The following is a 55,050-nucleotide window of genomic DNA, read 5'->3' on the forward strand; positions in this document are numbered from 1 at the left end:
GGTGTGCGCCGTGCAATCGCGGGGGAGTCGATTTGGTGCTCACGTGATGGACCACATTTCGAGCAGTGTCCGAATGGTGGCTACCAGAGCCAGCGGTTGATCCAGCATGGGGTGGTGGCCGGCCGCCGGGAGCTCAACGAACGGCCCTCTGAGCTGCAACATACTGCGGATGCGGTCGGCCATTTCGGGTGATACCAGACCAGCCTCGGATCTTATGTACCCGATACGGCAAGGCATTTCGGCCATTGCCTGTTCCAGCTTCTCCTCGTCCGCGGGGACGCGGCCCAGGCGTACATCGAAGATCGCCGGATCGAACTTCCAGAACCAGCCTTCCGGCGCATGGCGTATCGATTGGTCGGCGAGATGGCTCCAGATGTAGGGGAGCACGGTGCTCTGCGCGGGGACCGGTGTGAATCGTTCGAGGATTTCCTCCTTCGACCGGTATCCGCTGGGATGTCGATTGCGATCGCGCAGCCGTGCTTCCTCCGGCGCCTCATCCCGCAGGGGTGAATCGATGACGACGATGCTGTCGATCTGCTCGCCGTAGCGGCCGGCCGCGGCCGATGCGACGGAGCCGCCCATGCTGTGCCCGACGATGGTTGGCCGACCAGATGGTCCTTCGGCCTCCGCTGCCGCGAGCACTTCGCGTGCCCAGATGCGCGGGCGGTACTCGGTGCGAGTTCCGCTGTCGCCGTGGCCGCTGAGATCCGGCGCGATGACTCGATGGGTTGTCGAGAAGAACGGTGCGATGTGGTCCCACCATCCCGAGTGGGCGGCTCCGCCGTGCACGAGCAACAGCGGGGGCAGGTCGCGGCTTCCCCACGTACGCAGGTGTATCTGGCAACCATCAACGCTGATGTCGGAATGCTCGGGTTTCTGCGCCAACGCTGTTACGAACCACTCCGGCGGGCCCGGGGGTGGGGGTTGGAGCGGCGATCGCTTCCGTCCGATGAGCGCCACCGCAGTCAGAGGCCGCAGGAAAAGAGGTCGTGCAGAACCGGTTTCATCGATCCTGATCGCAATGACATCGTCACCGTTCCCATTTGTGCCCGCGGCAAATCGGCCAGTTCGGTGATTCTACTCGGTTGAATATCGTGTCTTGACTGACGGTCGGCCATCAGGGATTCGAGGCTGCGACCTCCGAGGCATTCGACACGTTCAGTCGATCCTGAAGATCACGACGATCACAGTGCAGGTAAACGGCAACGAGAGGGCCTGAGTGTGTGAGAACCAATTCGGTACCGAGCCGAGCATCCAAATGACTTACAGAATAGAGACATTCGCGTGGAACGACGACCGCAACCTGCTGATCAAGACGTACTACCCGATGCCTGAGTCGGCAGTAGGAGAGACGACCCCGCGGAGCGTCAAGTTAGGTATGTGTCATGACACTCCCGTTCGAACCGGCACGCGGCAAGGAACTGTCGCTGTTCACGCGTTAGCGCTACTTGGGCTGCGGGCACTTGCCGTCGACGACCAGCGGAAGGTTGATCGTCAACGCCTGCAACACCCCGCCGGTGTCGTTGGTCCCGCCCGCGATGATGCACTTGCCCTCGACAATGGCGTCGCCAGTGACCTTGTGACGATCGGCGATCAGCGTCGTATCGTTCACCTGGACCGTGGTTTTCGTGGCACTGCCGTCGGCGGCGACGGTCGCCAGGACGACTGTTTTCTCGCTGACGGAATCGACGGTGCCACGGAAGCCGCCCAACGGACTGCTCGGAAGCCCTGCGTTGTCAGCGCCGCCAGTCTTCTGGCATTGACCGCTACTCGAGGCGCCGACCACAACCGCGTCCGCGGTGACGGTTCCGCCTTCTGCTCCGCTTGCGGGCCGGATGGTGACGCACTGGCCAGCCTTGATGTCGGTCAGCTTGGCGGGTGTCAGCTCCATGACCTTCGTCGACGGGGTGAAGGACACCGACGCCGTTCCCTTTGGGCCGCTCACCGTGATCGTCGTGCCGGATACCGAATCGATCGACCCGATCACCTCGTCCTCGCCATTGACCTTCGACGGGGGCGCCGACGAGGCCGCCGCGGACGATGTGGTCTTCGACGCAGTCGAAGTCCCGCTTGGCGAACTGTTGTTGGACGAGCCGCACGCGACGGCTGACAGTGCGGTCACCCCGACGATTGCCAGTGCCGCATAGTGGGTCATCGATGCTTTGTGCATGGTGGGCTCCTGGCCGACGTTGGTGAGTCGACAGTAGCGGGGGCAGTCGCTGCCACACATGCGATCAGCTGAATACAGTGCAACATCGGGATTGTTCAGGCGTAGCCCACCCACCCACGAAACGTGAACGCCGAGAAGAACTCCGTGACATCGGCGAAGCCGGCGTCGAGCAGGACCGCGCGGTCTTGCGCTGGGGATAGGACGGGAACGTCCGTGGCGATCGCGGCGCGCGCTTTGTCGACATCAGCGGGGTCGACGCCCGATGCGACGAGGTTCGCGACGTGCCGACCCATCCACAACTCCCGCTCGGCATGGTCGTGCTGCGGAAAGCTCAGGTGCGCAACGACAAACGGTGCACCGGGTGCCAGCCGTTGCCGCACCTGTACCGCGGTGTCACGGCGTTGGTCGTAGGGAAGGAAGTGCAAGGTGAGCAGACTGGTGGCGGCGGCAAATGGCCCGGGTGGCGCGTCGCCGATGTACCCGTGGTGCATGCGCACCCGCCCTGCATGCGCTGCAAGATTCTGCGCGGCCAGATCCAGCATGGCCGCCGAGGGATCTACGGCGTCGAACGTCCAGCCTGGCTGCGCCTCGGCGAACGACTTGGTCTCCAGTCCTCCGCCCGCCCCGAGCACCAGAATCCTGGCATCCGACGGCGCCCGTTCGGCGATGAGGACCGTGACCAGACGGTGAATGTCCCGGTAGGCGGGAACCATCTGTGCGGCACGCTCGGCATACATCGCGACATGGTCTGAGTCATCGAATGGGTTTGAGGTCACACCGCGATGGTGCCGATGCCGATGCGCGGCTGGCAAGGTAATTTGCTGATCGGGCAAAGGCTAAAGGATGTGCCGGCGTCTCGCCTCGGTGATCGATTCGCCGCGCTTGCCGACCCCGAGCTTGATGTAGATGCTCTTGAGGTACCACTTCACGGTGTTGATGGTGACCCCGAGGTTGCGGGCGATCTGCTTGTTGGACAGCCCACGTTCCAGCAGGCGGAGGATGTCGATTTCCCTTGCGTTGAGCGGCTCTTCGGGTAGCGCCGATCGATCTGCGACGCGGGCGATGACAGGAATCGCCGCGCTGCGCGCATCGGCGTGCGCGGTGGCGAGTAGGCGTGACAGATAGTTGGCCGGCACCTCGGAAAAGCCGGTGGGTTGCCGGCTGATCCGGCTGGCCTCGCGTAGCTGAGCCACCATTGTCAGTATCTCCGGGCCGGCATCGATAACCGTGCGGACCAGTCCGGCTCGAGCGGCCGTCACCAGGGTGGGCACCAGCACGTCGGACGCGGCCGCGGTATCTCCACTCAGGTAAAGCACTTTCGCCAGTTTGATGTTGGTGGCCGTTTCCCCGTAACGCCAGCCGACCGCTCTGCTTTCGTCCCGCATCGCCGTGAGGATGCGGCACGCGCTCTCGAAATCGTTGTTGGCTCGCAGGATTCGCGCTCGCATCCCGCGCTGGTAATAGCGCACGGCGAAGGCGATACCGTCCTGCCCCGTGGCGACGTCACTGGTGCTGCGAGCGAGCGCATCCTTGGCGCGGGCGATGTCGCCGACGGCGAGGTGCAGGCGCAAACTGTCGCTGTACAGGGCGGCCGACAGTCGGGGCATCGAAAGGTGTTGCGCGGTATAGATTCCCTCTTCGAGCAATGCCATGGCGTCGTCGATATCGCCCCGAAGCACCTTGATGCGGGCCAGCGTGCTGTAGGTGGCGATCATGAAATCGGCGACGCCGCTTTCCGCCCCCAGCTCGTGACACTCCTCCAAAAGGGTTTCCGCCGTGTCGATGTCGCCGTGCTCGTAGTGCACCCGGCCAAGGAGGGCACCGGCAAGGCGGGCGGCATGTGACTGCTGACCGGCCATGCGCTCGGCCACCGCCCTGGCCTCGGCGTAGCGACTCTCGGCGCTGATGAGATCGAGCCGGGCGAACGCGGCCAGCCCGGCAAAACACCGTCCATACACACCGGCGAACGGGCCGACGGCGGTTTCGTGAAACGGGGTGGCCCAGCGCTGGCGCGCTTCGGCTGCGTCGTAGGCGAAGTTGTGAATATCGACGAAGGTGCTGATGTTGGCCGACACTGCGACCAGGAACGGCCGGTGGCCGGAATTCTCCCCGAGGTAGGGCGCGACCAGATCCGCGGCCCGATCGATGCGGTCGCCGTAGACGTCGATGCATGCCTGCACCACGTTGGCCTCGCCGAGGACATCCGACGTCGCGCCCTCGGGTGCCGAGCCCAAGGCGGCGCGGGCCAGGTCGAGCGAGACCTGAGCCTGCGCACTGCGTTGCAACAGGCAGTTGGCCCAGGCGATCGCGATGTGCAGGTTCGGCCGGTCGGCCAGCAGGGGCTTGGGCAGCTTGTTCACCAACGCGAGCAAGGTGGCCATCCGGCTGTGCTCGACCAGCGACATGGCCTGGCGTTCTACCAGATCCACCGCCTCGCGCCCGTCGCCGGCGTTGAGCGCATGGGTGACGGCCTCGCTGTACAGCTCGTGATCGGCGAACCAGGCCGACGCGGCGCGATGCAGACCGACGATCCTCTCGCCATGATCGCGTTCCAGCCGCTGGCGCAGGTATCCGGCGAACAGGTGGTGGTAGCGAAACCATTCGCGGTTGTCGTCGAGTGGCCGCAGGAACAGGTCGCGCCGTTCGAGGTCTTCGAGGATCGCCTGGCCGCGGGGGCGGCCGCTGACGGCGGCGGCGAGCCCCCCGCACAGGCGCTCGCAGATCGAGGTGGTCAGCAGGAAATCGAGAAGATCCGGAGGCAGCGTGTCGAGGACGTTCTCGGCCAGGTAGTCACCGATGGAGTGATGACGCCCGGAGAAGTCGCGAATCAACGCCGACGGATCAGGGTTGTTGCGCAACGACAGGGTGGCCAACTGCAACGCGGCCACCCATCCCTCGGTGCTCGACCACAACGTGTGCACGTCGTCACCGTCGAGGTCCAGCGCGTTCAGCTCGAGCAGGAAGGCGGCCGACTCGTCCTGGTCGAAACGAAGCGCAGAGGCATCGATTTCGTAGACCTGCTTGCCGACTCTGAGTCGTCCGATCGCCGGTGCGCGCGTCCGGCTCGTCACGATCAGGTGCAGATTGTCGGGCCCGACGTCGAGAAGAAATTCCAATACTGCGGTGGCGCCTTGCCCATCGATGAGATGCCAGTCGTCCAGCACGATTGCCAGCGGCTGTCCGTATTCGGCACATTGATTGACCAACTCCGCCAGGACGTAGCGTTGCGCGTCCTCGGATTCCTGCTCCAGCAGCCCGCCCAGCCCGGCGCCGACGGTGGGTTCCACCCGGCGAACGGCCTCCACGAGATGGCCGAGGAACGAGCCGGTGGCGTTGTCGTCGCGGCCCAGCGTGATCCAGGCGACCGGCACACCTTCGGCGCTGAGCACCCGCTGCCATTGCGCAGCCAACGTCGTTTTGCCGAAACCTGCTGGGCCGTGGATCAATATCAGCCGCTTGGTGCTACCGGCTCGCAGCAGAGCGATGAGGCGTTCACGGGCGATCAGCCCGCCGTCCAAGGCCGGGGCCCGCAGCCTGGTCGACACGACCGGAGCGGGCTGCCTCCTTGGCTGCATCCGCCTAGCCTCCCCTTATCGGCTCTCGATCCGGCCGCCGTCCGCGTGCTGGTCTGGTTGATGATGTCAGATATCTAGTCTTAGCGAAGGCTCAACTAACCATCGAGGTGCTTTGCTGCGGTTCGGGTGGTCCGTGCGGGCAAAACGGGTGGCGACCCAGTCAAATGGCATTGCCGCAGTTAACTTGACCTCGTTGGGTTCCGCCGTCTGCGCGTAGATGGGCCGCCACCTCATCCCTAGGACGTCATGACCGACTTCACCGACGAGGCCATTGCAGGTAGGGGCCTTGTCGCAGCGTTCCAACAGGTCGTGTCGCTGCCGAATGAAGTCGTCGTGGGCTACGAGGCGCTGGCTCGGTGGCCCACGCTGGACAACCCCTCGCCGATCGACGTCTTCGACCGGGCCGCGAAGACCGGCCGCCTCGCTCACCTCGATGAGCTGTGCATTCGCGCCGCGACCCAGGGCGCCCTCCAGCGTAATTTCACGCCGGGTGCGCTGTTGCTGGTCAACTGCGAACCGGCGACTCCGGCCGTCGATCCGACCGTCGACCCTGATGTCATGCGCGCGGCCGACGCGTTTCAACTCACCTTCGAGATCACCGAACGTGGACTGCTGAACAACCCTCGGGCGTTGCTGCGCAAGGTGGCCGCGCTGCGATCGCTCGGGTTCGCGATCGCGTTGGACGACATTGGCTCCCATCCTGATTCGCTGGTCCTGCTCGACGTCGTCGCGCCCGACATCCTCAAGCTGGATATGGGCTTGGTTCAGCGCCAACCGGATCGGCTGCACGCCCGCACCGTCGCGGGGATCATCGCCCACCACGAGCGCACCGGCGCCGTCATCTGCGCCGAAGGCATCGAGACCGCCGAACATCTGGAACAGGCGCTGGCCTACGGTGCCACTCTCGGCCAGGGCAACTGGTTCGGCGCGCCAGGGCAGGTGACGAGCAGGGCGCAACCCTTCGAGTGGCCGGCACGGAGGACGCCTTGCCCGCCGGCCGCCCATCATTCGACATTCGAGCTGGCCATCGCGGGCCTCCCCACCCGGACCGTGCGCAAGCAGACCCTGACCGCTCTTTCCCGCCACATCGGCGGTATCGCCGCCACCGCTCAGAACGCTCCGATCGTGCTGGCCACCCTGCACCCCGACGAACACCTTGATCCGCAGACCGAACAGATGTACTCGGCCATCGCCGAGCGGTCGCCACTGGTGGCCGTGTTCGGTCAGAACCGGCCGAGCAGTCTTGGTTCCCGGGTTCGGGGTGTGTCTCTCGATCGAGACGATCCGCTGTTGCGCGAGTCGACGATTCTGGTGCTCGGACCCGAAACCGCCTGCGGGATGATCGCACGCGAGCGGCCCAGTGCCGCAGTGCATTCCGGCGACGCCGAGAAGCGGCGCTTCGACATGGTGATCACCTACGATCATCAGCGGGTCACCGCGGCGGCCCGCCCGCTACTCGACCGGCTGGTTTAGGCCGGTTTTGCCAACCTGTCGGTGGCCACGCCTAACGTCGACGGCATGAACTTCATTTCGACGCGCATCATCACCGCCGACGTCAAACGCCTCACCGAGTTCTACGAGTTGATCACCGGAGTCACCGCCGTCTGGGGCAACGAGTTGTTCGCCGAGATCCCCACGTCGATCGGCACACTGGCCATCGGCAGTGACAAGACGGTCCCGTTGTTCGGGGTCGGATCCGCCGAGCCGGCAGCCAACCGGAGTGCGATTCTGGAATTCATCGTCGAAGACGTGGACGCCGATTATCAGCGCCTGCGCGAGCATCTCGACGAGGTCGTGACCGAGCCGACGACCATGCCGTGGGGCAACCGCGCGCTGTTGTTTCGCGATCCGGACGGCAATCTGGTCAACCTGTTCACCCCGGTCACCGACGAGGCCCGGGCGAAATTCGGTGCCGCAGGGGCGCGCTAGTATCCGCGAATGCGTGGAACTCAGGTGTCCAGGGTGGTTGTCGGCATGGTCGCGGTCGCACTGATCACTGCGGGGTGTGAGGGTTCGGGCTCCACCGCTCAACACACCCCCACCAACGCACCGGCCGCCTCGACAGCGCCGCCCACCCAGCAGGCGGTCGCCTTCGGAACCCCGGTCGACATCGCCTCGGACGGCGGCACGGCGACCTATACCGTCGACAACCTGCGTCCGGTGCCACCCGACGCCCAGATCGTCAAGGCCAAGGGTGCCATGTATGCCGTCGACGTGACGATCGTCGCCAAGACCGGCGCGATCGCCTACAACGGCTTCTGGTTCGTGGCGCGGGCCGCCGACGGGTCGAACATCGCACCCGCGATCGGTGCGGTCCAGCCGGGCATCACCTCCGGACAGCTTCCGCAAGGCCAGCAGCTCGCCGCCCACGTCGCCTACGACGTGCCGCAGGGCAGGACGATCACCGCAGTCATGTTCCGCGATCCGAAAGGCAAACTGCTGGCGGTGTGGGCGACGGGGTAGCGGGCCCCGCCCGGCGTGCGGCATCCTGACAAGATGAAGCGGTCGATGGCGGCACTGATCGGGGTAGTCGCCGCGCCGCTCGCGTTCGCGTCGGTTGCCTCCGCAGACCCGGCCCAGTACACCATCGACCAACTGCAGGCGCAGGGCTATATCGTCGCGATCAATTGGGTCGACGGCAACACCGGCGCTCCGTTGTCGTCGTGTCGGGTAGTGGCCGTTCACAATCCGGACAGCTCTCCTGGTGAGTCGAGCTCCGCGACCACCGTCTATGTCGACTTGGCGTGCCCGCGCCAGCAGGCGCCCGTCGGCATCGGTGGCGGCTTCGGATTCTGAGGGCGCCGCCAATCAGTCTGCGATGACGTTGATTTCGTTGCCGAGCCGGTAGGTGTCGATCAGCGGCAGAACGTCCCCGCTCCAGAATCGCCCCGGGTCGAACCAGTTCTCGTTCTTCTCGGTGGTCAACAAACCCATCTCCTCGTAGGTGATGGCGACCGTCTCGGCGCAGTAGGCCGTCTGCAGCCCCAGTTCGCGCTCGGCGGCTTTGCGTCGCTCGGCGGATGCGCGAACCTTGTTGTGCACGAGGGGGATCCCGCGGGTGAAATCGCTGACCGTGGGGAGCCGGCCGCGCAGCCAACGCCCGGTCAGCCGCGCGGTCGACGGAAATGGGGTGCCGTCCATCCGGGCGATCACCTCCAGCAGCCGGTCCTCCTGTTCGCGGGTCACCTGCGGGGTGAGCTGGCGCAGCCAGCAGCGCTGGCCGTATTGGTGCAGCCATTGTTCGATGGCCTCGCGGGCGTCGTTGAGTTGCACCCCGCGGTGATTGGTGCCCGTCCACAGGTCCAGGAGTTTGTGGCCGAGCTCGGCGTGCCAGATCAATGGCGGTAGGTCGTCGATGGCCACCGTCATGCCGACGTGGTTGACGGGTGCGTTGGTCAGGGTCTGGATCGCCCGGTCGGGGCCGGAGCCGCCGCGGAAGAGCCAGACGTCACCGGTGCGGGTCTCGTTCAGCGCCTGTGTCAGCGACACGGTGTGCTCGGTCACCAGGGCAGCTTAGCCTTTGCACATCGCTCGACTGCCGGCGTGAAGTTGAATTAGGTTGTGTGCCTTGCAGCCGTGACGAATGGTGTCATCGGTTCCAGGGGCAGTACGTCATATAGGCGACGACCACGTAGTCGGCTGCACCATCCCAATCGAAGCCCGGATTGTCACTTCGAACGAGGTCGACAACGCGTGCGTGCGGAACGTGGAGGTTCAATTCTCGACATACGCCCTGCGCATAAAGGATTGTGTCGGAGGCGCTGGTGTAGGTGATTCCTATTTCGTCCAAACGATGCAGGAAGTCCTCGTCTTGCGGGGTGGCTGCGGCGGATGGGGCAAACCCGGTAGCAGCCAAAGCGCAGATCAGGGTGACCCCAGTGCCGATGAGGAACCGTGCGCGAGCTGCGTAGCGTGACATAACAATTCCTGTGCAGGCGACGAAGTCGCCGGTTCCTGGAGATGACTCCGTATCGAAAGAGAATAGACTCCGGAGCGAGTTCATCCGTCGAATTGGGCACTGATCTTGTTCGGCGAACAGCGTGCTGTCGGGTTGCCCCGATGAAGCAGGTCCTAAAGGGGCTGCTGAGACAGATCGCCCAAGTGGGTGGGCTGCCCAAATTCCGAAGCAGTCACGACGGTCGGGTAATAGGCTTACGCTTTCGTCAGTTTGCACCGGGGGACGTGCGATGGGCAGTGAATTCGAGACTGCGGGCGGCGTTGGAGATGGCGCCGCCCCCACGGTGCTATGTCCACAAGGCCACACCAATGCCTGGAACTACAAATTTTGCGCCCAGTGTGGGTCTCCAATCGGGGTAGTCGCCTGGCCGGATGATCATTCGGACGTCGAGATAGGCGTCCGGCCGAGTCGGCGCCGCATACTGGTGGTCACCGCCAGCTTGGTTGTCGTCGTAATGGCCGCGATCGCTGCAGTCGGTTATCTGGTGATCAGGTCGCCGTTCGACGGTCCGGCACCTGCGACTCGCGGTGGGTTCGGCGACGGCCCGCAGACCTTGGCGAGCATGATCCCGGCTTGCGGGCAGGCCCCTGTGGTCGAAGCCGAATCGGTCGATATGACTGCTGACGGGTTGACCGTCAGCGCGACGTTCATGACCCGCTGTGCAGGCGGCAACACCGAATCCGGGTCGCAAGTGCGGATAACGGTCGCCGCCGGCGAGCGAGATATCGCCGCAGGCTCGTTCGACTTCGCGTCGGCGCCGATGAAGATGGACCCGGGAGTGGCGGTTCGCCGTACGCTGGTGTTCCCTGCCGGATCATATTGGCGAACGACCGACATGTTCTCCGGGGCTCCGCAACTCGTGTTTCACGGTGGCGGACAGTCAAAGTCGAGCACATCGCCCTCAACCTCGGAGACGCTGACCGCGCTGTCGCCCGCCGAACCGGAGCACGGCAGCATTGACGGCGTTGCAAAAGCGGTCCTCAAGGAGTTGCGCGACGCCGACTACTCGTTCGTTTCGGGGAGTATCGCGAATCGTTGGATTCCTCAGATCAGTTCGAAGAAGGCGGGGATAGTCGTCGATGGAAAGACGTTGACAAGCGCTGATGTGCTTCGCAATCACTTGGATCTGCGTCGCAAGTACAGCGGGGCGCGGTTGTTGTCGTCGGGGCAATGGACGACGTTCAGCTCGCCTGATTGGTGGGTGACGGTGGCGGGCCCGCCGCAGCTCACGGCAACCGCCGCCAACGGCTGGTGCGACTCCGAGCGGTTTGGCGCCGACGACTGCTTCGCCAAGTTTGTGAGTTCAGTGTTCGCTGTGGATGGCACGACCCAGTATCGGAAGTAGCTGATACCGATGACGTTCTGCGTATTGTGCGGTGCCGCTCTTGAAAATCCTGTGCGCTGCGACTCCTGCGGTGCGGTCAAGGTGGATGGGACCTGGCAACACTCCGCTGGTGGGGTCGAATACTCGGCGGGAGCAACGATGAGTGGATGGCGTCCTGACCCGACCGGCCGCCATGAAGGTCGCTACTTTGTCGGCGGTCAGCCGACAGATTTGATCCGCGATGGCGGTGTTGAAGCACTCGATAAGGTCGGTAAGCAGCAGCTGGATCATCTTGGCAGCGAACTGGATTCGGAAACTGTTACGGAGTCGAAACGGAAGCTGAGCCGCGGCTGGATTGCGGTAGCGGCCGTTGCGATCGTTCTGGCGCTCGCGGGTGGCGGTGCTGCGGCATATTTGTATGTGAATCGCGATCGCACCACGGTTGACGACAGGTACCTCGCGACGTTGAGGCAAGATGGCTTTTCCGGCGAATTCAACTCCGATGCGAACGCCGTCGCCCACGGTAAGCAGGTCTGCCGAACGTTGGACGAGGGCAGCCCTCAGCAGGGTATGGCTGCCGACAAAGTTGCTGTGCAGTACTTCTGCCCGCAGTTCGCCCAGGGCTTCCATGTTCTGGAAACAGCAACGATTACGGGAAGTTTCGCGCTCAAGGACGATGCTAGGAACGCGTATTCGTCGGCGATCGAGGTCGACGGGTCGTCGTGCACTGGCAGGGGCGGGTATTCCGATGTCAGCGCGGGGACACCAGTGACGGTGAAAAACGGCAAGGGTGAGATTCTCGCGACGACCTATCTCGAGCCGGGTAAAGGCGGCCGGTACTTGTGCACGTTCGGCTTCACCTTCAAGGTGACCGAAGGTGAGGATCGATATGTGGTGTCCGTGGGCCGCAGAGGGGAACTGAGCTTCTCCTTCGACGACCTGAAGGCGCATGGCGTCGCGCTGGTGTTGGGGTAGACACTGTCGGACTTGGTCGGCAGTGTGGTCGAAGGCGTCGGTCCTAATCCACCTACGCCTTACTCTGATCGCATGCGCGGTATCTGGAAGTGGATCGGTCTGGCCGGTGCGGCGGGCGTCGTCGCCGGTGGTGTTCTCGTCGCGCGGGACCAGCGCCAGCGCAAGGCCTATACCCCCGACGATATTCGCGCCCGGCTGCACCAGCGGCGCGCCGAAGCCGCGCGGAGCTAGCTGGCCCAAGGGCTAGGCGGCCGCCGCATTGAGACAGTAACCAGAGCGACGATGTGCCCGAAATATCGCTCTCATTACTGTCTCAACGCAAAAATTCGGCCACCGCGTAGAGCCGGTGGGTGCCGCTGAATCCTTTGAGCTCAGCGTCGCGACCCTTGTCGAAGGGCTGCTGATCGCCCACCGCGGTGCGCACAGATTCGCTGACCAGGATCTCGCCGCCGTCGGCCTGGCTGGCGACCCGGGCGGCCATCGCCACATTGCGGCCGAACACGTCGTCGCCGCGCAGCACCGACTTACCCATGTGGATCCCGATTCGCACCCGAATACTGTTGTGCCGCGCCCGTTTTGCGTCGCGCTCCAATGCTCGTTGCAGCGCAACGGCACAGCTCACCGCGGCCGTGGGATCGGCGAAGGCCACCATGAACCCGTCGCCCTGGCTCTTGACGACATGGCCGTCGTGCGCTCTGACCAGCCGCCGGACCAGCCGGTCGTGGCTGCCGATGAGCTTGACCCACGCCCGGTCGCCGATGCGTTCGTTGAGCGCGGTGGACTCCTCGATATCGGAGAACATCACCACCAACTTGCCGTCGGGGGCCAGCCGGGCCAGGTCCGGTCGCTCGACGTCGGCCCAGTCGGCGAGTTCCTCGATCGAGGACCGCACAGCACCGCCGAAGCCCTGGCTGCGAACGAGGTTGGCGGTCTGCCACACGGTCTTGACCGCCTCGCGACCGCCCGACCACAGCATGGTGCGGGTGTCCAGGCGGGCTCGCATCTCGTCGGCCTCGCTCTGGCTGGCCAGCAGGCGCGCGCGCAGCACGACCAGCGCGATGGCCTCGGCCACGGCCAGTATCGCCAATATCGCCGCCGCAATCGTCCAACCCACTCTGCGCCGCCCTCCGGTCAGGAATCCTGAACTGATGATGCCCCCCTACTACGAGAGCAGATTCATCCGCGCCAATCACCCGGATCGCGCCCAGGCGATTTGGCTGCGCTGGACGCTGCTGATGCCGGTGCCGGGCGAGGCGGTGGCCGACGTGTGGGTGATGCTGTTCGACCCCGACGGCGCCGGCAATCGCGCCATCAAGGTGCCGCATCCGATGACTGAGGCCGACTACTTGTCCGACCCATGGTCGGCCAGGATCGCCGACACCGTGATCGACGACGCAGGCGCCCGGGGAACGCTCGACGGCGCCGGCTGGGACCTGGCCATCGCACCCGGCGACGAACCGGTGGTCAAGCTGCTGACCGACCGCTCGTATACGGCGAAGTTCCCCACCGCCAAGACCCAGGTGCGCCATCCGTTGGCTCGCTTCGACGGCACCCTCGTGCTCGACGACACCACCGTCGCTGTCGAGTCGTGGCGGGGGAGCGTCAACCACAACTGGGGCAGCAAGCACACCCCGGCCTACGCCTTCGGCCAGGTGTGCGGATTCGACGACCAGCCGAACTCCAGCCTTGAAGTGGTGACCGCTCGCGCCGCCGTCGGACCGCTGCGGCTACCGGCGGCGACCTTGTTCGTGCTGCGCCATGCCGGGTGGGAGATCGCCGTGCGCTCGGTGCTGGCCACCCGGCACACCCGAGGGACCTACGAACCGTTCCGCTGGACGTTCGGCGGGCGCGCCGACGACTTCGAGCTGCGCGGCGAAATCAGTGCCGAACCGCGCGACGTCATCGGGCTGACCTACACCGACACCAACGGGAAAACCAAGTACTGTTACAACTCCGCGCTGGCGAACTGCCGAATCACCTTGTCCGGCAACGGTCTTGATGCCGAACTTACCGCGTCACGGCGGGCAATGTTCGAAATACTGACCGACGAGCGGCTAGACAGCGTGCCGGTGCTGTTGTAGCGGGTGCGCGGACAGGTAGCCGGTAGTACTTCACATCGAGTAGTCGATCACTCTAGGGCCGCCACTGCGGCGCCCTGATCCTGACTCTTATGGTCGCTATCCACGAAACGGTTGACGTCAGCGCGCTGCCCTTGGCGCCCAAGAATCCGATGTCGTATCGCGAGACGATGCGCGCCCTGCGCAATTTCCATACGGGGTTCGAACAGCTACGCGATGCGGGTGGGCCGGTGAGCCGCCTGGAGTTCGGTCCGCGATGGCTGGTTCCGCCGATGGTGGTGGTGACCTCTCCTCGCGGCGGTCGCGACATGATCGGGCGAAGCGACGCCTTTGTGGACAAGGCCAGCGTTCATCTGGAAGTGCGTAAGCTGTTGGGCGGCAACCTGTTCACCCTTCCCCATAGCGAGTGGCTACCCCGGCGGCGCAGCCTTCAGCACGTCTTCACCAAGAAGCACGTCCTTGAGTTCGGTGGCCACATGGCCGAAGCCGCCCAAACGATTTGCGACAGCTGGGGCGACGGCGCGCAGATCGACCTGGACAATGAGTGCCGGCTCCTCACACTTCGAGCACTGGGCCGTTCGATCTTGGGACTCGACCTCGACGCCTGCAGCGACCAGATCGCGCAACCGCTGCAGATCGCGCTGTCCTATGTGGCCGATCGGGCCATGCGCCCGATCCGGGCGCCGGGCTGGCTGCCGACGCCCGCGCGCCGGCGTGCCCGAAATGCCAGCAAGGCCCTGCACCGGCTGGCCCGCGACATCTTGGTGGCCTGCCGGCGTGACCCGAACCGGGACGCACCGCTGGTCCGGGCGTTGATGAACGCGGTCGACCCGGACACCGGGCGGTCGTTGTCGGACGACGAGATCTGCGACGAACTGATCGTGTTCATGCTGGCCGGTCACGACACCACCGCGACGACGCTGACCTACGCACTGTGGCAGCTGGGCCAGCATCGCCATCTCCAAGACCGGGTGCGCGCCGAGGTTCACGCACTGGGCCCGGCCGGCCCGAGCCCCGAGGACGTGCCCGCGCTCACCTACACCACGCAGGTGCTCCATGAAGCCCTCCGGCTGTGCCCGCCGGGTGCGGTGATCTCGCGGGCCGCGGTGCGCGATATCGAAGTCGACGGCTACCGCGTGGAGGCGGGATCGCTCCTGGGGTTCGGAGTCTGGGCGGTGCAACGCGATCCGGCGTTGTGGCCCGACCCGTTGACGTTCGACCCGGAGCGGTTCCGCCCGGACCGGGCTAAGCAGATCGAGCGCTATCAATACCTGCCGTTCGGCGCGGGGCCGAGATCCTGCATCGGTGACCACTTCGCCATGCTGGAGGTCACCTTGGCATTGGCCACCATCATCGGACGCTGCGAAATCGGCTCGCTCACCGACGATTTTCCGGTCGCCGTGCCGTTCACCGTCGTGGCGGCCGAGCCGGTGCGGGCCATCGTGGTGAAACGTTGAGCGAATCCAGTGGTTCGGCGCTGACGGCTGCGTAAACTTCGGCCGTGGGGGAGAGTCGGGCCTGGCCCGTCCTGAGGCGGGGTAAGGAACTTGCCGCGATCCAGGCGACGCTGCAACGTCGACCCGGTACGTGCGGCACGTTGCTCCTCGGCGACGCCGGCGTCGGCAAGACCACCCTGGCCCGGATGGCCACCCAGTCGTTGCGCACCGGCGCCATGTGGGTGGCCGGCACCGAGTCTGCCCGTGAGGTGCCGCTGGGGGTGTTCGCCCACCTGCTCGGCAGCCCGATGCCGGCCGACCCGGTGGCGATGCTGGCCGGCGCATTTCACACCGTGCGCCGCGAGAAGCTCGCGGTGATCGGGATCGATGACGTCCACCTCGTCGACCACCTGTCGGCGACCCTGCTGCATCAGCTCGCCGTCGAGGGGTCAGTGCACATCGTCGCGACCGCCCGCAGCGGTGAGCCGATCCCCGACACGATCACCGCACTGTGGAAAGACGGCTACCTGGCCCGACTGGACGTCGCCCCGTTCACCAAGCAGGAGGCGGTCGAACTCGTCGAGACCGCGCTCGGCGGCCACCTCGAACAACTGTCGGCCGACCTGATGTGGGAGGCCTCCAGCGGCAACGCGCTGTTCGTCCGCCACCTCGTCGAAGGCGCGCTGGAAGCCGGCACCCTGCGGCGGGTCAACGACGTCTGGCAGCTGCGGGGTGAGGCCGCCGTCGCCGCGAAACTGGCCCCGCTACTCAGCAGCAGGCTCGACCGGTTGCCCGACGACGAAAAGCGCGCTCTGCACCTGCTCGCGGTCTCGGAGCCGTCGACGTTGGCGGTCATGTCCGAACTCGTCAGGTCCGAGACGCTGGAGCGTGCCGAGCGGCGCGGCATGATTCGCATCGTCGACGACACCGGGACCGCCGACGTGCATTTCACGCATTCCGTTATCGGCGAGGTCATTCGGCGCAACCTCGGCCAAGTCGCGAGTCGGCGGCTGCGCACGGAACTGTTGGCCGCGATGGAACTGCACCCGCCGCAGGCTCCAGCTCAACGGCTGCGCAGGGCCGAGCTCTCCCTGCACGCCGATACCAAGGTCGACGCCGAATTCCTCTCGCGGGCAGCCGAAGACGCGATCGCGCTGATGAACATCACGCTGGCCGAGCGGCTGGCCCGCGTCGCCGTCACTCAGGGTGGCGGCCTGGTGGCCAGCGAACTGCTCGCACGGACCCTGCTGTGGCAGGGCAGGGCACCGGAGTCCGAGGAGATTCTGGCGTCGTTCAACCCCGACTCCCTCTCCGAGTTCGAGCTTGCCCGCTGGGGCATTTCGCGAATTGCCAACCTGCAGTGGTCGATCGGGGACAGCGAGGCGGCGGCTGAGATCCTCGAGATGCTCCAACGGCGGGTCACCCAGCCGAGGTTGCGGCTGGTTGTCGACGGCCTCGCGGCCGCGCTGCTGGTGCTCGACAACCACCTCGAAGAGGCCAGTGCGCTCGCCGAGCAGGTGCTGGCGGATCCGACCGCACCGCCGATCGCCGTGGGATGGGCCGTCTTCGGTGGCGGCATGGCCGCCGCGTTGAAGGGATGCACCGCCGACGCGGCGCGGATGGCGGCCCGGGGGCACGAGGTCAACGACAAGATCGACGGCCTGCTGCGATTCCTGTTGGCCTTGGGGGAAGTCCGGGCGCTGACGCTGGCAGGCGATTTCGATGCGGCACAGGCCCGGTCGGGTGACATCGTCCGCATCACCTCGCCCAGTCAGTACCGCGCCCGCGCGATGGCCAACGTCCTGGCCGGCACCGTCGAAATGGGCCGCGGACAACTGCGCGTGGCGATGGGACGGCTGGAAGAGACCCTGGCCGCGCTCGACGGAGAAGCGGCCGCGTCCTGGAATCTGCCTGCCAGATTGCTTCTGGTGCAGTGCTATTGCGGACTCGGCGACGACGCGGCGGCCGCCCCGCTGGTGGCCGAACTGCGCGAACTTGTCAGCCGCGGCGCGACGATGTTCGAACCGCCCGTGCGGATCGCCGAGGCGTGGCTGGCGGCGGCCATGGGTCACCTCAGCGGTGCGATCATCGCCGCCATCGACGCCGCCGATCTCGCCGCCGCGTCGGGACAATGTGCGATCGAGCTGATGGCGTTGCATGCCGCCGCGCGCTTCGGCGACAAGAGTTGCCTGCCGCGCTTGGTCGAGGTGGCATCGGTGATCGGCGGACCGCTGGCGGCGGTGGATGCGGCACACGCCATCGGTCTGATGAACAGTGATGGGGCAGCGGTGTTTTCGGCATCGCAGGAGTTCGAGCGGATCGGTGCCCTACTCTCGGCGGCTGACGCCGCGGCACAGGCGGCCGCGCTGTTCGAGGCTGCCGGGCAGCGGCGGAACTCCCTGGAGGCCGCGGCCGCAGCCGACCGCCTGGGCACCGCCTGTGGCGGACTGAAAACCCCTGCGCTGAGCGCCACTTCGCAGCCGCTGCCGTTGAGCCCGCGCGAGCGCGAGATCGCCCACCTGGTGGCCCGCGGGTTGTCCAACCGCGAGATCGCCGCGCGGCTTGTCGTATCGACGCGCACGGTCGAGGGCCACCTCTACCGGATGTACCTCAAGCTCAACCTGACCGATCGCGACGACCTGGGCCGGATCATCCGTCGCGAGGATCACGACCCGCCTGATTGACTCTTGGCATGACCATCCTCGTCGTCGGCAGACTCGAACCGTCACTGGAACAACAACTGACCGCCGCGCACACCCCACTGCGGCTACCTGTCGAGGCGGCGGAAGCCCAGGCTGTCACGGTGATCGTGTGCGGCGGGCGCCCCGGCGTCGATGCCGCCCTGATGGACGCGCTGCCACAACTGGGCGCCATCGTGAACTTCGGCGCCGGTGTCGACGCCATCGACGTCGACGCGGCACGTGATCGGGGGATCGGGGTGAGTAACACCCCCGACGTGCTCAGCGACACCGTCGCCGACACGGCACTGGGTCTGATCCTCGACACCATGCGGGGATTCGCCGCCGCCGACCGGTACGTGCGCGCCGGGCGCTGGGCAACCAACGGCCCGTTCCCCTACACCCGTGATCTCACCGGGAGCCGGGTCGGCATCCTGGGGCTGGGCCGAATCGGCTCGGCGATCGCCACCCGCTTGCTCGGATTCGACTGTGCCATCGCCTATCACAACCGCAATGAGATCCCCGGCAGCCCGTACCGCTACGCCGCTTCGCCCGTGGTGCTGGCCGCGTCCGTCGATGTCCTGGTGGTCGCCACCGCGGGTGGACCGGACTCTGCCCACCTGGTGGACCGCGAGGTTCTGGAGGCGCTCGGTCCGCAGGGTTATCTGGTCAACATCGCCCGCGGCAGCGTCGTCGACCAGGACGCCCTGATCGAGTTGCTCGCCGCGGGCGGGCTGGCCGGCGCCGGATTGGACGTCTACACCGGAGAACCTCAGGTTCCCGCCGAATTGTTGGCTCTCGACACCGTCGTGCTGCTGCCGCACGTCGGCAGCGCGACCGCCCGAACCCGAACGGCCATGGCAACTTTGGCGATGCGCAACCTGGAGGAGTTCCTGACCAGCGGTCAGCTCGTCACGCCGGTTTAGCGGGTGACGAACGAGACGACGGCCTCGGTGAAGGCGTCATTGTCGTCGCCGGCAGCGGTATGGCCGGCGTCGGCGAGTTCGACGAATTCCGCGCGCGGCACCTTGGTCAGGAAGTCCTGGACCCCTTCGGCGCTGACGACGTCGGATAGCTTGCCGCGGATGAGCAGGATCGGGATGGTCAGGTCGATGGCGGCCTGCTCGAGGCGCTCGACCCGAACGAACGGATCGTCATCGGGGGCGGTGAGGAACGCCGGATCCCAATGCCAGAACCAGCGGCCGTCGCGCTCTCGCAGGTTCTTCTTGAGCCCGTCGAGGTTCTTCGGCCGCTTGCGCTGCGGCAGGTACTCGGAGATGGCGTCGGCGGCTTCCTGGAGGTTCTCGAAACCGTGCACGTGGCTGAACATGAAGTCCCGGATCCGGGCACTGCCGCCCTTCTCGAAACGGGGCACCACATCGACCAGGACCAGCTTGGTCACTTTCTCCGGTCCGGCCTGCTCGGCCACCAGGATGCTGGTCAGCCCGCCCATACTGGCTCCGATCAGAACGACCGGCCGGCCGATCTGCTCGAGCACCTGCAGCACGTCGGTGGACAGCGCGTCGACGGTGTACTCGGCGTTCGGGGCCCGGTCGCTGTCGCCGTGCCCGCGGGCGTCCAGCGCGATCACGTGGAAACCACGGTCGGCCAGCACCTGCCCGGTGTTCTTCCAGGAGAACCGATTCTGGCCGCCGCCGTGCAGCATGAGGATCGTCGGCCGGTCGGCGATCTCGGGTGCGCCGCGGTTCCATTCGTCGGCCACCAGCGTGAGGTTTTTGTCTCCCCGGAACTCGACGGTCTGCGAACCGCTCTTCGTGCTGCTCACGGGCATCCTCTCGGCCGAACCTGAACAGCACGTTACCCAGAGGTGTTCGCGATGAGTTTCGGCACCCCGACCGGTCAACCCCATCGGTGACTTTTGCAGCCCGAATAGAGGAGACCCCCGTGCCCACCATCACTCCGTCGCTGTGGTTCGACGACGATCTCGAGGAGGCGATGCGGTTCTACACCGGCATCTTCCCCAATTCGTCGATCGAATACGTCAACCGCTACACCGAGGCCGGCCCCGGCACCCCCGGCGAGGTGCTGTCGGCCGGGTTCAACCTCAACGGCACCCGATTCGTCGGCATCAACGGCGGCCCGGTCTTCTCGTTCACCGAGGCCGTCTCGTTTCTCATCGAGTGCGCTGACCAGGCCGAGGTGGACTATTACTGGGACGCTCTGCTGGCCGGCGGCCAGGAATCCCAGTGCGGCTGGCTCAAGGACCGCTTCGGCCTGAGCTGGCAGGTGGTGCCCACCCGGCTCTACGAGCTGCTGTCCGACCCCGATGCGGCCCGGGCGGCCGCCGCGACCACCGCAATGCTCGGGATGCGCAAAATCGTCATCGCCGATCTGGAGGCCGCCGCAGCGCACCCGTGACGGCGCTCACAGCGCCTACCGGTAGCCTTTCGCCCCAGTACGGGTGATTCGGCCCGTAGTGCCGTAGAGGGAGAACAATGGCTGACGAGCCTGCCGCGCCTGAGGACGAGGCCGCCACGCCAGAAGAGGTCGAGGCGACCACGCAGGCCGAAGAGCTCGGCGAGCCGGCGGCGACGCCGGCGCCCAAGCCCGGGTGGACCCACGTTCAGCTGGCGCTGGTCGTCGGGACGGTTATCGTCGTCGCCCTCGCCGCGCTGGCCGGGTGGCTGGGGTACCGCGCCTATGACGCCAAGAAGACCGATCAACTGCGCGAGCTCTTCGTCAGCGTCGGCAGGCAGGGCGCGATCAACCTGACCACCATCCACTTCGACGAGGCCGACAAGGATGTGCAACGCATCCTCGACTCGGCCACCGATTCGTTCTACGACGATTTCGCCAAGCGGTCCCAGCCGTTCATCGAGGTGGTCAAGCAGGCACAGTCGAAGTCCGACGGCCAGGTGACCGAGGCCGGGCTCGAGTCGATGACGCCGAACGACGGTCAAGTGCTGGTGGCCGTCACTGTCACGACCTCAAACGCCGGTGCACCCAACCAGCCACCCCGCGCCTGGCGGATGCGGTTGACGGTCAAGAAGACCGGTAACGACGAAGCGAAGGTCTCGAAAGTGGAGTTCGTGCCGTGACGACTGACAACCCCGATCTTCCCGATCCCGAAGTGGTCGAGGCGGAGACCACCGCCGTCGAACTCACCGACGACCCCGCGGAGACCCCGGCTGAAACCGCGGCTCCAGCCGCGCCTAAGCGCTTCAGCGTTGCCGGTGCGGTGGCGTTCGGACTCCTGCCGATCCTCGCGTTGCTGCTCGGCGCGGGCGCCGGATACCTGAAGTGGGAAAACTCGTCGCGGCGGGACGCCGACCGGGCCCGTACCGAATCGGTGCAGGTCGCCAAGGACTCGACCGTCGCGCTGTTGAGCTACAAGGCCGAGACCGTCGACAAGGATCTCGGCGCCGCGCGTGACCGGCTCACCGGCACCTTCCTGGACGCCTACACCGAGCTGATCAACAACGTCGTCATCCCCGGTGCCAAGGAAAAGAAGATCTCGGCGGTGGCCCAGATCCCCGCCGCCGCATCGGTGTCGGCCAAGACCGACCACGCCGTGGTGCTGCTGTTCGTGAACCAGACCGTCGTAATGGGCAACGACGCGCCCACCAACACCGCGTCCAGCGTGCGGGTCACTCTGGACAAGGTCGGCGACCGTTGGCTCATCTCGGGGTTCGACCCGGTCTAGCGAACGGGGGTTCGACGATGGAGCCACGCTGGATTGACGTCTCTGCGCCGACGGTACAGCTGCGCGCACTGAGCTGGGGACCCGACGACGGCCCGATTGCCTTGTGCCTGCACGGTTTTCCCGACACCGCCTATGGATTCCGGAAACTGGCGCCGCACCTGGTGGCCGCCGGCTACCGGGTCATCGCCCCGTTCATGCGCGGCTATGTGCCCTCATCGATCCCCACCGATGGCAGCTACCACATCGGGGCGGTGATGGCCGACGCGCTGCAGGTGCGCGCCGCGTGTGACCCCACCGACGCCGATATCGTCATCGGCCACGACTGGGGTGCCATCGCCGCCACCGGCCTGGCGGCGATGCCGGGCAGCCCGTTCGTGAAGGCCGTCGTCATGTCGGTGCCGCCCTCGGCGGCGTTGCGGCCGCGGGTCGGCAAGCCGCTGGCCAACCGGGGCCGCCTGCTGCGATTGCTGCCGAGGCAGTTCCTACGCAGTTGGTACATCAGCTACTTCCAGCTGCCTGTGCTGCCGGAGCGCTCAGGGTCCTGGATCGTTCCGCTGTTGTGGCGGCGCTGGTCGCCCGGCTACAACGCCACCGACGACCTGCGCCACGTCGACGCCGCCATCGGGTCCCCGGACCGGTGGCGCGCCGCGCTGGGCACCTACCGGGCGACCATCCGCAACACCCGCCCGCCTGCGCGGTATGCCGAACTGCACCCGCTGTGGCTCGAGCCGCCGCGGCTACCGACCTTGTATCTGCACGGCAGCGACGACGGTTGTATGACACCGGAATTCACGGCGTGGGTGGGTGATGTCCTGCCGCCGGGAAGCGATGTGGCGATCGTCGAGCGCGCCGGGCATTTCCTGCAGCTCGAACAGCCCGACGTGGTGGGCAAGCGGATCGTCGACTTCTTGTCGACTACTTCTTCTTGAGGCTCGGGTGGCTGCGGGCCAGCAGCGGTAGCAGCAGCCGCTTCGGGGTCAGCTGGTAGACCACGGTGGCGGCGTGGTTGAGCCGCCCCGGTACGACGACGGCCCGGTCCGCGGCCAATCCGTCCACGGCCGCTTTGGCGACATCTTCGGCCGACACCCACAGCGGCTTGGGCAACGCGGCCTCGGCGTCGGCGTCGGAGATCCCGGCGGCCTCGCCGAACCCGGTCTTGACCGGACCCGGGCACAGTGCGGTGGCCGTGACGCCGCTGGGCTTGAGTTCTTCGCGCATCGCGTAGGTGTAGGACAGCACGAAGGCCTTGGCTGCGCCGTAGACGGCCTGGCCTGGTAGCGGTCCGAAGGCCCCCAACGAGGCGACGTTGAGCACGGCGCCGCGCCTGCGGCTCACCATGCCGGGCGTGAACCGGGTACACAGGTCGACCACCGCGGCGACGTCGACCTCCACCACGTTCAACTCCGCGCCGGGATCGGCTGCGGCCACCGGGCCGGTCGTGGACAGTCCGGCGTTGTTGACCAGGATGTCGACCTCGAGGCCGAGTGCGGCCACCCGGTCGGGGAGTGTGGCCCGGTCTTCCGGCTTCGAAAGATCAGCTCCGACAACCGAACTGGGGCCTTTGAGTTCTTCGGCCAGTGCGGTGAGTTGTTCGGTGCGCCGGGCCACCAGGACGACATGATGGCCGCGGGCGGAGAGTTGCCTGGCGATCTCAGCCCCGATGCCTGATGAGGCTCCGGTGATGAGGGCAGCGCGGTTGGGACCAGGAGGCGGCAGCACGGTGCCAGCCTAGAGTGTCGACATGGTTGCCAGCAGAGCGATGACCGCGATTGACGCGCAGATGTTCTGGTTGTCGGCCGTGATTCCCAACGACCAGCTGGTGGTGTACGCCTTCGACGGCTCGCCCGGCGACCTGGATGCTGCCGTCGCACAGCTGCGGCGGCGGGCGCAGGCGTGCGACGAACTGCGCCTGCGGGTGGTCGACTCCGGCGGGTGGCGCTACCCGCGCTGGAGTCCCCGTGAGGTCGGCGCCGAGCAGTTCGTCGTCCACGATGCCGGGGGAGTGGACTGGCAGGGCTGCTTGGTTACCGCGGCGGCGCTCCGCGACGACCCGCTCGATCTTCGCGAAATGACCTGGCGCGTACACATTTTCCCGAAGGTTCTGGGAGTGCCCGGATGCAGCGGAGTCGGCTCGGTGGTGGTGCTGCAGACCGGCCACGCGTTCGCCGACGGTAGCCGCGGCACTGCTCTGGCCGGCGCGTTGCTGGGCCGCGAACAGCCCGTGCCGGTACCTGTTGCGGCCCGGCGCGGGATCCTGCCGGTCCGTGGTGTGGCTGCCGCCCGGGCGCACCGCAAGCTGGTGCGCGACACCGAGTCGGGGCTGGTGCCGCCGCCCGCCCCGGGTTGCCCGTTGCTCAGCATCAACCAGCGGCCCCGTGCCACGCCGGTGGTGCGGACGCTGGTGCTGCGGCGCGATCAGCTTGCCCGACCTACGGTGACGATCGGGGTGCTGGTCGCGGTCTCCGACGCACTCGCGGGGTATCTGGCCGCACGCGGCGAGGACACGTCGACGCTGGGTGTCGAGGTCACCATGGCCGGGCAACAGGATCCCGGCGCGCACAACAACTTTCGCAATGTGGGGATCGGGTTATATCCCGATGTGGACCGGACGCGGCGGGCCGAACTGATCAGTGCTGACCTGGCCGCCCAGCGCCGCCGGGGCGAGCACCCGGCGATGCGGGCGTCGGCCGAGGCCTCCGCGGCCATTCCCGCTCCGATGTTGCGCTGGGGTGTGCGGCAGTTCGATCCCGATGCGCGGGGTGCGACCGTCACCGGCAATACCGTGGTGTCCAGTGTGAACCGCGGACCGGCGGATCTGTCGTTCGGCGGATTCCCGGTTCTGCTCGCCGTCGGGTTCTCGGGGCTCTCGCCGATGATGAGCCTGACCCACGGTGTGCACGGGCTCGGCGACATCATCACGATCAGCGTGAACGCCGATCCGGAGAACGTCGACGTCGATGACTATTGGCAGCGCCTCGTCGCGGCGCTGTCGGGCTGAACATTTACTGTCGGTCGTGTGAAGGCCAGTTGACGCCGGGTATCCCGGATTGCCCGTACTGGTAAGTCATGTGCCATGGCAGATTTGACCGTGGTGCGGTGGCTTCAAGCGGGTGCGGTGGCGGCCGGCGTCGGTGCGGCGATGCTGGCGGTGCCGGCGATCGCGTCGGCCGACGGCGGCGGGTCACCGTCGTCGACCGCGACGTCGGCGCGCGGCGCGACGCATCGACCGGCGGTGCACCCACGCAGCACTCGGGCCACGGTGCGACCGGTGGCGGCCCGCCAACAGGCGGCCGCAGCACGGCCAGCGGCATCTCGACGCCCTGCCCGCGTGGTCAGCGCCGCGGCAGACGACCCGAGCACCGCCACCGAAATCGTCACCGGCCTGTTCCGCGAAATCCTGCGGGCCGACCCCACCGCCGAGCAGTTGGAGCGCTTCACCGCCCTGTTCGACGCCAAGGGGCAGGGGGCCGTGGTGAACCGTCTCTACGCGTCGACGGCTTTCCGCGAGCAGCAAGTCGGCAGCTACTACCTCGAGCTGCTCGGGCGCGCCCCCACGGCAAGGGAATTGGCGATCGGGACCATGGAACTGCGGATGGGCGTTCCCGAGCCACTGGTGGTGGCGCAGCTCGCAAGCACCAAGGAGTTCTACCGGGAAAGCGGCGGCACCGCCGACAGCTACGTTCAGCTGCTCTACCGCAGCATCCTGGGTACGCCCACCGACGCCGCACAGGCGGCGATCTACGTCCAGCGGCTGCAGTCGGGCCAGCCTACTCAGATGGTGGCCGTGCAGTTCATCAAGGCAGCCGCCTTCCGGTCGGTCAAGGTGCAGGAGATCGTTCAGGTGGTGCTCGGCCGGGACGCCACCGCCGACGAGGTCGCGTACTACGTCAACAACTGGATCAAAGATGGCGGGCTGGCCGGCACCGCGAAGAAAATTCTGAACAGCACCGAGAACACCGAACGCATGACGACCGACGGTGTGCCGCTGCCCGACATGGTTGCCGTCCACCAGCTCCAGCAGATCCTGATTGCCGCCTACAACGAGGATCCGGATGGCTTCGTCAATCTGTTCAACACCTATCTCAAGACCGACCCGGTCACCGGGCAGCAGTGCGAACAAACTTGCAACACACCGCTTTTGAACTTGATCACCACGGGCGGATCCACCAGGGGAATTCCGAACCAGGCCGTCACCGTGACCCCGATCACCGCGGCGGTGACCAGCCTGATCCCGTCGCAGAACGAGATCGACGCGCAGAAGGCGCTGGAAGATCCGCTGCAGGACCCCGACCTGCTCGAGGACTACCTGGCCGGGGGCACCGTTCTGGCCAAGAGCGTCATCCTGACTGCCGACAACGGGCTGTACATCGTCGACGGCCACCACCGCTGGGGCGGCCTCTACGTCATCAATCCCTACGCGCAGCTCAGCTCGATCGACCTCGGTTATGTCCCGAACGCGCAGGAGGCGCTCAAGGAGACCCAGGTCGCGATCGTCGCCGAGCAGGGCTACCTCAGCGCGGAAACCGTCACCGGCGACAACCTCTACACGATGAGTAAGGACGACTTCGACGACATCGTGGAAGACCTGATCGACAGCGGCGACGACAAAGACAAGATCATGAAGGTCTTCAAGAAGGAAAAGGACCTGACGAGCATGTCGGAGATCCAGGATTACCTGTGGGCCAACGTGCTTCGGATGCGCCAGTTCAACCAGCCGATCGAGGGCGCCACCAGCCGGGGCTACATGCCGCAGCCGCCCAACAGCGACTACCAGCCGCTGATGCACTGGATGGAAGGTGGCGCGCTGAGCTACACCAATCCGGTGATCGGCTACGTCGGCTAGGCATCTGCACAGCTCGGGGGTCGATGCTCTAGCTTTATCTGCGTGACTGCCTTCAGTTTCGGACTGCTCATCCTTCGTGTGGTGCTCGGCCTGACCATGGCCGCCCACGGCTACAACAAGTTCTTCGGCGGCGGCCGCATCAAGGGCACCGCCGGCTGGTTCGACAGCATCGGGATGAAGCCCGGCGTCTTCCACGCGCGGGTGGCGGCCAGCACCGAGATGGCGGCCGGAATCGGCCTGGCTCTGGGGCTGCTGACGCCGGTGCCTGCCGCGGGGTTCGTCGCCCTGATGCTGGTCGCGGCCTGGACGGTGCACCGGCACAACGGCTTCTTCATCGTCAAGGAAGGCTGGGAGTACAACCTGATCCTGGCCACCGCGGCCGTGACACTCGCCGCGACCGGCGCCGGCAAGTACAGCCTGGACTACGCGCTGTTCCACGGCACGAGCGTCTACCACTGGCTGCACGGCTGGTGTGGATTGCTCATCGCGGTGGTGCTCGGTCTGGCCGGCGGGATCGGGCAGCTCGCGATCTTCTACCGCCCGCCCGCCAAAGCCTGATCGGTACAGTCCCGCCGCGCGGGAATTCCGTCCCACCCGACTAGAACGCGTTCTAGTGTTTGCGGCATGGGATTTCTGAAGCAGGAAGTACCCGTCATCGACCTCGAGACGTGGAGCCAGGGCACACGCGCGGAGAAGATCAAGCCGATGGCCCGGCACTGGGCCGAGGTCGGCTTCGGCACCCCGGTGGTCCTGCACCTGTTCTACGTCGTCAAGATCCTGCTCTACGTCTTCGTCGGCGCACTGTTCGGTCTGGCCACCAAGGGCATCGACGGGTTCACCAACATCGGGACGTGGTGGTCCGAGCCGATCGTCTACGAAAAGGCCGTGCTGTACACGATGCTCTTCGAGGTCGTCGGCCTCGGCTGTGGCTTCGGCCCGCTGAACAACCGCTTCTGGCCGCCGATGGGCTCGATCATTTATTGGTTGCGCCCCAAGACGATCCGGCTGCCACCGTGGCCCAAACTGGTTCCGCTGACCAAGGGCGACAGCCGCGGCCCCGTCGACATCGCGCTGTATGCGGCGTTGATCGTGATGATTCTGGTCGCGTTGTTCTCCGATGGCACCGGGCCGATCCCGGAGCTGGGCACCACGGTGGGTCTCTTGCCGACGTGGCAGATCGCGGCGGTCGTCGCGCTATTGGCGTTGGCAGGCCTGCGCGACAAGGTGATCTTCCTGGCCGCCCGTGGTGAGGTCTACGGCGCCTTCGCGGTCGCGTTCCTGTTCGCCGGCGTCGACATCATCATCGCCGCCAAGCTGGTGTGTCTGGCGATCTGGATGGGGGCGGCGACCTCCAAGCTCACCCGGCACTTCCCGTTCGTCATCTCCACGATGATGTCCAACAGCCCGGTCGTGCGGCCCCGGTTCCTCAAGCGGATGTTCTTCAAGAAGTTCCCCGATGACCTTCGGCCCGGCCCGATATCGCACGTGGTGGCCCACATCAGCACCGCCATCGAGATGCTGATTCCGTTGGCCCTGTTCTTCTCGCACGGCGGCTGGCCCACCACCATCGCGGCCATCGTGATGCTGTGCTTCCACTTCGGCATCCTGTCCGCGATCCCGATGGGTGTGCCCCTGGAGTGGAACGTCTTCATGATGTTCTCGGTGCTGTCGCTATTCGTCGCGCACGCTCAGATCGGGATCACCGACATCACCACCCCGTGGCCGATCCTGCTGTTCCTGGTGCTCGTCGTCACGGTGTTCCTCGGAAACACCGCCCCGCGCTTGGTGTCCTTCCTGCCCGGCATGCGCTACTACGCCGGCAACTGGGACACCACGCTGTGGTGTGTGAAGCCGTCCGCTGAGGCCAAGATCGAGGCGAACCTGGTGACCATCGCCAACATGCCGGCCGCCCAGCTCGAAAAGTTCTACGGCAGTAAGGAAGCCGCGCAGATCCCGCTCTTTATGGGATATGCGTTCCGCGCCTTCAACACTCACGGCAAGGCCCTGTTCACTCTTGCTCACCGCGCGATGGCCGGCGAGAACGAGGACGACTACTCCATCACCGACGGCGAGCGCATCTGCAGCATGGCGATCGGCTGGAACTTCGGCGACGGGCACATGCACAACGAACAGCTCATCACCGCGATGCAGACTCGCTGCCACTTCGAACCCGGCGAGGTTCGCGTGGTCCTGCTCGACGGCCAGCCGATCCACCGGCAACGGCAGGCCTACCGGCTCGTCGACGCCGCGACCGGTGAGTTCGAGACCGGCTACGTCAATGTCTCCGACATGGTCGACCGGCAGCCCTGGGACGACACCCTGCCGGTGCACGTGACGTCTGGCGCGACTGACCGAACGGTTGGTTGACCCGGCTGAGACTGTGTTGCGGGGGCGTGTTAGAAATCGAAGATCAACCCCCTCTGCAATAAGGAGCAAGCCGATGGCTGAAGCGGTAATTGTCGAAGCTGTGCGTTCGCCCGTCGGCAAGCGCAACGGCGGACTGTCTGGTGTGCACCCCGCCGAGCTGTCGGCCCAGGTGCTCAACGGTCTGGCCGAGCGTGCCGGGATCGACCCAGGGATCGTCGACGACGTCATCTGGGGCTGTGTCATGCAGGCCGGTGAGCAGGCCCTCGACATCGCCCGCACCGCGGTGCTGGCCGCGGGATGGCCCGAGTCGGTGCCCGGTGTGACGGTCGACCGCCAGTGCGGCTCCAGTCAGCAGTCCGTGCACTTCGCCGCCGCCGGTGTGGTGGCCGGCCACTACGACGTCGTGGTCGCCGGTGGCGTCGAGTCGATGTCCCGCACCCCGATGGGCGCGTCGCTGGCCAACGGCGGACACCCGTACCCCGACGCGTTCCGTAGCCGCTACTCCCAGACTCCGAATCAGGGCGTCGGCGCGGAGATGATCGCCTCCCAGTGGGGCTTCGATCGCACGGCGCTGGACCAGTTCTCGCTCGGGTCGCACGAAAAGGCAGCTGCCGCACAGGATTCTGGTGCCTTCGATGACCAGATCGTGGCCATCAAGGACCAGGACGGTAACCCCGTGCTCAAGGATGAGGGCATCCGTCGCGGTGGCACCATCGAATCGATCGGCAAGATCAAGCCCGCCTTCAAAGAAGACGGGGTGATCCACGCAGGCAACAGCTCGCAGATCTCCGACGGCTCGGCTGCGCTGCTGTTCATGTCCGCGGAGAAGGCGAAGTCGTTGGGGCTCAAGCCACTTGCTCGGGTGCACACCGCCACACTGGCCGGCGCCGACCCGGTGATCATGCTGACCGCGCCGATCCCCGCGACGCAGAAGGTGCTCAAGCGCTCCGGGCTGTCCCTGGACGAGATCGGCGTCTTCGAGGTGAACGAGGCGTTCGCCCCGGTGCCATTGGCTTGGCTGAAGGATATCGGCGCCGATGAGAAGAAGCTGAACCCCAACGGTGGGGCCATCGCCCTCGGTCACCCGCTCGGCGGGTCCGGTGCGCGCATCATGACCACGATGCTCTACCACATGCGGGACAAGGGAATTCGCTACGGTCTGCAGACCATGTGCGAAGGTGGCGGCCAGGCCAACGCCACCATCCTCGAGCTGCTGTAGTGACTGACGTCGAGACCCCCGCCGCTCTCTCCGAGCGGCGGGGCAACGTCCTGCTGATCACCATCAACCGCCCCGATGCGCGCAACGCCGTCAACGGCGCGGTGAGCACCGCTGTCGGCGACTTGCTGCAGCAGGCCCAGGACGATGCGGACGTCTGGGCGGTGGTGATCACCGGCGCCGGTGACAAGTCGTTCTGCGCGGGGGCCGATCTCAAGGCAATCTCGCGGCGGGAGAACCTCTTTCACCCGCAACACCCCGAGTGGGGGTTCGCGGGATACGTCCGGCACTTCATCGACAAGCCGACCATCGCGGCGGTCAATGGCGCCGCGTTCGGTGGCGGCACCGAACTGGCGCTGGCCAGCGACCTCGTCGTCGCCCAGGAGAGCGCCAAATTCGGCCTGCCGGAAGTCAAGCGGGGTCTGGTCGCCGCGGCCGGCGGGGTGTTCCGCATCGTCGATCAGCTGCCGCGCAAGGTCGCCATGCACCTGCTGTTCACCGGCGAACCGATCACCGCCGCCGAAGCTCTCGGGTGGGGCCTGATCAACGAGGTGGTGCCCGACGGCACCGTCGTCGACGCCGCATTGGCTCTGGCGCAACGCATTACCGTCAACGCACCGCTGGCCGTGCAGGCCAGCAAGCGCGTCGCGGTCGGTGTCGACGACGGGATCATCACCGCCGACGAGGCCGGCTGGACGCGCACCATGCGGGAGATCGGTGCGCTGATGAAGTCCGAGGACGCCAAGGAAGGCCCGCTGGCCTTCGCCGAGAAGCGCCAGCCGGTCTGGAAGGCGCGCTAGCGCAACCGGATTAGGCGGGCTTGGTTGTCGTCGACGGCGTGGTCGTCGGCGACGACGGCGTTGACGACGGTGACTCGGTGGGCGCCGAGGTCGACGTCGTTGCCGTTGCCGACGTGCTCGTCGCCGTGTCCGGGGTCGGCGCGTCGCCGGGGCTGAGCACGGTGTCGATCATGTAGACGTAGGCGGCGCGGGTGGTGTAGCCGCACAACACCTTCACGCTGTCGTTGATCTTGATGTCGCCACCCTTGCCGGTCACGTCCACCACGCTGCCCTGCTGCGTCGGCATCTTGCCGTGCAGGTCGTCGGGGCCGAGGTAGCCGAGCACGAGGTGGTAGAAGAGCGTCGACGTCAGCAGTGCCGGGTCGCTCTTGAGCTCGGCCAGCGTGGACTCGTCCAGTTTGGCGAACGCGTCGTTGGTGGGCGCGAAGATCACGTACGGGCCACCGTCGATCACGCTGCCGATGTTGACGGCCGGGTTGAACCCGCCGGTGATCGCCGCGTTGAAGGTGCTCAGATCCGGGTTGGCGGCGATGGCCGCGGTCGCTGTCTGGGTGCCCATGCTCGCGAACGAACCGGGTCCGGCGGGGATCCTGCTCTTGTAGGCGTCGCAGCCCGAGCCCTGCGGATCAGGCAGCTGGCTCATGCTCGGCACGGGGATTTCCGACGTCGTCGGCGCGGCCGAGGTGGTGGTCGTCGGCGTCGGATCGGCATAGGCCTGAACCGCGGTCGGGATGGCGACGGCGATGGCTGCCAGCGCCGCAGCGACGCCGAGGGACTTGGTACGAGTGCTCACGTGGCTCCTTGAGTTCTCTTATGGAGTCGGCGAATCGCGGGTCCCCGTTACCGCTGCGCCGTGTGAATCGTACTTGCAGCAAAGTGCCAGTCTCAAAACGGGCGATAAATGCGCAGGTCAGAGCGCTGGCCGGCGGACCAGCCAGCACAGCAGCGCCGCCACCGTGCAGAGTCCGGCGGCCAGATAGAACGCTAGGTCGTAGCTGCCGTTGAGATCGCGCAGCCGCCCCGCCCCGAAGGCTGCCACCGCCGCCCCGACCTGATGGGCGGCGAACACCCAGCCGAACACCACCGGCGAGCGAGTGCCGAAGTATTCGCGGCACAGCACGATCGTCGGCGGCACGGTGGCCACCCAGTCCAGGCCGTAGAAGATGATGAACACCCAGGTGCCCGGCTGGGCGTGCGGGGACAGCAGCGCGGGCAGCGCCAGCAGCGACAGCCCGCGGCCGAGGTAGTAGACGACCAGCAGCAGCCGAGGGTCGACGCGGTCGGTGAGCCAGCCGGAGAAGATCGTGCCTGCGACGTCGAGCACACCGACGGTGGCCAGCAGCCCGGCGGCGACCGTGGTGGGCATGCCGTGGTCGTTGGCCGCCGGGATGAAATGCGTGCCGATCAGCCCGTTGGTGGTCATGCCGCAGATCGCGAAGCTACCGGCCAGCAGCCAGAACGCCGGGACGCGCGCACCGATGAGCAGGCCGTCGAACGCGGCGCGGAAACTCGACGCCGGAACTGCTTGCGGCGCTTCGGTTGTCGTGGCGCCGTAGGGCAGCAGGCCTTTGTCCGCGGGGTAGTTGCGCATGAACAGCAGCACCGGCGGCACCACCGCCAGCGCGGCCGCCGCGACGATCAGCGAGGCCCAGCGCCAGCCGTAGCGGGTCGTCACCTCGGCGACGACCGGCAGGAAGATCAGCTGCCCGGTGGCGCTGGCGGCGGTGAGCACGCCGGTGACCAGTCCCCGGCGCTGCTCGAACCATCGCACCGCGACGGTGGCGACGAACCCCATCGAGATCGCACCGGTACCGACACCCACCAGCACGCCCCACAGCAGGACGAGCTGCCAGCTGGCGGTCATCAGCACGCTGGCTGCCGAACCCGTCGCGATCAGCAGCAGCGCGGACGCCAGCACCGGGCGCACCCCGAATCGGTCCATCAGGGCGGCCGCGAACGGCGCCGTCAGCCCGAACAGTGTCATGTTGACCGACATCGCGAGCCCGACCACACCGTGCGACCAGCCGAACTCGTGGTGCAGCGGGTTCATCATCACGCCGGGCACCGACCGGAAGCCGGCCGCGCCGAGGATCGCCACGAAGCTGACCGCGGCCATCACCCAGGCCCAGTGCAGACCGGTGCGGGTGGCCGGTGAAGTCGAAGTCGAGGTCACCGGATCACTCTGGCCGATCGGCCCGTGTCCAGCTAGTGGCAAGAATGACACTATTCGTTAAAAACATGCCAGACTGGCGGCATGCATCGCGTGGCGGTTCTGCTGCTGGAGCCGGTGGTCGGTTTCGACGCCGGGATCGCGCCGACGTTGTTCGGCGCGGCCACCGGTGCCGACGGGGCGCCGCTCTACGAGGTGGTGGTGTGCGGGCTGAACCGTGCCCCGGTCCCCACGACCAACGGGTACGCGATCGTGCCGGGCGCAGGCCCGGAGGCGCTGGCGACCGCCGACACCGTCGTCGTCCCCGGCACGCGGTATCGGCCCGCCCGGTTGGACGGCGTGCTGGAGCCCGACGTCGCCGCCGCGCTGGCCTCGATCCGGCCCGGAACGCGGATGGTGTCGATCTGCACCGGCGCGTTCGTGTTGGCTGCCGCCGGGTTGCTCGACGGCAGACCGGCCACCACGCACTGGCGTTGGGCCGACGACCTGCGCGCCCTGCATCCCGAGGTGCTGATCGACGAGAACGTGTTGTTCGTCGACGACGGCGACGTGCTGAGCTCGGCCGGTCTAGCCGCCGGAATTGACTTGTGCCTGCACATCATTCGCGCGGATCACGGCGCGTCGGTGGCCAACGACGTGGCCCGCTACTGTGTGGTTCCGCCGTGGCGCGAAGGTGGGCAGGCCCAGTTCATCGAACGGCAGGTGCCCAGCGACCAGCACGGGCATGCGTCGACCGCGGCCACCCGGCAGTGGGCGCTGGATCACCTCGACGAACCGCTGTCGATCGAACAACTGGCCCGGCACGCCCGGATGAGCGAGCGCACATTCTGCCGCCGGTTCCGCGAGGAGACCGGGCAGTCGCCGGGCGGCTGGGTGCGCAGCAGGCGAGTGGAGCTCGCGCGCGAACTGCTGGAGACCCACGACCTGCCCGTCGACGAGGTGGCGCGCCGCGCCGGCCTGGGGTCGGGCGGGAACCTTCGGCACCATCTGCGGCGTGGACTTGGCATGTCGCCGTCGCGCTATCGCAAGGTGTTCCAAGGCAGCTGACGGCATCTGCCTACGATGTCGGCCATGGCCGAACCACTGATCATGTCCGTGCGCGGACAGTCTCCTGAACTGCACGCCGAGTCCTGGGTCGCGCCCAACGCGGCGGTGATCGGCCAGGTGCGGCTCGCGGCGCGGGCCAGCGTCTGGTACTCCGCGACGCTGCGTGCCGAGGCGGAGTGGATCGACATCGGCGAGGGCAGCAACATCCAGGACGGCGCCACCGTGCACGTCGACCCGGGATTCCCCGCGCGGATCGGTGCCGGCGTGACGGTCGGGCACAACGCCGTGCTGCACGGCTGCACGGTCGAGGACGGAGCCCTGGTCGGGATGGGCGCTATCGTGCTCAACGGGGCGGTGATCGGGGCGGGGTCGATCGTGGGCGCCGGCGCGGTGGTGCCGCAGGGCACGATTGTGCCGCCGCGTTCGCTGGTGGCGGGGGTGCCGGCCAAGGTCCGGCGCGAGCTGTCCGACGCCGAGTTGGAAGGCAATAACCTCAACGCCGCGGTCTACGAACACCTCATCGACCTGCACCGCAACCCTGAGTAGGTTTGCGGCGTCGCCAGATTGCCGATAGTCCTAGCGTGAAGTCGCTACGGATACTGGTCACCGGTGCTACCGGATACGTCGGCTCCCGGCTGGTGGCCGGGCTGCTCGACGCCGGGCACGACGTTGTCGCCGCCACTCGCGACCCGGAGAAGCTCGGCCGATTCGGCTGGTGTGACCGGGTGACGGCGGTCGCCCTCGACGCCGACGAGCCGTCGTCGGTCGAATCGGCTTTCGGCGTCGCCGGCCAGATCGATGCCGTCTACTACCTGGTGCACGGGATCGGCCAACCCGGCTTCCGCGAGCGGGACAATGCCGCCGCCTCGAATTTCGCGGCTGGGGCCAAGGCCGCTGGGGTGAAGCGGATCGTGTACCTCGGTGGGTTCGTGCCCGCCGGTGAGGAGCTTTCTGAACACCTGGCCGGCAGGGCCGAGGTCGCCGGTGCACTCAACGTTGACGGCGGACCCGAACTGGTCTGGCTCGGCGCGGCGGTGATCATCGGCGCGGGGTCGACGTCGTTCGAAATGGTCCGGTATGTCGGCGACCGATTCTGGCTGATCCCGTTGCCGCCGTGGGCCGATCACAACATCGACCCGATTTCGATCCGCGACGTGCTGTACTACCTGCTGGCCGCGGCCGACCCGGCCGTCGTGCCTGCTGGGTCATACGACATCGCGGGGCCTGCCACGACCACCTACCGCGAGCTGTTGTCGACCTACGTCGACGCGGTGGGTTCGCGTCGCGCCGGGCTGCCGGTGTACGACTTCGTGCCGCACGGTGTGGTCGGCCGGGTGGCCGGTGCCGCGGTGCCGGTGCCGACCGGCCTTGCGGCCGATCTCATCGAATCGCTGGACCATCCGATGACGGCCTCCGACACTGTCTTACGTGACCTTGTTGCCGATCCGCCGGGTGGGCTCACCACCATCGAGGACGCCGTCGCCGCGGCGGTCTCCCGTCGCCGGCCGCGCCCGGTTGATGAGCTGGCCGACCCCCATCACCTCGCCGACAGCGACCCGATCTGGGCCGGGGGAGATGCGCTGCGGCTGCGACGGGTGGCGGCGTCCGTGACGCCCGCGCTGGCACGGCCCGCGCTTGGGCTGTTCGACGCGGTGCCCGGTCCGCTGGCCGGGGTGCTGCGCACCGGGCTGGATCTGCTGCTGGCGAAGGGCCACCCGTCGTGACGGCGCTGGCTGACATACGCGCTGCGGTGACCAATACTGCTGTGCCACATCAGGAATGGCCGTCGATGATCCGGCGCCGGCGCATCGTGGTGTGCGTGGTGATGGTCATCGGTGCGGTGCTGCTGGGCTTGTCGTTGAGCCGCACGCCCGGCGACGTGGCGTTCTACTGGCTGACGCTGGCGCTGGCTGCGGCGTGGGCATTCGGGGCGCGTTTGTCGGGCCCGTTGCACCTGGGCTACATCAGCTGGCGCGGGCGCAACCAGCGGCCGGTGCTCACCGGGATCACGATCGGGCTGCTGCTCGGGGGCGCATTCGTGGTCGGCGGACTGGTGGCGCGCGAAATTGGGCCGGTGGCCGAACGCATCACCCGGGTGCTGGAATACGCCAACCACGGCAGCCTGGCGCTGGTCGTGGCGATCACCCTGGTGACCGGTTTCGCCGAGGAGTTGTTCTTCCGGGGCGCGCTCTACGCGGCGCTGGGCACGTTTCATCCAGTGGTGATCTCCACGGTGCTGTACACCGTGGCGACGTGCGCCAGCGGCAACCCGATGCTCGGCTTCGCCGCCATCATCCTCGGCACGGTGTGCGCGGTCGAACGCCGAGCCACCGGCGGAGTGCTGGCACCGGTCCTCACCCACGTGGTGTGGGGGCTGATCATGGTGCTGGCACTGCCGCCGATGTTCGGCGTGTACTAGACGCGAATTAACTGAGCGGATGGGCGATTTCGTCGCGGGCCATGCGCGCCGCGATGTACGCGACCGCGGCCAGTAGTACCGGCGCGATACCGGTCACGGCGAAGATGAGCTCCATCGGGACCACCTTCGACACTGGGCCGGCGACCGCCATCGACACCGGCATGAAGGCCAGCGAGACAAAGAAATCCAGGCTCGATACCCGGCCCAGCATCTCCGGAGGTACGCGGCGCTGCAGCAGCGTGCCCCAGATGACTCCCGCCCCTTCGGCAAGGCCGATGACGAACAGCGCGATCAGCATGACCGGCAGCGAGGACGTCGTGCCGACAATGACGAACGGCAGGGAGCCAACGCCCCACATCGTCATCATCACGGTGAGGTAGCGCCGGGGCAGTGGTCGTGACGACACGGCGACTGCGCCGATCGCACTGCCCAGTCCGAACGCGGCGAGCATGAAGCCGTACACCTGGTCACCGTTGGCGAACCGGTCGTGGGCGATGAACGGCAGCAGCACCTCGATCGGGCCCAGCGCGAGGAACACCCAGGTGCAGGCGAACAGCAGCGTCCAGCGCAGCCACGAGGTGCGCAGGACGAATCGCAGGCCGTCCCGCAGATCGGTGAGCGCGTGCGGCTTGTCCCGCGTGACGGCCATGACGATGTGCGAACCCTCACCGGGTCGCATCGCCACCAGCAAGATCAGTCCGATCACCATCAGCACGGTCACCGCCACCGAGCCCAGCGCGGGGAAGGTGAGTCCGATCAGGATGCCGGCCGCGGCAGGTCCGATGGCCTGTTGCAGGGTCGGGCGGATCGTGCCCTCGACGCCGTTGGCGGCAAGCAGGTAGTCGGCCGGCAGGATGCGGGGCAGGTAGGCGCTATAAGCCGGGAAGAAGAAGGCCGCGCCGATGCCGAGAACCGTTGCGGCAACAGCCATATGCCATAGCCGCAGATCGCCGAGCAGGCCGAGGATGGCGACGGCACCGGTTGCGATGACGTTGGCGGCCTCGACGGCGATGATGATGGCGCGCTGCGGAACCCGGTCGGCCACGATGCCGCCGACCAGGATGAAGGCCAGCATGCCGGTGGCCAGGCACGCAGCGACCAGCGAGAGTGCGGCGGGGTCGTCGGCCAGGGCGATGACCTGAAGGGCCATCACGACGGTCCACATACCTTCGGCGAAGAGGAACAGCGACATCGCCGCGATGAGCAGGCGGAATTCGCGGAATTCGAAGGGTGCGAGCACGCGCCAGCGGCCGGTGGACTTCACCGGCTCGTCAGTGCAGGGCGTACTCATCCATCGATGGTCGCTGACGGAACGGGGTCACGTCCAACGATTTTCGGATCAGAGAAAGAGCTCGTCGAGAGGGTTGGGCACCGGGCGGCCAGCCAATTTATAGCTGACCCACTGGTTCAACGAGACGCCTTGTTCAGTCGCTTCGATGATGAGCCGCTCGTGCAGGACGCGCGATGTGCGGACCGCGAAATTCCCGCTATAGCGGTGGTCGGTGAGCGAGGGTGGGGGATCCATGCCGAGGTCGGCCAGTTCGTCGAGTTCCTGGGCGATCATGCGCTCGACGCGCTCGATCGCTTCGTGTGGCGTCAGCGCGACAGCGAACCGGCCTTTGAATTCCAGGCACAGGCCGACATATTGGCAGTAGCCATCGGACCACTCCGCGCGGTAGGTGTAGTTGGTCATCGCCTCATGATGGCGAGGTCCCCCGACAATTCCGACGATTCGGCGAGTTCGGCGCGGCTCTGTCTGGGTGGGTGGGTGGGTTTTCAAAAACGTGATATCGCCGGTGATATCGCGTTTTGGAAAAGTGCCTAGTGGGGTAGAGGTCGCCCCGCTCAGGGTGACGTTTAAGACTCTGTGAACGTCGGGGAGCGGTGCTCCTGAAACGCCTTCGTGCCCTCACGAAAATCGCTGGACCCCAACAGAATCAACTGGCCTTCGCTCTCCCGGCCGATCGCGGCGTCGAGTTCGGTCAGCGTCGCCGCATTGATCGCCTGCTTGGTCTTGCGCAGTGCGATCGCCGGCCCGGACGCCAACTTGTCGATCACCGCGGCCACCCCGGCCTCCAACTCGTCGGCCGGGTACACCGCACTGACCAGTCCGCTGTCGAACGCATCGGCGGCCGAAAGGCGTTCGGCCAGAAGCGCCATCTTCATCGCACGGGCCCGGCCGATGGACGCGGCCACCAACGCCGACGCCCCGCCGTCGGGCATCAGCCCGATCTTGGTGAACGCAAGCAGGAAAAACGCCTTCTCCGAAGCCAATACGATGTCGCAGGCCAGCGCCAGCGACACCCCGACCCCGGCCGTCGGGCCCTGCACCACCGCCACCACCGGCTTGGGCAGGTTCACGATCGCCCGCACCGCGCGGTTGGCCTCCTGCAGCACCTCGTCCGGCGTATCCGGCCTGCGGTTGGACTGGTCGTCGGCGCTGATGCCGGCACCGGAGCTGAATCCGCGCCCGGCCCCGCCCAGACGCACCACCCGCACCTGGGGGTCGTCGGCCGCGTGCTCCAAGGCATCGCCCAACGTGCGCAACATCGCCGCGTTCAGCGAGTTCAGGCTGTCCGGCCGATTCAGCGTCACCGTCAGTAGTCCGCCGTCGAGCGACACGGTCAGTTCCGGGTTACCGGTGTAAGCGTCGATGGTCGTCATGGCTGCACCCTAGCGCCGACGGGGGCGCAGCCCGCGCCGGGTCAGGCCAGGTGTAAATAGTTAAGGCGGCGATCAATCAACTGGAGGTTAGACAGCTATGGCCGGACCACTACATGGATTGCGCGTCGTTGAATTGGCCGGCATCGGCCCGGGTCCGCACGCCGCGATGATCCTCGGTGACCTGGGCGCCGACGTCGTCCGGATCGATCGGCTGGGCAAGGGCATGGGCATCCCCAGCAATGACTATCTGCTGCGCAACCGTCGCTCCGTGGGCGCCAACCTCAAAGACCCAAACGACCGCGACATGGTGCTCGGGCTCATCGCCAAGGCCGACATCCTCATCGAGGGTTTCCGTCCGGGCGTCACCGAACGGCTCGGGCTGGGCCCGGAGGACTGCGCGAAGGTCAACGAACGGCTGATCTATGGCCGCATGACCGGTTGGGGCCAGACCGGCCCGCGCAGTCAGCAGGCCGGCCACGACATCAACTACATCTCGCTCAACGGCATCCTGCACGCCGTCGGCCGGGTCAACGAGCGCCCTGTCCCGCCACTGAACCTGGCCGGTGACTTCGGCGGCGGCTCGATGTTCCTGCTGGTCGGCATCCTGTCCGCGCTGTGGGAGCGGGAGCGCTCCGGCAAGGGGCAGGTCGTCGACGCCGCGATGGTCGACGGCTCCAGCGTGCTGGCGACCATGATGTGGGCCTTCCGCCACATGGGCATGTGGGGCGACGTGCGCGGCACCAACATGCTCGATACCGGCGCGCCCTACTACGACACCTACGAATGCTCCGACGGTCGCTACGTCGCCGTCGGCGCGATCGAACCGCAGTTCTACGCCGAACTGCTGGAGAAGCTGGGCCTGAACGCCGCCGACCTGCCCGATCAGAACGATATGGCCAGCTGGCCAGAACTGCGAGCGGTGCTCACACAAGCTTTCGCCGCCCACGACCGCGACCACTGGACCACGGTGTTCGCCACCAGCGACGCCTGCTGTACTCCGGTGCTGTCGTTCGCCGAGGTGGACGCCGAGGCGCACAACACCGAGCGCGACACCTTCTACACCGAGCAGGGCTCGACGTTCCCGGCGCCGGCCCCCCGGTTCTCGCGGACCGTGCTCGACGCGCCGGATGCGCCCGGCGTCCCGGGAGCCGACAACGAAGCAGTGCTGAGGGACTGGGTATAGTCCCCAACCAACCAGTAGGTCGACCTAGCGAGAGGAAAACCATTCGTGGAGATCAAGGACGCCGTAGCCGTCGTCACCGGCGGCGCCTCGGGCCTGGGCCTGGCCACCGCCAAGCGTCTGCTCGACAGGGGCGCATCGGTGGTGGTGATCGACCTCAAGGGTGAAGAGGTGGTGGCCGAACTCGGCCCGCGCGCCCGCTTCGCACAGGCCAATGTCACCGACCCCGAGTCGGTATCGGCCGCCCTCGACCTCGCCGAAGAGCTGGGACCGCTGCGCATCAACGTCAACTGCGCCGGCATCGGCAACGCCGTCAAGACCCTTGGCAAGGATGGGCCGTTCCCGCTCGACTGGTTCAACGCGGTCGTCCAGGTCAACCTGATCGGCACCTTCAACGTGCTGCGGCTGGCCGCCGAGCGGATCGCCAAGACCGAACCGCTCGGCGAAGAGCGCGGTGTCATCATCAATACCGCGTCGGTGGCCGCGTTCGACGGCCAGATCGGCCAAGCCGCCTACTCGGCATCCAAGGGCGGCGTAGTCGGCATGACCCTGCCGATCGCCCGGGATCTGGCCCGGGACCTCATTCGGGTCGTCACCATCGCGCCCGGCTTGTTCAAGACGCCGCTGCTGGCCGGTCTGCCCGAAGAGGCGCAGAAGTCACTCGGCCAGCAGGTGCCGCACCCGGCCCGGCTCGGCGACCCCGACGAGTACGGCGCACTGGCGACACATATCGTCGAGAATCCGATGCTCAATGGCGAAGTGATCCGCTTGGACGGCGCGATCCGGATGGCACCGAGGTAACTAGATGACAATCACGACGAAGTTCACCGAGGTTTTCGGTGTCGAGCACCCGATCGCCCAGGGCGGCATGCAGTGGGTGGGTCGCGCGGAACTCGTTGCGGCCGTGGCCAATGCGGGTGGGCTCGGGTTCATCACCGCGCTCACGCAGCCGACGCCGGCGGACCTGGCCAACGAGATCGCCCGCACCCGGGATCTGACCGACAAGCCGTTCGGGGTGAACCTGACGATCCTGCCGGCGATCAATCCGCCGCCCTATGACGAGTACCGCCAGGTGATCGTCGACGCCGACATCAAGATCGTGGAGACCGCCGGGTCCAACCCGGCCCCGCATCTGCCGATGTTCCACGACAACGGCATCAAGGTGCTGCACAAGTGCACCTCGGTGCGCCATGCGGTCAAGGCGCAGAGCCTGGGCGTGGACGGCATCAGCATCGACGGTTTCGAGTGCGCGGGACATCCGGGTGAGGACGACATCCCGGGCCTGGTGCTGATCCCGGCCGCGGCCGACAAGATCGAGATCCCGATGATCGCCTCGGGCGGGTTCGCCGACTCGCGTGGCCTGGTGGCAGCGCTGGCGCTGGGCGCCGACGGCATCAACATGGGGTCGCGGTTCATGTGCACCGTCGAGTCCTGCATCCACGAGAACGTCAAGGAAGCGATCGTGGCCGGTGACGAGCGCGGCACCGAGCTGATCTTCCGCAGCCTGCACAACACCGCCCGGGTGGCTTCCAACCTCGTCTCGCGCGAAGTCGTGGAGATCCTGAAGGGTGGCGGTCAGTTCGAGGACGTCAAGGATCTGGTGGCAGGCGTGCGCGGCCGCAAGGTCTTCGACGACGGGGATGTCGACGCCGGCATCTGGACCGTCGGCACCGCAATGGGCCTGATCAACGACATCCCGACCTGTGGCGAGCTGATCAGCCGGATCGTCAGTGAAGCCGAGGACATCATCTCCCGCCGGCTGGCCGGCATGGTCACATCCAGTGCAGACGCAAAAGTGCCCGCCTGATCACAGGCGGGCACTACGCGTGTCACAGAAGCTCTCCGGAGGGCGCCACACCGCTGTTCAGCGGTGATGGCGCCTTTCGGCGCTTGGCTCAGCTGGCGTTAGCCAGCGGAGGGAGATCCTCGAACTGCTCCGAGGTGTCGCCCTCCACCAGGAAATCTCCGTGGTAGAGCTCATCGAAGTCGATTTTGATGACATCGGCACTGGTGTCGTCGATCCACATACTCAGGACTCTATGAGTCACTATTAAGGAAACTTTGAGCCACGATTCGGAGTTTTCTGGCAATCCTTACTCCCGAGTCAGGTGCCGGGTTACTCAAGAGTCAGGTCGTGGGTTACTGGCGAGTCACTTAGCCGCAGGTCAGGGCCAAAAACCACCTGCGACTAGGGTGGTTTCCAGTAGGAAGGACACCACAACCCATGGCACAACAAACTTTTGACAACCCGTTCTTCGCCCGCTTCTGGACAGTGCTTTCGGCCCACGAGTCACGAGCCATGCGGGACCTCCGCCGGGCCAATCTCTTAGGGCTGTCCGGGCGTGTCCTCGAGGTCGGCGCGGGTACCGGAAGCAACTTCGCGTTCTACCCCGATTCGGTGACCGAGGTCGTCGCACTCGAACCCGAGACCCGGCTGGCGCCGCGGGCCAAAGAGGCCGCCGCGGCGGCCAAGGTTCCGGTCACGCTCATCGAGTCGACGATCGAGACCATGCCCGCGACCGAACCCTTCGACGCGGTGGTGTGCTCGCTGGTGCTGTGCTCGGTGGCCGACCCAGACGGGGTGCTGCGCCAGCTCAACGCGGCGCTGAAGCCGGGCGGCGAGCTGCGCTACTTCGAGCACATCGCCAGCGCCGGCTGGCGCGGCGGGTTGCAGCGGCTGGCCGACGCGACGATCTGGCCGCGGTTCACCGGAAACTGCCACACCCACCGCGAGACGGAGCGTTCCATCGCGGGCGCCGGGTTCGTCATCGAGACCGCGCGCCGAGACGCCATGCTGCCGGCGTGGGTCCCGTTGCCTGCGCAAGAGGTCGCGCTGGGCCGCGCGAGTAAGAGCGCTTAGTTCTGCTTGGTTTGCAATAGCTCGGGCAACTGTTGCAGCAACCGGGGCAGCGCCGTGCTCGCCGACTCGCGAATCGAAATGGTCGCGCTGTCCGATAGCGGGGTCGGTTCCGGATTGACCTCGACCACGACCACACCGCGGGCCCGCGCCACATCGGGCAGCCCGGCCGCCGGGTAGACGATCCCCGAGGTGCCGACGACCACGAGGATGTCGGCGGTGGCGACCGCCTCAACCGCCGCCTGCCACGGCTCGTCGGGAAGCTGCTCACCGAACCACACGATGCCGGGGCGGATCAGCCCGCCGCAGATGTCGCACTGCGGCGGCATCTTCTCCAGTTCGGGCTCGGGCATGTCCGGCAGCGGGCCGTGATAGCGGGATCCGCAGGTGTCGCACCAGAATTCGAAGAGGCTGCCGTGGAGATGGTGCACAGTCGTGCTGCCGGCCCGCTCGTGCAGATTGTCGACGTTCTGCGTGATCACCGTGACGTCGGCATAGTCCTCCCACGCTGCGACCGCGCGGTGACCGTCGTTGGGCTCCACCCGCTCGACCAGGTGATGCCGCCACAGGTACCAGGCCCACACCCGTTCGGGATGCTCTTTCCAGCCGTCGGTGCTGGACAGCTTGTAGGGGTCGTACTTGGCCCACAGCCCGGTCTTGTCATCGCGAAACGTCGGCACGCCGCTCTCGGCGGATATCCCCGCCCCGCTCAGCACCGCGATACGCACATCCCCAAAATAGCCGGTCTAAGCGATACTTAGCAGGTGTCGGAGTTGGGGCTTGGACTGCGCATAGACGCAGGGGGCGCGCGTCCACTATTTGATCAGCTCAGAACGCAGGTCATCGAAGGTATCCGCGAGGGGCGGTTGCCGCCCGGCACCCGGTTGCCGACGGTGCGCGAGCTGGCCGGCCAGTTGGGGCTGGCGGTCAACACCGTGGCGCGCGCCTACCGGGAGCTGGAGACCGCGGGGATCGTCGAAACCCGGGGCCGGTTCGGGACGTTCGTGGCGCGGGCCGATCCGGCCGACGCTGCGATGGCCGCCGCGGCCAACGCCTACGTGGAAGCCGCCCGCGCGCTCGGGCTGGGCAAGCACGAGGCGCTCCAATACCTGGACTCGGCGTTCGGCTGAGGCGTCAGCCGAATTCCGGCCCTAATCGAATTCCAACAGGGTGTAGGCGCCGCGGAACCGTTTCGTCGGACCGAAGTGCCAGACCGCGGGGAACAGCGTCTGGAACAAGAAGCCGCGGCCCCTGGGCATCGGGATGTCGTGCACGGCTTTGATTCCCGGCACGGTCTTCGCCAGCTCGGCCAGTTGGATGGTGCTCAGGCTGAACGGCATCGGTGGCACCCGGTAGTGCCGTGAGGACTTCAGCCCCTTCGGGGCGAGTCTCTTGACGAACACCGGCGGCAGGTCGAAAAACATCTGTCCGCCGGGAAAATGCTTGGCGCACTGGACGATAAGATCCATCGCCTCCTTGGGCTGCAGGTACATCAGCAAGCCCTCGGCGGTGATGAACACGCCGTTGTCGGTATTCACCCGGTCCATCCAGCTGTAGTCCAGTGCGGACTGTCCCAGCGCGGTGATCCGCGGCGAGGACGGCAGCAGCCGCTCGCGCAGCTCGATGACCGGTGCCAGGTCTACCGACAGCCATTCGAACTGCGGATCGGGCACGGCCTCGGTCAACCGCCAGAAGCTGGTCTGGAAGCCCTCGGCCAGTGCGACGACGGTGGCTTTGGGGTGCCGGCTCAGGTACTCGACGGCGCAGGCGTCGACGGCAAGCGAGCGCAACGCCATCTCCTGGCCCTTGCGGCCGAATTTGTCGAAGTCGAAATCGATGGAATCGACGAGCTTGATGGCCATCGGGTCGTGCAGGATCGCGCCGGGCAGGCCGGCCTGATGGGCGCGGCCATTGAGCGTCATCAGCGCGGTCTCCGAGACGCCACCCAGTTCGCTGGCGTCGATCTTCTTCGCTGTCATTTCACTACCTTTGCCAGCGTGCGCAGGTTGCGCGTGGTGGTCGACGACTTGTAGCGCTTCTTGCCCATCGTCTTGCCGATGGTCGAGTCCAAGGTGGAGGCTTTGGGTACCTGCCAGTACACGACACCGTCGCCGCGGGCGATCTTCTCCTCCGGACCGGGGTCGGCTTCCAGCGCGGCGAGTTCGTCGAGAACCTCGGGATCGCTGACGAACGTCACATACGAGTGGTGGCCGTCGACCTCGGCTTCGAAGGGATACGCCTCGGCGACGGCGCGGACCGTCTCGAGTTCGTAGACCAGCACCCAGGCGTCGTAGCCGAACGTACCCCGCAGTGTGGCTTCGGCTTTCGTGCGCACCTTGGCCGTGGTGGTGCCGCCGTCGAGCAGCACGTTGCCGCTGGCGAGGATGGTCCGGACATTCTTGAATCCGGCGTCGGTCAGGGCCGCGGCGACGTCGGCCATCTTCATGTTCACGCCGCCGACATTCACACCGCGCAGGAAAGCCGCATAGCGGGTCATGTTCTCGATGCTAGCGACGTAGTCTCGATGAATGAGCCGTCACGTGTTCGACGACAAGCTGCTGGCGGTGATCGCGGGCAACTCACTGGGTGTGCTGGCGACCATCAAACGCGACGGCCGCCCGCAGTTGTCCAACGTGACGTACCACTTCGACCCGCGCACTCAGGTCATCGAGGTATCCATTACCGAACCGCGCGCCAAGACCCGCAACCTGCGGCGCGACCCGCGGGCCTCGATCCTGGTGTCCTCCGATGACGGCTGGTCTTATGCCGTCGCCGAGGGGAATTCCATCCTCACGCCGCCGGCGGCCTCACCGCACGACGACACCGTCGAGGCGCTCATCGCGCTCTATCGCAACGTCGCCGGTGAGCATCCGGATTGGGACGACTATCGCCGCGCGATGGTCACCGACCGCCGGGTGCTGCTGACGATGCCGATCTCGCATGTGTACGGAATGCCGCCGGGCATCCGCTGACGAGCTTGCTGCCACGTTAGGCTGACCGGCATGGCCGAATCAGAGTCCGATCCGCAGGACGACACCAAGCAGAAGTTCCGCGAGGCGCTGGAGCGCAAGAAGACGAAATCGGCGGCCGGCGCTGCGCACACCGACCGCGGTGGCAAGCAGTCCCGCGCGCAGGGGCCGGTGGAGAATCGCCGGGAGTTCCGCCGCAAGAGCGGCTAGCTGGCGACCTGCTCGGGAAGCTTTGCCGCGGAGCGACTTCCGCACAGGATGCGCGCGCTGACCAGCGCGATGAGTACGACCGCGATGCAGTACAGTCCGTCGTCCTTCAACCCCCACTTCACCGACACCAGGGTGGCCAGCCCTGCCACGCACAGCAGGATGCCGACGGCCACGCTGCGGGCGCCGTTGACCGCGATTGGGCCGTCCCAGCCGGGCAGCGGCTTGTTCTCCAGCGGCCGGAGTCCGACGAAGAGCACCGCGACCAGCGCCGCCATCAGCAGCAGCTGCGCGACGGAGATCGCCAGGAAGTCTGGCTGGCCGGGATAGCGGGGATGGCCGGCGACATCGAACAGCAGATGGATCCCGAGCAGGGCCGGCACAGATCGAACCTCTGTTTGTCAGTGCGGTTATGCGCGGCGCAGGGGCCCTGGCCGGTTGTCGGTCGCGATCACGGTGCGGGGCCGCCACTATTCGGGCGTGAACGCAGAGATCCATCCCCCACCCCTTTGATGCACTTGCGACGAAAGGGGGTGCTGGCAGTACATGGATAGGCAGGCACTGCCACCGAGGGGATTTTGACAGTTCACTGGTGATGTACCGCAAATTCGCGACTCACTCGGTGACCGTGCAAGAACAGGAAAGGCATCCGAAAATCATGAAGAAACTCGCGCAGTGCGCACTCATCGCGGCCGCGTCGATCGTGACAGCGCTGGGACTTGCCACGCCCGCAGTGGCCGCGTCGAGCGGGCCGGCCAATGCGTTGGAGACAGTGAAATCTCTTGAGGCGCAGGGATACAACGTGGTGACCAACAAGCTCGGTAACGCTCCGCTCGACCAGTCCACGGTGATTGCGGTCCGCCCCGGACGCGACGTCACCCACTACGTCGCGCAGCCCGGAGAGGCCGGCGCCACAGAAGTTGTTCGCTACCGCACCGTCTACGTCGACATCGCCTGAGCATTACACCGGAGTGGACTGCGCGGTGCCGCGCAGCCACCCAGTCTCGCGGCGTATTGCAGGAAGAAAACTGAAGCAGCAGAGAAGAAATTGAGAATTGGAGTTACCGATGAAGCACATCAAAATTGGCAAGTTGGACGTTTCCCGGATCGGTCTGGGCGCCATGTCGATGTCCGGCTTTTACAACATCGGGGAGGGTAGCGAGGCCGAGTCGATCCGCACCATCCACCGGGCGTTGGAGCTGGGTGTCACGCATATCGACACGGCCGAGATCTATGGCCCGTACCGCAATGAGGAACTGGTCGGCCGCGCCATCAAGGGCCACCGCGACCAGCTCGTGTTGGCGACGAAATTCGGGCTGGTCTCCCATTCCGGAGGCGGACCGGGCGTACGCGACAGCAGTCCGACCAACATCCGTACCGCGGTCGAGGGTTCCCTCAAGCGCCTTGGTACCGATCGCATCGACTTGTACTACCAGCACCGGGTTGACCCGGATACACCCATTGAGGACACCGTGGGCGCGATAGCCGAACTGGTGGCTGAGGGCAAGGTCGGCCACATCGGACTATCCGAAGCCTCACCCACAACGATCCGCCGCGCCCACGCGGTCCATCCGATCACCGCACTGCAGACGGAGTACTCCCTGTGGACGCGCGACATTGAGGGGGAACTGCTGCCGCTGCTACGCGAACTGGGCATCGGCTTCGTGCCCTACTCGCCGCTTGGTCACGGCTTCCTCACTGGCCAGATCCGTTCCGCCGCAGACATTGCCGACGACGACTGGCGCAAGACGAACCCGCGTTTCCTCGGCGAGAACTTCGATCGCAACCTGCGCATCGTCGACGAGGTCAAGGCAGTCGCCGACGAGGCGGGTGCCACTCCGGCGCAGATCGCGCTGGCCTGGCTGCTCGCACAGGGCAACGACATCGCCCCGATTCCCGGCACCAAGCGAGTTGCCCGAGTCGAGGAGAACACCGCCGCCGACAGCCTCGAACTCAGCGCCGAACAGATCGAGCGGCTCAACAACCTCGCCCCCGCGGCTGGCGAACGCCACGAAGAAGGGGTCATGGCCGCCATCGACCGCTGACCGTGACCTCGGTGCGCGGTCGCGGTGAGAACGCGACTTAGCGCACCGAGTCGCGGTGTCAGGAACTGGCAGCGACTCCCTCAACGGCGCGAATCCGGTGAGATTTCTTCAATGGCGCCTCCGCCGTGGCGCGCCCCAACGTAAAGGCAAAGATGATGATGCAGAAGCTGTTCCGACACATGACGGCGGTGTTCACGCTCGCGTTGAGCCTCGTGTTCGCGGTGCCCGCCGCGATGGCATCGGCCGAACCCTATAGCCATGAGGAAGCCCGCAACCTGGCCATCGTGCGCACCGGTATGGAGGCGTGGCGCGACGGCACGGGTGGAATCATCGACTCGCTCGCCGACGAGGCGACCTGGGACATCACGGGCAACGCCGTGACGTCGCGGATCTACACCAGCAAGGAGGACTTCCTTGCCAACGCCATCCGACCGTTCAACGCGCGGCTGTCGAAGCCGTTGGTCCCAACGACGGTGCGTGACTTGTACGCCGACGGTGACACGGTGGTGGCATTCTTCGACGCCGAGGCCACCGCGCGCGACGGGCTGCCGTACCGCAACACCTACGCGTGGTTCTTGACGTTCCGGGACGGCCAGATCGTGAAGGCGGCGTCGTTCTTCGACCCGATCTCGTTCAACCACCTCTGGCAACGGATCTCCCCGTAGCGAGTTGAGTGCACGAGCCGATTCTTTGTCTGCGCACACGACCGGTATGGAATCTGGACAAAAGAGGAGAAATTCGTGGGATCGCTGCCCGGCCCGTCACCCACCACCACTGCTGTCGTGACCGGCGCATCGTCGGGTATCGGCGCCGACATCGCACGCGAACTCGCTTCCCGCGGTTACGGCGTCACCCTGGTCGCGCGCCGCGAGGATCGGCTTCGCGACCTGGCCGAGGAACTCTACGAAAACGACGGGGTTCGAGTCGAGTCGATCGCCTGCGACGTCGCCGACCCCGAAGCGCGCGCCGGCCTGTTCGAGGCCGTCGCCGACCGTGGGCTGACCGTCGACATACTGGTCAACAACGCAGATATCGGAACCATCGGCCCGGTGGCCGAGTCCGCGGTCGCCGACGAAATCGCCCGGCCCGACCGGCCGACCCGGTCGGCAAGCGTCGTGGCCGCCATCTTCGGTTACTGCTCCGACGGTGCCCGTACCGCCAGCTCTACGCCGTTGGTTGTGGGACGTGCAGTGGGGCTGGATCCAGAACCCCTTGTCAGAGGAGCTTCTCGAGTGTGATGGGTAGGTCGGTGATGCGTCGGCCGGTGGCGTTGAACACGGCGTTGGCGATGGCGGCGGGGACGCCGACGAAGACCAGTTCGGCGAGACCCTTGACGCCCAGCGGGTCGGCGATGGTGTCCTCGGCGGGCAGGTAGGCCGCATCGAGTGCGGTGATGTCGGCGTTGACGGGGACTAGGTAGTCGGACATGTTGGCGTTGAGGATTCGGCCATCGCGATGGTCTACATCGGTTGCCTCTAGTAGAGCCATGCCGATGCCGCCGACCATTCCGCCGATGGCCTGGCTGTGTGCCAGCAGCGGGTTGATGATTCGGCCCGCGTCATACACCCCGTACATGCGGCGGACCCGGGTGGTGCCGAGGTGCTCGTCGACGGCAACTTCGGCGAAGACCGCGCCGAATCCGTGCATGGAGTACCCCTTGGCCGCCTCATCGGGTGTCCACGTCTGCTCGGCATCCAGCGGCCCCCAACCGCGCCTCCGCAGCAGGTCTTGATAGGACTCGCCTCGCCCTGGCTCAGCAGTGGCGAACATGCGGCCGTCGGCGACGGTGACCTGTTCGGGCCGAAGGCCATTCAGTGGTGAACCGGGGTCGAGGACCGCGGTGCGAATGAGCCGATCACGCAGCATCAGGCCCGTCTTCTGGACCGCGGACCCGACACTGGCCATCGTCGTCGACCCTCCGTGCACGGGCGCTGGTGGCATCGTGGAATCGCCGAGCGCGAAGCGGACTCGGGCCAATGGCAAACCGAGTGCGTCGGCGGCGACCTGGGTCATCGAGGTGTAGGTGCCCGGGCCCATATCACCGGTGGCGGTCTGCACGTCGGCGGTGCCGTCGGGATTGATCCGCGCTGTCACGGTGCACGGATTGACGAGTGTGTGATACACCCCCGCTGCGGTGCCTATGCCGATGAGCTGGTTCCCGTCGCGCGTTGCGCGGGGTGTGGGATTGCGTTTCGACCAGCCGAAGGTTGCCGCGCCCTGCTGGAAGCAGTCGGTGAGTCGTCGTGTCGAGAATGGTTGGTCGGTGGAAGGGTCACGCTCTGGTTCATTGCGCCGCCTCAACTCGACGGGATCCATGCCGAGCCGGTGGGCGAGATCGTCGATCGCAGATTCCAAGGCGAAGGCGCCGCTGGTAAGGCCGGGGCCCCGCATGTAGGTAGGCGGATTGACGTCAAGGGGCACAATGCGATACGTCGAGCGCATGTTGGGCGAGCTGTACATGAATCGCGGGACCGCAGGCAGGTTGTCTTCATAGCCGTCGTAGCGCGAATTCTCGATCCGGGCTTCATGAACGATCGCGTCGATGTGTCCGGACCGGTCCGCCCCGATGGCCAGCCGCTGCCGACTGGTGGAGCGGTAGCCGACGGCGCTGTAGTACTGCTTTCGGGTCAGTGCCAGCTTGACGGGGCGGCGCAGTTGCCGGGCCGCGAACGCGGCCAGTAGCTGATGGGGCCAGGTTTTGCCGGCAGAGCCAAACGCCCCGCCGATGAATGGCGAGATGATGTGGATCTGGTCGGCGGGGATGCCGAACGCGGTGGAATAGGCTTCCAACGCCCATGTGATGCTTTGCACCTTGTCCCACACGGTGAGCCGGTCGCCATCCCAGCGGGCGATGGTGGCGGGGATTTCCATCGGATTGTGGTTGTTTCTGGCGATCGAGTACTGCCGATCGGAGACGACCGGCGCGGCGCCGAGGGCCGCGTCGGCGTCACCGCGGGCGTAGTCGGCCACCCGCGCCGTCTTCCCCGGTTCGGGCACTGCGTAGGGGGAGTCGATGTCGGTCAATGGTGGGATGCTGCCGCTGTAGCGGACTTTCACTAGCGCGGCGCCGTGGGAGGAGGCTTCAAGCGTCGTCCCCACCACGATGGCCACCGGTTGCCCGAAAGCCGCCAGCTGTTGGGGCTCGTAGGGCAGCTTCACCCCGGTGAAGTCGGTCAGCACCCGAAGCACATCGGGATGCCCAAGTGCTTCGTCGGCGTCCACACGGTCGACTCGCCCGCGCGCGACTGTGCTGCACACCAGCACCGCGTGCACCAGATCGGGGATGGGGTTGTCCGCGGCATAGAGCGCTTTCCCGGTGACCTTGAGTCGACCGTCGACCCGGGTAACCCGCTGCCCCGTGAACGGCGCGGGTGCAGTGGGCCGTGTCATGGCCGTGCCGCCACGGCCGCCAACTGGCGCTCAACCGTTCGCTTGATCAGTTCCACCTTGAATCCATTCTCGGACAGCGGCCGTGCCCCGTCGGCAGCGAAAGCTGATGCACTGCGCCATAACTCGGGGCCAGCAGGGCGTCCCGCCAGTACCCGCTCAACAGCGGGAAGTCGCCAGGGCACGGTCCCAACACCGCCGACAGCAACCCGCGCGGAGCGCACCAACCCGCCGCGGATGTCCATGGCGACCGCCGCCGACGTCAGCGCGAACTCGTAGGACTGTCGGTCGCGGACTTTCAGATAACCCGATCTACGCGCTTCGGGGCTCACCGGGACTTCTATCCCGGTAATAAGCTGACCCGGACGAAGGTTGTGCTCGCGATCGGGCGTTTCTCCTGGCTGCCGGAAGAAGTCCGCGATCCGAATCATGGCTTGCCCGTCGATATCCCGCACGAGGACGGTTGCATCCAGAGCAACGAGCGCCACCGCGAGATCCGAAGGATGGGAGGCCACACACGCATTGCTTGTACCGAAGATGGCGTGGGTGCGGTTGTGACCGCCCACTGCCGAGCAGCCCGCACCAGGAGTGCGCCGGTTGCACGCCGCGGTGACATCACGAAAGTACAGGCACCGGGGACGCTGCATGAGGTTACCGCCAATGGACGCCATGTTCCTCAACTGCGGCGATGCGCTCAATTCCAGGGCTTCGGCGATGACCGGAAACTGCTCGCGCACACCAGGATGCGTGGCTAGGTCTGACATCCGGACCAGTGCGCCGACGCGGAGGATATTGCGCTGCAGCTCGATATGTCGGTACGGCAGTGCGTTGATGTCGACCACCGACTGCGGACGTTCGACGGTCTCGCGCATCAGATCAATGAGGGTCGTGCCACCTGCGATGTACCGCGCCCCGGATGCGCCAGCGCCAAGCGCCGACACCTCGTCAACGGCTTTGGTGAAGCTGAAGGGGTACATGTTGACTACGCCTCTTTCGCCGCGATGGCGATGGCGTCGACGATGTTGGTGTAGGCGCCGCAGCGACAGATGTTGCCGCTCATCCATTCCCGTATCTCGGCAGGGGATCCGGTGTGGCCCTCCTTGATGCACCCGATACCGGACATGAGCTGGCCCGGCGTGCAGTAACCGCACTGGAAACCGTCGTTGTCGATGAACACCTGCTGCAACGGATGCAGCTGACCGTTGCGCTCCAAGCCCTCGACGGTGACGATGTCGGCTCCGTCATGCATCACCGCCAGTGTCAGGCAGGAGGTGATCCGTCGATCGTCGACCAAGATGGTGCAGGCACCGCATGCACCTTGGTCGCAGCCCTTCTTCGTACCAGTGAGGCCGGCACGTTCGCGGAGCACGTCCAACAGCGAACTGCGATTGTCCACCGGGATTTCGCGTTCCCCACCGTTGATGCTCAACCGTACGACCGATGTCGCGGGTTCGTCATCGTTTCCGCATCCGGCCAGCAGCGATGTCGTCGCAACCACGCCGCCGACCGCGAAGGACGCGCCGACGAAGGTGCGGCGGTTCAACTCGAACCGGGCATCGGCAGCTGATGAAGCCGTATCGTCCGACATATCTGATTCCGTCCAGGTCATCAACGCGGGCTGTCCTGATGTGCGAACTTCAAAGACAACCACTGTCGAGTGCCGGGTGGGAGTATCTGGCTATCCAGGTACTGGCAGCCCCCCCGAAACATCGGGTCAGGAAACACCAAGGGATTCGGCCACTGACGCGAGGTAATCGACATGCGCATTGACCGAGTCAAAACCGTGGCCCATTGTGGCGATTGAGACGTGGGTGCCGCCGGCCGCACGCCAGGTCTCGACATCGGCGAGAAGCTCTCCATCGCGACGGAGCGTCACATACTCTGCCCCGAACTCCTCGACCGACCTGCCGAGTTCTGCCACCCGCCGACAGATGCGATCCTTGCCGTCCAACGCGTTGTCGAACCCGCGGCCGCCAAAGAAGATGAACCCATCCCCGAGCCGCGCGGCGCGCTCGTACGCCCTATCGCCGGATCCACCAAGCCAAACCGGGATTCGGCCAGTCGGCTTTGGCATGAGAGCGGCTCTGTCTACTCGCTCGAAGCGCCCCGCGAAATCCACGACCGGTTCGACGAACAACCGGCGCAGCAGGTCGATCTGCTCCTCCTGGCGGGCACCTCGGCTCCGGAAGTCATAGCCGAGGGCTTCGTACTCGACGTGATTCCAGCCCACACCAACGCCGAGCCGCAACCGGCCTCCTCCTGATAGCAGATCCACATCGGCAGCCTGTCGTGCAACGAGCGCAGTCTGGCGTTGCGGAAGGACCAGAACTCCGGTGGCGAAACCGATGCGCGACGTGATGCCCGCCAGATAGGCGAACATCACGAACGGGTCGTGAAACGGATCGTGCTCGTCGTAGGGGCCCGGTAGCTGCGGCTTTCGGCCGGCGTGGACCGCACCCAGCACGTGATCGTAGGCTAGAAGGTAGTCAAAACCGAGATCCTCCACTGCTTTTCCGATCCGTCCGACAGCACCGGGGTCTCCTCCCAGCTCTATTTGCGGATACACCACACCGATCTGCATAGCCTCAATCTCCTTCCGGCGCCGAACCCGAACCGCGTTGCGGCAGAGGCGTCGGTCGACGTGCCGAGGAACGCAACCGACTGCGTTCGCGGAAACGCATTCGCATGCGTGAAGTCCGGGCGAACCCCCACACGTCGCGCAAAGCCGTTTCATCAATGATCGCCAACCACGGCGGGGAGGAGTCGATCATTGCGGTCGCAGAGCGGTGGCGGCGAACGTTTTCCATGTCCGCCAGAAAACGCCCGGAAGGTGGGGCTCGGAAGGCTCTGTTGTTCCAGGTACTCGTAGTACTCCCCATACCGTTGCGCAGCGGAGTCGGAGACGACTACTGAATTCTGCTCGTAGAGAGGCGAATGCGCGGCACGACCCAGGGCGTTCGGCGCGAGGATATCTCTGGCCACCGCCGATTGCCGCCGTAGGCGGTGCCGATCAATCGGCAG

Annotated in this window: 60 protein-coding genes and 2 pseudogenes (2 of these 62 running past the window's edge); 37 read left to right on the forward strand and 25 right to left on the reverse strand. The window is 66.3% G+C overall.

Annotated features, from left to right (window positions below):
* The 3 genes from SLQ31_RS19135 to SLQ31_RS19145 form a co-directional block, all read right to left on the reverse strand.
* Positions 1-43: the 5' end (the start) of a VOC family protein gene (locus tag SLQ31_RS19135; protein WP_319435578.1), read on the reverse strand. 434 nt of this gene lie to the left of the window's left edge; only the first 43 of its 477 coding nucleotides appear in the window; the start codon lies at positions 41-43; its stop codon lies beyond the left edge, outside the window.
* Entirely contained in the window at positions 40-960 is a 921-nt protein-coding gene (locus SLQ31_RS19140; protein ID WP_319435579.1) for an alpha/beta hydrolase, read from the reverse strand. Before SLQ31_RS19140 ends, SLQ31_RS19135 begins: the two co-directional genes overlap by 4 nt.
* Before the next feature lie 484 nt (positions 961-1,444).
* Positions 1,445-1,891 carry a hypothetical protein gene (locus SLQ31_RS19145; protein ID WP_413642484.1) on the reverse strand — a complete coding sequence of 149 codons (447 nt, stop codon included), beginning with the start codon at positions 1,889-1,891 and terminating at the stop codon, positions 1,445-1,447.
* On the opposite strand from SLQ31_RS19145, the gene SLQ31_RS19150 reads away from it, so the two are divergent.
* The gene (locus SLQ31_RS19150; protein ID WP_319435848.1) at positions 1,890-2,147 is read left to right on the forward strand and encodes a hypothetical protein; all 258 of its coding nucleotides are present in this window, start codon (positions 1,890-1,892) and stop codon (positions 2,145-2,147) included. The genes SLQ31_RS19145 and SLQ31_RS19150 overlap by 2 nt on opposite strands.
* Positions 2,148-2,265: 118 nt before the next feature.
* On the opposite strand, the gene SLQ31_RS19155 is transcribed toward SLQ31_RS19150, so the two are convergent.
* Together SLQ31_RS19155 and SLQ31_RS19160 are read right to left on the reverse strand one after the other, a co-directional pair.
* Complete coding sequence (locus SLQ31_RS19155) at positions 2,266-2,946, reverse strand: class I SAM-dependent methyltransferase (protein WP_319435580.1); 681 nt, start codon at positions 2,944-2,946, stop codon at positions 2,266-2,268.
* A 60-nt stretch (positions 2,947-3,006) separates the two neighbouring features.
* Positions 3,007-5,745: a LuxR C-terminal-related transcriptional regulator gene (locus tag SLQ31_RS19160; protein WP_319435581.1), complete on the reverse strand. Its 2,739-nt coding sequence runs from the start codon at positions 5,743-5,745 to the stop codon at positions 3,007-3,009.
* Positions 5,746-5,991: 246 nt separating this feature from the next.
* Between SLQ31_RS19160 and SLQ31_RS19165 the strand changes: the two genes are divergently transcribed.
* Genes SLQ31_RS19165 through SLQ31_RS19180 form a run of 4 tightly spaced genes read left to right on the forward strand, consistent with a single transcriptional unit; the run spans position 5,992 to position 8,541 of the window.
* Positions 5,992-7,218 (forward strand): EAL domain-containing protein, encoded by a 1,227-nt coding sequence (locus SLQ31_RS19165; RefSeq protein WP_319435582.1) that lies wholly within the window; start codon positions 5,992-5,994, stop codon positions 7,216-7,218.
* A 45-nt stretch (positions 7,219-7,263) separates the two neighbouring features.
* Positions 7,264-7,674, forward strand: coding sequence for a VOC family protein (locus SLQ31_RS19170; protein WP_319435583.1), 411 nt, complete (start codon positions 7,264-7,266; stop codon positions 7,672-7,674).
* A gap of 9 nt (positions 7,675-7,683) precedes the next feature.
* Positions 7,684-8,208, forward strand: coding sequence for a DUF1942 domain-containing protein (locus tag SLQ31_RS19175; protein ID WP_319435584.1), 525 nt, complete (start codon positions 7,684-7,686; stop codon positions 8,206-8,208).
* Positions 8,209-8,241: 33 nt separating this feature from the next.
* Positions 8,242-8,541: a hypothetical protein gene (locus tag SLQ31_RS19180; RefSeq protein ID WP_319435585.1), complete on the forward strand. Its 300-nt coding sequence runs from the start codon at positions 8,242-8,244 to the stop codon at positions 8,539-8,541.
* Positions 8,542-8,553: 12 nt separating this feature from the next.
* Here the strand turns inward: SLQ31_RS19180 and SLQ31_RS19185 are convergent, their stop codons facing one another.
* Complete coding sequence (locus SLQ31_RS19185) at positions 8,554-9,234, reverse strand: guanylate cyclase (RefSeq protein WP_319435826.1); 681 nt, start codon at positions 9,232-9,234, stop codon at positions 8,554-8,556.
* Between the two features lie 100 nt (positions 9,235-9,334).
* Positions 9,335-9,664 (reverse strand): DUF732 domain-containing protein, encoded by a 330-nt coding sequence (locus tag SLQ31_RS19190; protein ID WP_319435586.1) that lies wholly within the window; start codon positions 9,662-9,664, stop codon positions 9,335-9,337.
* A 493-nt stretch (positions 9,665-10,157) separates the two neighbouring features.
* Between SLQ31_RS19190 and SLQ31_RS19195 the strand changes: the two genes are divergently transcribed.
* From SLQ31_RS19195 to SLQ31_RS19205, 3 genes are all read left to right on the forward strand, one after another.
* Positions 10,158-11,048, forward strand: coding sequence for a hypothetical protein (locus tag SLQ31_RS19195; RefSeq protein ID WP_319435587.1), 891 nt, complete (start codon positions 10,158-10,160; stop codon positions 11,046-11,048).
* A gap of 9 nt (positions 11,049-11,057) precedes the next feature.
* A complete protein-coding gene (locus SLQ31_RS19200) occupies positions 11,058-12,002 on the forward strand; it encodes a DUF732 domain-containing protein (protein ID WP_319435588.1) in 945 nt (314 codons plus the stop codon).
* A 72-nt stretch (positions 12,003-12,074) separates the two neighbouring features.
* Positions 12,075-12,233: a hypothetical protein gene (locus tag SLQ31_RS19205; RefSeq protein ID WP_319435589.1), complete on the forward strand. Its 159-nt coding sequence runs from the start codon at positions 12,075-12,077 to the stop codon at positions 12,231-12,233.
* Positions 12,234-12,315: 82 nt separating this feature from the next.
* Here SLQ31_RS19205 and SLQ31_RS19210 read toward each other — a convergent pair whose 3' ends face one another.
* Positions 12,316-13,116 carry an adenylate/guanylate cyclase domain-containing protein gene (locus SLQ31_RS19210; protein ID WP_319435590.1) on the reverse strand — a complete coding sequence of 267 codons (801 nt, stop codon included), beginning with the start codon at positions 13,114-13,116 and terminating at the stop codon, positions 12,316-12,318.
* A 34-nt stretch (positions 13,117-13,150) separates the two neighbouring features.
* Here SLQ31_RS19210 and SLQ31_RS19215 point away from each other — a divergent pair, with 34 nt between their 5' ends.
* From SLQ31_RS19215 to SLQ31_RS19230, 4 genes are all read left to right on the forward strand, one after another.
* Positions 13,151-14,083 carry a hypothetical protein gene (locus SLQ31_RS19215; protein ID WP_319435591.1) on the forward strand — a complete coding sequence of 311 codons (933 nt, stop codon included), beginning with the start codon at positions 13,151-13,153 and terminating at the stop codon, positions 14,081-14,083.
* Positions 14,084-14,172: 89 nt separating this feature from the next.
* The gene (locus SLQ31_RS19220; protein ID WP_319435592.1) at positions 14,173-15,537 is read left to right on the forward strand and encodes a cytochrome P450; all 1,365 of its coding nucleotides are present in this window, start codon (positions 14,173-14,175) and stop codon (positions 15,535-15,537) included.
* Positions 15,538-15,581: 44 nt separating this feature from the next.
* Positions 15,582-18,200 (forward strand): helix-turn-helix transcriptional regulator, encoded by a 2,619-nt coding sequence (locus SLQ31_RS19225; RefSeq protein ID WP_319435593.1) that lies wholly within the window; start codon positions 15,582-15,584, stop codon positions 18,198-18,200.
* Positions 18,201-18,208: 8 nt separating this feature from the next.
* Positions 18,209-19,120, forward strand: a complete 912-nt coding sequence (locus SLQ31_RS19230; RefSeq protein ID WP_319435594.1) for a 2-hydroxyacid dehydrogenase — start codon at positions 18,209-18,211, stop codon at positions 19,118-19,120.
* Here SLQ31_RS19230 and SLQ31_RS19235 read toward each other — a convergent pair.
* Positions 19,117-19,980, reverse strand: a complete 864-nt coding sequence (locus SLQ31_RS19235; protein ID WP_319435595.1) for an alpha/beta hydrolase — start codon at positions 19,978-19,980, stop codon at positions 19,117-19,119. The two genes, SLQ31_RS19230 and SLQ31_RS19235, sit on opposite strands and share 4 nt — an antisense overlap.
* 119 nt (positions 19,981-20,099) lie before the next feature.
* On the opposite strand from SLQ31_RS19235, the gene SLQ31_RS19240 reads away from it, so the two are divergent.
* From SLQ31_RS19240 to SLQ31_RS19255, 4 genes are all read left to right on the forward strand, one after another.
* Positions 20,100-20,573, forward strand: coding sequence for a VOC family protein (locus tag SLQ31_RS19240; RefSeq protein WP_319435596.1), 474 nt, complete (start codon positions 20,100-20,102; stop codon positions 20,571-20,573).
* Positions 20,574-20,650: 77 nt separating this feature from the next.
* Positions 20,651-21,253 (forward strand): Mce protein, encoded by a 603-nt coding sequence (locus tag SLQ31_RS19245; RefSeq protein WP_319435597.1) that lies wholly within the window; start codon positions 20,651-20,653, stop codon positions 21,251-21,253.
* Entirely contained in the window at positions 21,250-21,858 is a 609-nt protein-coding gene (locus SLQ31_RS19250) for a hypothetical protein (protein ID WP_319435598.1), read from the forward strand. Before SLQ31_RS19245 ends, SLQ31_RS19250 begins: the two co-directional genes overlap by 4 nt.
* Positions 21,859-21,875: 17 nt before the next feature.
* Positions 21,876-22,787 (forward strand): alpha/beta hydrolase, encoded by a 912-nt coding sequence (locus tag SLQ31_RS19255; RefSeq protein WP_319435599.1) that lies wholly within the window; start codon positions 21,876-21,878, stop codon positions 22,785-22,787.
* Here SLQ31_RS19255 and SLQ31_RS19260 read toward each other — a convergent pair.
* Complete coding sequence (locus SLQ31_RS19260) at positions 22,774-23,577, reverse strand: SDR family oxidoreductase (protein WP_319435600.1); 804 nt, start codon at positions 23,575-23,577, stop codon at positions 22,774-22,776. The two genes, SLQ31_RS19255 and SLQ31_RS19260, sit on opposite strands and share 14 nt — an antisense overlap.
* 22 nt (positions 23,578-23,599) lie before the next feature.
* Here SLQ31_RS19260 and SLQ31_RS19265 point away from each other — a divergent pair, with 22 nt between their 5' ends.
* From SLQ31_RS19265 to SLQ31_RS19290, 6 genes are all read left to right on the forward strand, one after another.
* The gene (locus SLQ31_RS19265) at positions 23,600-24,856 is read left to right on the forward strand and encodes a DUF1298 domain-containing protein (protein WP_319435601.1); all 1,257 of its coding nucleotides are present in this window, start codon (positions 23,600-23,602) and stop codon (positions 24,854-24,856) included.
* Positions 24,857-24,931: 75 nt separating this feature from the next.
* The gene (locus tag SLQ31_RS19270) at positions 24,932-26,701 is read left to right on the forward strand and encodes a hypothetical protein (RefSeq protein ID WP_319435602.1); all 1,770 of its coding nucleotides are present in this window, start codon (positions 24,932-24,934) and stop codon (positions 26,699-26,701) included.
* Positions 26,702-26,743: 42 nt separating this feature from the next.
* Positions 26,744-27,259, forward strand: a complete 516-nt coding sequence (locus SLQ31_RS19275) for a DoxX family protein (protein WP_319435603.1) — start codon at positions 26,744-26,746, stop codon at positions 27,257-27,259.
* 66 nt (positions 27,260-27,325) lie between these two features.
* Positions 27,326-29,068: a DUF3556 domain-containing protein gene (locus SLQ31_RS19280; protein WP_319435604.1), complete on the forward strand. Its 1,743-nt coding sequence runs from the start codon at positions 27,326-27,328 to the stop codon at positions 29,066-29,068.
* 73 nt (positions 29,069-29,141) lie between these two features.
* The gene (locus SLQ31_RS19285; protein ID WP_319435605.1) at positions 29,142-30,287 is read left to right on the forward strand and encodes a thiolase family protein; all 1,146 of its coding nucleotides are present in this window, start codon (positions 29,142-29,144) and stop codon (positions 30,285-30,287) included.
* Positions 30,287-31,084, forward strand: coding sequence for a crotonase/enoyl-CoA hydratase family protein (locus SLQ31_RS19290; RefSeq protein WP_319435606.1), 798 nt, complete (start codon positions 30,287-30,289; stop codon positions 31,082-31,084). The genes SLQ31_RS19285 and SLQ31_RS19290 overlap by 1 nt, the downstream gene beginning before the upstream one ends.
* Positions 31,085-31,094: 10 nt before the next feature.
* On the opposite strand, the gene SLQ31_RS19295 is transcribed toward SLQ31_RS19290, so the two are convergent.
* Both SLQ31_RS19295 and SLQ31_RS19300 read right to left on the reverse strand, forming a co-directional pair.
* Positions 31,095-31,877: a fasciclin domain-containing protein gene (locus SLQ31_RS19295; RefSeq protein ID WP_319435607.1), complete on the reverse strand. Its 783-nt coding sequence runs from the start codon at positions 31,875-31,877 to the stop codon at positions 31,095-31,097.
* Between the two features lie 117 nt (positions 31,878-31,994).
* Entirely contained in the window at positions 31,995-33,200 is a 1,206-nt protein-coding gene (locus SLQ31_RS19300; protein WP_319435827.1) for an MFS transporter, read from the reverse strand.
* A gap of 138 nt (positions 33,201-33,338) precedes the next feature.
* On the opposite strand from SLQ31_RS19300, the gene SLQ31_RS19305 reads away from it, so the two are divergent.
* The 4 genes from SLQ31_RS19305 to SLQ31_RS19320 are packed head-to-tail and all read left to right on the forward strand — an operon-like array spanning position 33,339 to position 36,720.
* Positions 33,339-34,301, forward strand: a complete 963-nt coding sequence (locus SLQ31_RS19305) for a GlxA family transcriptional regulator (RefSeq protein WP_319435608.1) — start codon at positions 33,339-33,341, stop codon at positions 34,299-34,301.
* Between the two features lie 24 nt (positions 34,302-34,325).
* On the forward strand, positions 34,326-34,847 hold the full coding sequence (locus SLQ31_RS19310) for a gamma carbonic anhydrase family protein (RefSeq protein ID WP_319435609.1): 522 nt from the start codon (positions 34,326-34,328) through the stop codon (positions 34,845-34,847).
* Positions 34,848-34,882: 35 nt separating this feature from the next.
* Entirely contained in the window at positions 34,883-36,025 is a 1,143-nt protein-coding gene (locus SLQ31_RS19315) for an NAD(P)H-binding protein (RefSeq protein WP_319435610.1), read from the forward strand.
* Positions 36,022-36,720 (forward strand): CPBP family intramembrane glutamic endopeptidase, encoded by a 699-nt coding sequence (locus SLQ31_RS19320; RefSeq protein WP_319435611.1) that lies wholly within the window; start codon positions 36,022-36,024, stop codon positions 36,718-36,720. The genes SLQ31_RS19315 and SLQ31_RS19320 overlap by 4 nt, the downstream gene beginning before the upstream one ends.
* A 7-nt stretch (positions 36,721-36,727) precedes the next feature.
* On the opposite strand, the gene tet(V) is transcribed toward SLQ31_RS19320, so the two are convergent.
* The 3 genes from tet(V) to SLQ31_RS19335 form a co-directional block, all read right to left on the reverse strand.
* Positions 36,728-38,011, reverse strand: coding sequence for a tetracycline efflux MFS transporter Tet(V) (gene tet(V) / locus SLQ31_RS19325; protein WP_319435612.1), 1,284 nt, complete (start codon positions 38,009-38,011; stop codon positions 36,728-36,730).
* Between the two features lie 48 nt (positions 38,012-38,059).
* Positions 38,060-38,413, reverse strand: coding sequence for a toxin-antitoxin system HicB family antitoxin (locus SLQ31_RS19330; RefSeq protein ID WP_319435613.1), 354 nt, complete (start codon positions 38,411-38,413; stop codon positions 38,060-38,062).
* Between the two features lie 164 nt (positions 38,414-38,577).
* The gene (locus tag SLQ31_RS19335; RefSeq protein WP_319435614.1) at positions 38,578-39,384 is read right to left on the reverse strand and encodes an enoyl-CoA hydratase; all 807 of its coding nucleotides are present in this window, start codon (positions 39,382-39,384) and stop codon (positions 38,578-38,580) included.
* 97 nt (positions 39,385-39,481) lie between these two features.
* Here SLQ31_RS19335 and SLQ31_RS19340 point away from each other — a divergent pair, with 97 nt between their 5' ends.
* From SLQ31_RS19340 to SLQ31_RS19350, 3 genes are read left to right on the forward strand one after another with little or no spacing between them, the layout of a single operon-like run.
* Entirely contained in the window at positions 39,482-40,567 is a 1,086-nt protein-coding gene (locus SLQ31_RS19340; RefSeq protein ID WP_319435615.1) for a CaiB/BaiF CoA-transferase family protein, read from the forward strand.
* Positions 40,568-40,612: 45 nt separating this feature from the next.
* Positions 40,613-41,365, forward strand: a complete 753-nt coding sequence (locus SLQ31_RS19345; protein WP_319435616.1) for a 3-hydroxyacyl-CoA dehydrogenase — start codon at positions 40,613-40,615, stop codon at positions 41,363-41,365.
* Positions 41,366-41,369: 4 nt separating this feature from the next.
* Positions 41,370-42,371 carry a nitronate monooxygenase family protein gene (locus SLQ31_RS19350; protein WP_319435617.1) on the forward strand — a complete coding sequence of 334 codons (1,002 nt, stop codon included), beginning with the start codon at positions 41,370-41,372 and terminating at the stop codon, positions 42,369-42,371.
* 88 nt (positions 42,372-42,459) lie between these two features.
* On the opposite strand, the gene SLQ31_RS19355 is transcribed toward SLQ31_RS19350, so the two are convergent.
* Positions 42,460-42,591, reverse strand: coding sequence for a hypothetical protein (locus SLQ31_RS19355; protein WP_005147116.1), 132 nt, complete (start codon positions 42,589-42,591; stop codon positions 42,460-42,462).
* A 197-nt stretch (positions 42,592-42,788) separates the two neighbouring features.
* Between SLQ31_RS19355 and SLQ31_RS19360 the strand changes: the two genes are divergently transcribed.
* On the forward strand, positions 42,789-43,424 hold the full coding sequence (locus SLQ31_RS19360; RefSeq protein WP_319435618.1) for a class I SAM-dependent methyltransferase: 636 nt from the start codon (positions 42,789-42,791) through the stop codon (positions 43,422-43,424).
* Here the strand turns inward: SLQ31_RS19360 and SLQ31_RS19365 are convergent.
* On the reverse strand, positions 43,421-44,149 hold the full coding sequence (locus SLQ31_RS19365) for an NAD-dependent deacylase (RefSeq protein ID WP_319435619.1): 729 nt from the start codon (positions 44,147-44,149) through the stop codon (positions 43,421-43,423). The genes SLQ31_RS19360 and SLQ31_RS19365 overlap by 4 nt on opposite strands.
* A gap of 36 nt (positions 44,150-44,185) precedes the next feature.
* Here SLQ31_RS19365 and SLQ31_RS19370 point away from each other — a divergent pair, with 36 nt between their 5' ends.
* A complete protein-coding gene (locus tag SLQ31_RS19370) occupies positions 44,186-44,551 on the forward strand; it encodes a GntR family transcriptional regulator (RefSeq protein ID WP_319435620.1) in 366 nt (121 codons plus the stop codon).
* 21 nt (positions 44,552-44,572) lie between these two features.
* On the opposite strand, the gene SLQ31_RS19375 is transcribed toward SLQ31_RS19370, so the two are convergent.
* Both SLQ31_RS19375 and SLQ31_RS19380 read right to left on the reverse strand, forming a co-directional pair.
* Entirely contained in the window at positions 44,573-45,400 is an 828-nt protein-coding gene (locus SLQ31_RS19375; RefSeq protein WP_319435621.1) for a class I SAM-dependent methyltransferase, read from the reverse strand.
* The gene (locus SLQ31_RS19380) at positions 45,397-45,918 is read right to left on the reverse strand and encodes a DUF1697 domain-containing protein (protein ID WP_319435622.1); all 522 of its coding nucleotides are present in this window, start codon (positions 45,916-45,918) and stop codon (positions 45,397-45,399) included. Before SLQ31_RS19380 ends, SLQ31_RS19375 begins: the two co-directional genes overlap by 4 nt.
* Positions 45,919-45,949: 31 nt before the next feature.
* On the opposite strand from SLQ31_RS19380, the gene SLQ31_RS19385 reads away from it, so the two are divergent.
* Complete coding sequence (locus tag SLQ31_RS19385) at positions 45,950-46,393, forward strand: PPOX class F420-dependent oxidoreductase (RefSeq protein WP_319435623.1); 444 nt, start codon at positions 45,950-45,952, stop codon at positions 46,391-46,393.
* A gap of 30 nt (positions 46,394-46,423) precedes the next feature.
* The gene (locus SLQ31_RS19390; RefSeq protein ID WP_319435624.1) at positions 46,424-46,600 is read left to right on the forward strand and encodes a DUF5302 domain-containing protein; all 177 of its coding nucleotides are present in this window, start codon (positions 46,424-46,426) and stop codon (positions 46,598-46,600) included.
* Here SLQ31_RS19390 and SLQ31_RS19395 read toward each other — a convergent pair.
* Positions 46,597-46,980: pseudogene (locus tag SLQ31_RS19395) on the reverse strand (acyltransferase); the annotation flags it as partial. The gene SLQ31_RS19390 and the pseudogene SLQ31_RS19395 overlap by 4 nt on opposite strands.
* Positions 46,981-47,255: 275 nt before the next feature.
* Between SLQ31_RS19395 and SLQ31_RS19400 the strand changes: the two are divergent.
* The 4 genes and pseudogenes from SLQ31_RS19400 to SLQ31_RS19415 all read left to right on the forward strand — a co-directional run.
* A complete protein-coding gene (locus SLQ31_RS19400; protein ID WP_319435625.1) occupies positions 47,256-47,555 on the forward strand; it encodes a hypothetical protein in 300 nt (99 codons plus the stop codon).
* A gap of 109 nt (positions 47,556-47,664) precedes the next feature.
* Positions 47,665-48,642: an aldo/keto reductase gene (locus SLQ31_RS19405; RefSeq protein WP_319435626.1), complete on the forward strand. Its 978-nt coding sequence runs from the start codon at positions 47,665-47,667 to the stop codon at positions 48,640-48,642.
* 158 nt (positions 48,643-48,800) lie between these two features.
* A complete protein-coding gene (locus SLQ31_RS19410) occupies positions 48,801-49,307 on the forward strand; it encodes a nuclear transport factor 2 family protein (RefSeq protein ID WP_319435627.1) in 507 nt (168 codons plus the stop codon).
* A 75-nt stretch (positions 49,308-49,382) separates the two neighbouring features.
* Positions 49,383-49,727: pseudogene (locus SLQ31_RS19415) on the forward strand (SDR family NAD(P)-dependent oxidoreductase); the annotation flags it as partial.
* Positions 49,728-49,857: 130 nt separating this feature from the next.
* On the opposite strand, the gene SLQ31_RS19420 reads toward SLQ31_RS19415, so the two are convergent.
* The 5 genes from SLQ31_RS19420 to SLQ31_RS19440 form a co-directional block, all read right to left on the reverse strand.
* Positions 49,858-52,032 carry a xanthine dehydrogenase family protein molybdopterin-binding subunit gene (locus tag SLQ31_RS19420; RefSeq protein ID WP_319435628.1) on the reverse strand — a complete coding sequence of 725 codons (2,175 nt, stop codon included), beginning with the start codon at positions 52,030-52,032 and terminating at the stop codon, positions 49,858-49,860.
* Entirely contained in the window at positions 52,029-53,006 is a 978-nt protein-coding gene (locus tag SLQ31_RS19425) for a xanthine dehydrogenase family protein subunit M (protein WP_319435828.1), read from the reverse strand. The genes SLQ31_RS19420 and SLQ31_RS19425 overlap by 4 nt, the downstream gene beginning before the upstream one ends.
* Before the next feature lie 5 nt (positions 53,007-53,011).
* Entirely contained in the window at positions 53,012-53,617 is a 606-nt protein-coding gene (locus SLQ31_RS19430; protein ID WP_319435629.1) for a (2Fe-2S)-binding protein, read from the reverse strand.
* A gap of 126 nt (positions 53,618-53,743) precedes the next feature.
* The gene (locus tag SLQ31_RS19435; RefSeq protein WP_319435630.1) at positions 53,744-54,610 is read right to left on the reverse strand and encodes a TIGR03619 family F420-dependent LLM class oxidoreductase; all 867 of its coding nucleotides are present in this window, start codon (positions 54,608-54,610) and stop codon (positions 53,744-53,746) included.
* A 429-nt stretch (positions 54,611-55,039) separates the two neighbouring features.
* Positions 55,040-55,050: the 3' portion of a helix-turn-helix transcriptional regulator gene (locus tag SLQ31_RS19440; RefSeq protein WP_319435631.1), read on the reverse strand. It continues 880 nt past the right edge of the window; only the last 11 of its 891 coding nucleotides appear in the window; its start codon lies beyond the right edge, outside the window — the gene reads right to left on this strand; it ends in the stop codon at positions 55,040-55,042.

The sequence above is a fragment of the Mycobacterium sp. RTGN5 genome (assembly GCF_033804465.1).
GTDB lineage: Bacteria > Actinomycetota > Actinomycetes > Mycobacteriales > Mycobacteriaceae > Mycobacterium.

Coding starts and splice junctions, on each gene's coding strand:
- SLQ31_RS19150 (WP_319435848.1), top strand. CDS start 1,890: ATGACCTTCGTCGACGGGGTGAAGGACACCGACGCCGTTCCCTTTGGG.
- SLQ31_RS19145 (WP_413642484.1), bottom strand. CDS start 1,891: ATGGAGCTGACACCCGCCAAGCTGACCGACATCAAGGCTGGCCAGTGC.
- SLQ31_RS19160 (WP_319435581.1), bottom strand. CDS start 5,745: ATGCAGCCAAGGAGGCAGCCCGCTCCGGTCGTGTCGACCAGGCTGCGG.
- SLQ31_RS19165 (WP_319435582.1), top strand. CDS start 5,992: ATGACCGACTTCACCGACGAGGCCATTGCAGGTAGGGGCCTTGTCGCA.
- SLQ31_RS19170 (WP_319435583.1), top strand. CDS start 7,264: ATGAACTTCATTTCGACGCGCATCATCACCGCCGACGTCAAACGCCTC.
- SLQ31_RS19175 (WP_319435584.1), top strand. CDS start 7,684: ATGCGTGGAACTCAGGTGTCCAGGGTGGTTGTCGGCATGGTCGCGGTC.
- SLQ31_RS19180 (WP_319435585.1), top strand. CDS start 8,242: ATGAAGCGGTCGATGGCGGCACTGATCGGGGTAGTCGCCGCGCCGCTC.
- SLQ31_RS19190 (WP_319435586.1), bottom strand. CDS start 9,664: ATGTCACGCTACGCAGCTCGCGCACGGTTCCTCATCGGCACTGGGGTC.
- SLQ31_RS19195 (WP_319435587.1), top strand. CDS start 10,158: ATGGCCGCGATCGCTGCAGTCGGTTATCTGGTGATCAGGTCGCCGTTC.
- SLQ31_RS19200 (WP_319435588.1), top strand. CDS start 11,058: ATGACGTTCTGCGTATTGTGCGGTGCCGCTCTTGAAAATCCTGTGCGC.
- SLQ31_RS19205 (WP_319435589.1), top strand. CDS start 12,075: ATGCGCGGTATCTGGAAGTGGATCGGTCTGGCCGGTGCGGCGGGCGTC.
- SLQ31_RS19215 (WP_319435591.1), top strand. CDS start 13,151: ATGATGCCCCCCTACTACGAGAGCAGATTCATCCGCGCCAATCACCCG.
- SLQ31_RS19220 (WP_319435592.1), top strand. CDS start 14,173: ATGGTCGCTATCCACGAAACGGTTGACGTCAGCGCGCTGCCCTTGGCG.
- SLQ31_RS19230 (WP_319435594.1), top strand. CDS start 18,209: ATGACCATCCTCGTCGTCGGCAGACTCGAACCGTCACTGGAACAACAA.
- SLQ31_RS19245 (WP_319435597.1), top strand. CDS start 20,651: ATGGCTGACGAGCCTGCCGCGCCTGAGGACGAGGCCGCCACGCCAGAA.
- SLQ31_RS19255 (WP_319435599.1), top strand. CDS start 21,876: ATGGAGCCACGCTGGATTGACGTCTCTGCGCCGACGGTACAGCTGCGC.
- SLQ31_RS19265 (WP_319435601.1), top strand. CDS start 23,600: ATGGTTGCCAGCAGAGCGATGACCGCGATTGACGCGCAGATGTTCTGG.
- SLQ31_RS19270 (WP_319435602.1), top strand. CDS start 24,932: ATGGCAGATTTGACCGTGGTGCGGTGGCTTCAAGCGGGTGCGGTGGCG.
- SLQ31_RS19280 (WP_319435604.1), top strand. CDS start 27,326: ATGGGATTTCTGAAGCAGGAAGTACCCGTCATCGACCTCGAGACGTGG.
- SLQ31_RS19285 (WP_319435605.1), top strand. CDS start 29,142: ATGGCTGAAGCGGTAATTGTCGAAGCTGTGCGTTCGCCCGTCGGCAAG.
- SLQ31_RS19300 (WP_319435827.1), bottom strand. CDS start 33,200: ATGGCCGCGGTCAGCTTCGTGGCGATCCTCGGCGCGGCCGGCTTCCGG.
- SLQ31_RS19305 (WP_319435608.1), top strand. CDS start 33,339: ATGCATCGCGTGGCGGTTCTGCTGCTGGAGCCGGTGGTCGGTTTCGAC.
- SLQ31_RS19310 (WP_319435609.1), top strand. CDS start 34,326: ATGGCCGAACCACTGATCATGTCCGTGCGCGGACAGTCTCCTGAACTG.
- SLQ31_RS19330 (WP_319435613.1), bottom strand. CDS start 38,413: ATGACCAACTACACCTACCGCGCGGAGTGGTCCGATGGCTACTGCCAA.
- SLQ31_RS19335 (WP_319435614.1), bottom strand. CDS start 39,384: ATGACGACCATCGACGCTTACACCGGTAACCCGGAACTGACCGTGTCG.
- SLQ31_RS19340 (WP_319435615.1), top strand. CDS start 39,482: ATGGCCGGACCACTACATGGATTGCGCGTCGTTGAATTGGCCGGCATC.
- SLQ31_RS19350 (WP_319435617.1), top strand. CDS start 41,370: ATGACAATCACGACGAAGTTCACCGAGGTTTTCGGTGTCGAGCACCCG.
- SLQ31_RS19355 (WP_005147116.1), bottom strand. CDS start 42,591: ATGTGGATCGACGACACCAGTGCCGATGTCATCAAAATCGACTTCGAT.
- SLQ31_RS19360 (WP_319435618.1), top strand. CDS start 42,789: ATGGCACAACAAACTTTTGACAACCCGTTCTTCGCCCGCTTCTGGACA.
- SLQ31_RS19375 (WP_319435621.1), bottom strand. CDS start 45,400: ATGACAGCGAAGAAGATCGACGCCAGCGAACTGGGTGGCGTCTCGGAG.
- SLQ31_RS19380 (WP_319435622.1), bottom strand. CDS start 45,918: ATGACCCGCTATGCGGCTTTCCTGCGCGGTGTGAATGTCGGCGGCGTG.
- SLQ31_RS19385 (WP_319435623.1), top strand. CDS start 45,950: ATGAGCCGTCACGTGTTCGACGACAAGCTGCTGGCGGTGATCGCGGGC.
- SLQ31_RS19390 (WP_319435624.1), top strand. CDS start 46,424: ATGGCCGAATCAGAGTCCGATCCGCAGGACGACACCAAGCAGAAGTTC.
- SLQ31_RS19400 (WP_319435625.1), top strand. CDS start 47,256: ATGAAGAAACTCGCGCAGTGCGCACTCATCGCGGCCGCGTCGATCGTG.
- SLQ31_RS19405 (WP_319435626.1), top strand. CDS start 47,665: ATGAAGCACATCAAAATTGGCAAGTTGGACGTTTCCCGGATCGGTCTG.
- SLQ31_RS19410 (WP_319435627.1), top strand. CDS start 48,801: ATGCAGAAGCTGTTCCGACACATGACGGCGGTGTTCACGCTCGCGTTG.
- SLQ31_RS19420 (WP_319435628.1), bottom strand. CDS start 52,032: ATGACACGGCCCACTGCACCCGCGCCGTTCACGGGGCAGCGGGTTACC.
- SLQ31_RS19425 (WP_319435828.1), bottom strand. CDS start 53,006: ATGTACCCCTTCAGCTTCACCAAAGCCGTTGACGAGGTGTCGGCGCTT.
- SLQ31_RS19430 (WP_319435629.1), bottom strand. CDS start 53,617: ATGTCGGACGATACGGCTTCATCAGCTGCCGATGCCCGGTTCGAGTTG.
- SLQ31_RS19435 (WP_319435630.1), bottom strand. CDS start 54,610: ATGCAGATCGGTGTGGTGTATCCGCAAATAGAGCTGGGAGGAGACCCC.